The organism is Mycobacterium colombiense, from assembly GCF_003284975.1.
In the GTDB taxonomy this organism is placed as follows: Bacteria; Actinomycetota; Actinomycetes; order Mycobacteriales; family Mycobacteriaceae; genus Mycobacterium; species Mycobacterium europaeum_A.
Genome location: NZ_QMEU01000008.1, coordinates 1 through 57,671, shown reverse-complemented (window position 1 = coordinate 57,671; position 57,671 = coordinate 1). Strand labels below are relative to the sequence as shown.

At 67.7% G+C, this 57,671-nt stretch carries 45 protein-coding genes and 2 pseudogenes (1 of these 47 running past the window's edge); 22 read left to right on the top strand and 25 right to left on the bottom strand.

The window, feature by feature from the left end:
• The 4 genes in view from DQP58_RS05300 to DQP58_RS05285 are tightly spaced (at most 2 nt apart) and all read right to left on the bottom strand, a layout consistent with a single transcriptional unit that may run on beyond the window.
• On the bottom strand, positions 1–1,009 hold the 5' portion of the coding sequence (locus tag DQP58_RS05300) for a thiolase family protein (RefSeq protein WP_112707440.1). It extends 158 nt beyond the left edge of the window; only the first 1,009 of its 1,167 coding nucleotides appear in the window; the start codon lies at positions 1,007–1,009; its stop codon lies beyond the left edge, outside the window.
• The gene (locus DQP58_RS05295) at positions 999–1,328 is read right to left on the bottom strand and encodes a hypothetical protein (RefSeq protein ID WP_112707439.1); all 330 of its coding nucleotides are present in this window, start codon (positions 1,326–1,328) and stop codon (positions 999–1,001) included. The genes DQP58_RS05300 and DQP58_RS05295 overlap by 11 nt, the downstream gene beginning before the upstream one ends.
• Before the next feature lies 1 nt (position 1,329).
• Entirely contained in the window at positions 1,330–3,663 is a 2,334-nt protein-coding gene (locus tag DQP58_RS05290; RefSeq protein WP_112707438.1) for a CaiB/BaiF CoA-transferase family protein, read from the bottom strand.
• A gap of 2 nt (positions 3,664–3,665) precedes the next feature.
• On the bottom strand, positions 3,666–5,021 hold the full coding sequence (locus DQP58_RS05285; protein WP_112707437.1) for an amidohydrolase family protein: 1,356 nt from the start codon (positions 5,019–5,021) through the stop codon (positions 3,666–3,668).
• A 296-nt stretch (positions 5,022–5,317) separates the two neighbouring features.
• On the opposite strand from DQP58_RS05285, the gene DQP58_RS05280 reads away from it, so the two are divergent.
• Positions 5,318–6,295 carry a LacI family DNA-binding transcriptional regulator gene (locus tag DQP58_RS05280; RefSeq protein ID WP_112707436.1) on the top strand — a complete coding sequence of 326 codons (978 nt, stop codon included), beginning with the start codon at positions 5,318–5,320 and terminating at the stop codon, positions 6,293–6,295.
• Between the two features lies 1 nt (position 6,296).
• On the opposite strand, the gene DQP58_RS05275 is transcribed toward DQP58_RS05280, so the two are convergent.
• Genes DQP58_RS05275 through DQP58_RS05265 form a run of 3 tightly spaced genes read right to left on the bottom strand, consistent with a single transcriptional unit; the run spans position 6,297 to position 10,151 of the window.
• Positions 6,297–6,707: a Zn-ribbon domain-containing OB-fold protein gene (locus DQP58_RS05275; RefSeq protein WP_112707435.1), complete on the bottom strand. Its 411-nt coding sequence runs from the start codon at positions 6,705–6,707 to the stop codon at positions 6,297–6,299.
• Positions 6,708–6,711: 4 nt separating this feature from the next.
• Positions 6,712–7,920, bottom strand: coding sequence for a thiolase family protein (locus DQP58_RS05270; RefSeq protein WP_112707434.1), 1,209 nt, complete (start codon positions 7,918–7,920; stop codon positions 6,712–6,714).
• Positions 7,921–7,928: 8 nt separating this feature from the next.
• The gene (locus DQP58_RS05265; protein WP_112707433.1) at positions 7,929–10,151 is read right to left on the bottom strand and encodes an acyl-CoA dehydrogenase; all 2,223 of its coding nucleotides are present in this window, start codon (positions 10,149–10,151) and stop codon (positions 7,929–7,931) included.
• Positions 10,152–10,321: 170 nt separating this feature from the next.
• Between DQP58_RS05265 and DQP58_RS05260 the strand changes: the two genes are divergently transcribed.
• The 3 genes and pseudogenes from DQP58_RS05260 to DQP58_RS05250 all read left to right on the top strand — a co-directional run bounded on the left by DQP58_RS05260 (position 10,322) and on the right by DQP58_RS05250 (position 12,684).
• Complete coding sequence (locus tag DQP58_RS05260; protein WP_112707432.1) at positions 10,322–10,918, top strand: TetR/AcrR family transcriptional regulator; 597 nt, start codon at positions 10,322–10,324, stop codon at positions 10,916–10,918.
• 23 nt (positions 10,919–10,941) lie between these two features.
• Positions 10,942–11,538: pseudogene (locus DQP58_RS05255) on the top strand (sulfotransferase family protein); the annotation flags it as partial.
• 78 nt (positions 11,539–11,616) lie between these two features.
• Positions 11,617–12,684, top strand: coding sequence for a DUF190 domain-containing protein (locus DQP58_RS05250; protein WP_112707431.1), 1,068 nt, complete (start codon positions 11,617–11,619; stop codon positions 12,682–12,684).
• Between the two features lies 1 nt (position 12,685).
• Here DQP58_RS05250 and DQP58_RS05245 read toward each other — a convergent pair whose 3' ends face one another.
• The 3 genes from DQP58_RS05245 to DQP58_RS05235 form a co-directional block, all read right to left on the bottom strand.
• The gene (locus DQP58_RS05245; protein ID WP_112707480.1) at positions 12,686–13,579 is read right to left on the bottom strand and encodes a fructose bisphosphate aldolase; all 894 of its coding nucleotides are present in this window, start codon (positions 13,577–13,579) and stop codon (positions 12,686–12,688) included.
• A gap of 119 nt (positions 13,580–13,698) precedes the next feature.
• Entirely contained in the window at positions 13,699–14,289 is a 591-nt protein-coding gene (locus tag DQP58_RS05240; RefSeq protein WP_112707430.1) for a cytochrome b, read from the bottom strand.
• A complete protein-coding gene (locus tag DQP58_RS05235; protein WP_430915694.1) occupies positions 14,286–15,437 on the bottom strand; it encodes a catalase family peroxidase in 1,152 nt (383 codons plus the stop codon). Before DQP58_RS05235 ends, DQP58_RS05240 begins: the two co-directional genes overlap by 4 nt.
• A gap of 358 nt (positions 15,438–15,795) precedes the next feature.
• Between DQP58_RS05235 and DQP58_RS05230 the strand changes: the two genes are divergently transcribed.
• Both DQP58_RS05230 and DQP58_RS05225 read left to right on the top strand, forming a co-directional pair.
• Positions 15,796–16,173 carry an STAS domain-containing protein gene (locus DQP58_RS05230; protein WP_112707429.1) on the top strand — a complete coding sequence of 126 codons (378 nt, stop codon included), beginning with the start codon at positions 15,796–15,798 and terminating at the stop codon, positions 16,171–16,173.
• Between the two features lie 59 nt (positions 16,174–16,232).
• Positions 16,233–16,661, top strand: a complete 429-nt coding sequence (locus tag DQP58_RS05225) for an ATP-binding protein (RefSeq protein ID WP_112707478.1) — start codon at positions 16,233–16,235, stop codon at positions 16,659–16,661.
• Here the strand turns inward: DQP58_RS05225 and DQP58_RS05220 are convergent, their stop codons facing one another.
• Both DQP58_RS05220 and DQP58_RS05215 read right to left on the bottom strand, forming a co-directional pair.
• Positions 16,662–17,744 carry a phosphotransferase family protein gene (locus DQP58_RS05220; RefSeq protein ID WP_112707428.1) on the bottom strand — a complete coding sequence of 361 codons (1,083 nt, stop codon included), beginning with the start codon at positions 17,742–17,744 and terminating at the stop codon, positions 16,662–16,664. It lies immediately after the preceding gene.
• On the bottom strand, positions 17,741–18,877 hold the full coding sequence (locus DQP58_RS05215; RefSeq protein ID WP_112707427.1) for a DUF7064 domain-containing protein: 1,137 nt from the start codon (positions 18,875–18,877) through the stop codon (positions 17,741–17,743). Before DQP58_RS05215 ends, DQP58_RS05220 begins: the two co-directional genes overlap by 4 nt.
• 124 nt (positions 18,878–19,001) lie before the next feature.
• Between DQP58_RS05215 and DQP58_RS05210 the strand changes: the two genes are divergently transcribed.
• The 5 genes from DQP58_RS05210 (at position 19,002) to DQP58_RS05190 (ending at position 24,550) form a co-directional block, all read left to right on the top strand.
• Entirely contained in the window at positions 19,002–19,622 is a 621-nt protein-coding gene (locus tag DQP58_RS05210; protein WP_112707426.1) for a TetR/AcrR family transcriptional regulator, read from the top strand.
• A gap of 102 nt (positions 19,623–19,724) precedes the next feature.
• On the top strand, positions 19,725–20,861 hold the full coding sequence (locus DQP58_RS05205; RefSeq protein ID WP_205869342.1) for a phosphotransferase: 1,137 nt from the start codon (positions 19,725–19,727) through the stop codon (positions 20,859–20,861).
• Between the two features lie 131 nt (positions 20,862–20,992).
• Positions 20,993–22,753, top strand: coding sequence for an N-acyl-D-amino-acid deacylase family protein (locus tag DQP58_RS05200; RefSeq protein ID WP_112707424.1), 1,761 nt, complete (start codon positions 20,993–20,995; stop codon positions 22,751–22,753).
• A gap of 11 nt (positions 22,754–22,764) precedes the next feature.
• The gene (locus DQP58_RS05195; protein ID WP_112707423.1) at positions 22,765–24,105 is read left to right on the top strand and encodes an aromatic ring-hydroxylating oxygenase subunit alpha; all 1,341 of its coding nucleotides are present in this window, start codon (positions 22,765–22,767) and stop codon (positions 24,103–24,105) included.
• 184 nt (positions 24,106–24,289) lie between these two features.
• On the top strand, positions 24,290–24,550 hold the full coding sequence (locus DQP58_RS05190; RefSeq protein WP_112707422.1) for a hypothetical protein: 261 nt from the start codon (positions 24,290–24,292) through the stop codon (positions 24,548–24,550).
• 4 nt (positions 24,551–24,554) lie between these two features.
• Here the strand turns inward: DQP58_RS05190 and DQP58_RS05185 are convergent, their stop codons facing one another.
• Together DQP58_RS05185 and DQP58_RS05180 are read right to left on the bottom strand one after the other, a co-directional pair.
• A complete protein-coding gene (locus tag DQP58_RS05185; protein WP_066861989.1) occupies positions 24,555–25,211 on the bottom strand; it encodes a response regulator transcription factor in 657 nt (218 codons plus the stop codon).
• On the bottom strand, positions 25,208–26,425 hold the full coding sequence (locus tag DQP58_RS05180) for a sensor histidine kinase (RefSeq protein ID WP_112707421.1): 1,218 nt from the start codon (positions 26,423–26,425) through the stop codon (positions 25,208–25,210). The genes DQP58_RS05185 and DQP58_RS05180 overlap by 4 nt, the downstream gene beginning before the upstream one ends.
• 133 nt (positions 26,426–26,558) lie before the next feature.
• Here DQP58_RS05180 and DQP58_RS05175 point away from each other — a divergent pair, with 133 nt between their 5' ends.
• Positions 26,559–26,939, top strand: coding sequence for a hypothetical protein (locus DQP58_RS05175; protein WP_112707420.1), 381 nt, complete (start codon positions 26,559–26,561; stop codon positions 26,937–26,939).
• 4 nt (positions 26,940–26,943) lie between these two features.
• On the top strand, positions 26,944–29,787 hold the full coding sequence (locus DQP58_RS05170; RefSeq protein WP_430915693.1) for an RND family transporter: 2,844 nt from the start codon (positions 26,944–26,946) through the stop codon (positions 29,785–29,787).
• Here the strand turns inward: DQP58_RS05170 and eccCa are convergent.
• The 5 genes from eccCa to DQP58_RS27065 all read right to left on the bottom strand — a co-directional run bounded on the left by eccCa (position 29,768) and on the right by DQP58_RS27065 (position 38,296).
• Positions 29,768–33,982, bottom strand: a complete 4,215-nt coding sequence (gene eccCa, locus DQP58_RS05165; RefSeq protein ID WP_112707418.1) for a type VII secretion protein EccCa — start codon at positions 33,980–33,982, stop codon at positions 29,768–29,770. The two genes, DQP58_RS05170 and eccCa, sit on opposite strands and share 20 nt — an antisense overlap.
• A 3-nt stretch (positions 33,983–33,985) precedes the next feature.
• Positions 33,986–35,473 carry a type VII secretion protein EccB gene (gene eccB / locus DQP58_RS05160; RefSeq protein WP_112707417.1) on the bottom strand — a complete coding sequence of 496 codons (1,488 nt, stop codon included), beginning with the start codon at positions 35,471–35,473 and terminating at the stop codon, positions 33,986–33,988.
• Positions 35,474–35,475: 2 nt separating this feature from the next.
• Positions 35,476–36,321: a DUF4226 domain-containing protein gene (locus DQP58_RS05155; protein WP_112707416.1), complete on the bottom strand. Its 846-nt coding sequence runs from the start codon at positions 36,319–36,321 to the stop codon at positions 35,476–35,478.
• A gap of 291 nt (positions 36,322–36,612) precedes the next feature.
• Positions 36,613–37,482 carry a hypothetical protein gene (locus DQP58_RS05150; protein ID WP_430915695.1) on the bottom strand — a complete coding sequence of 290 codons (870 nt, stop codon included), beginning with the start codon at positions 37,480–37,482 and terminating at the stop codon, positions 36,613–36,615.
• A gap of 163 nt (positions 37,483–37,645) precedes the next feature.
• On the bottom strand, positions 37,646–38,296 hold the full coding sequence (locus tag DQP58_RS27065; protein WP_240629569.1) for a DUF5631 domain-containing protein: 651 nt from the start codon (positions 38,294–38,296) through the stop codon (positions 37,646–37,648).
• Positions 38,297–39,124: 828 nt separating this feature from the next.
• Between DQP58_RS27065 and DQP58_RS27060 the strand changes: the two genes are divergently transcribed.
• On the top strand, positions 39,125–39,403 hold the full coding sequence (locus tag DQP58_RS27060) for a hypothetical protein (protein ID WP_240629576.1): 279 nt from the start codon (positions 39,125–39,127) through the stop codon (positions 39,401–39,403).
• Between the two features lie 1,150 nt (positions 39,404–40,553).
• Here the strand turns inward: DQP58_RS27060 and DQP58_RS05130 are convergent.
• The 6 genes and pseudogenes from DQP58_RS05130 to DQP58_RS05100 form a co-directional block, all read right to left on the bottom strand.
• Positions 40,554–40,967, bottom strand: coding sequence for a hypothetical protein (locus tag DQP58_RS05130; protein WP_346427262.1), 414 nt, complete (start codon positions 40,965–40,967; stop codon positions 40,554–40,556).
• A gap of 256 nt (positions 40,968–41,223) precedes the next feature.
• A pseudogene (locus DQP58_RS27565) lies at positions 41,224–41,785 on the bottom strand (hypothetical protein).
• A gap of 618 nt (positions 41,786–42,403) precedes the next feature.
• Positions 42,404–42,733, bottom strand: a complete 330-nt coding sequence (locus DQP58_RS05115; protein WP_112707412.1) for a DUF2563 family protein — start codon at positions 42,731–42,733, stop codon at positions 42,404–42,406.
• A gap of 82 nt (positions 42,734–42,815) precedes the next feature.
• The gene (locus tag DQP58_RS05110; RefSeq protein WP_112707411.1) at positions 42,816–44,795 is read right to left on the bottom strand and encodes an alpha/beta hydrolase; all 1,980 of its coding nucleotides are present in this window, start codon (positions 44,793–44,795) and stop codon (positions 42,816–42,818) included.
• Between the two features lie 25 nt (positions 44,796–44,820).
• The gene (locus DQP58_RS05105; protein WP_112707410.1) at positions 44,821–45,327 is read right to left on the bottom strand and encodes a pullulanase; all 507 of its coding nucleotides are present in this window, start codon (positions 45,325–45,327) and stop codon (positions 44,821–44,823) included.
• A 24-nt stretch (positions 45,328–45,351) separates the two neighbouring features.
• Positions 45,352–46,794 carry a CCA tRNA nucleotidyltransferase gene (locus DQP58_RS05100; RefSeq protein ID WP_112707409.1) on the bottom strand — a complete coding sequence of 481 codons (1,443 nt, stop codon included), beginning with the start codon at positions 46,792–46,794 and terminating at the stop codon, positions 45,352–45,354.
• Positions 46,795–46,873: 79 nt separating this feature from the next.
• On the opposite strand from DQP58_RS05100, the gene DQP58_RS05095 reads away from it, so the two are divergent.
• The 8 genes from DQP58_RS05095 to DQP58_RS05055 form a co-directional block, all read left to right on the top strand.
• Positions 46,874–48,445, top strand: coding sequence for a hypothetical protein (locus DQP58_RS05095; protein ID WP_205869340.1), 1,572 nt, complete (start codon positions 46,874–46,876; stop codon positions 48,443–48,445).
• A 369-nt stretch (positions 48,446–48,814) separates the two neighbouring features.
• Complete coding sequence (locus DQP58_RS05085) at positions 48,815–49,114, top strand: hypothetical protein (protein WP_240629568.1); 300 nt, start codon at positions 48,815–48,817, stop codon at positions 49,112–49,114.
• Between the two features lie 86 nt (positions 49,115–49,200).
• Positions 49,201–49,935, top strand: a complete 735-nt coding sequence (locus tag DQP58_RS05080) for an NUDIX hydrolase (protein ID WP_112707408.1) — start codon at positions 49,201–49,203, stop codon at positions 49,933–49,935.
• Complete coding sequence (locus tag DQP58_RS05075; protein ID WP_112707407.1) at positions 49,932–52,355, top strand: hypothetical protein; 2,424 nt, start codon at positions 49,932–49,934, stop codon at positions 52,353–52,355. The genes DQP58_RS05080 and DQP58_RS05075 overlap by 4 nt, the downstream gene beginning before the upstream one ends.
• Complete coding sequence (locus DQP58_RS05070; RefSeq protein ID WP_240629567.1) at positions 52,352–55,978, top strand: murein biosynthesis integral membrane protein MurJ; 3,627 nt, start codon at positions 52,352–52,354, stop codon at positions 55,976–55,978. Before DQP58_RS05075 ends, DQP58_RS05070 begins: the two co-directional genes overlap by 4 nt.
• Positions 55,979–56,058: 80 nt before the next feature.
• The gene (gene sigM / locus DQP58_RS05065) at positions 56,059–56,646 is read left to right on the top strand and encodes an RNA polymerase sigma factor SigM (protein ID WP_112707406.1); all 588 of its coding nucleotides are present in this window, start codon (positions 56,059–56,061) and stop codon (positions 56,644–56,646) included.
• Between the two features lie 72 nt (positions 56,647–56,718).
• Positions 56,719–57,489: a hypothetical protein gene (locus tag DQP58_RS05060; protein WP_112707405.1), complete on the top strand. Its 771-nt coding sequence runs from the start codon at positions 56,719–56,721 to the stop codon at positions 57,487–57,489.
• Between the two features lie 91 nt (positions 57,490–57,580).
• On the top strand, positions 57,581–57,671 hold a 91-nt coding region (locus DQP58_RS05055), incomplete at its 3' end, for an FAD-dependent oxidoreductase (protein WP_133259343.1).

Here is a 57,671-nt window from a genome sequence, read left to right as displayed (position 1 = left end):
TGGCGCCGGCATGGCTGAACGACATGGTGCCGCCGTCGGTGGTGATCGGGTGGCTGCCGTCGATGGCGATGTGGCCCTCGGCCACAAACGGACCGCCCTCACCGTCGCCGCAGAAGCCGAAAGCCTCGAGCTGCCGGATGATTTCGAAGGAGAACGGGTCGTAGAGTTCCAGCACGTCGACGTCGTCGCGGCGCAAGCCGGCGTGTGTGAAGGCGCACTCGGCCGCGCGCCGGCCCACCACACCGTTGACATGGTCTCCGCGCCGGCCGGCGAGGTCGTACGCCGGGGGGTGCTGGTAGGACGGGCCGTGAAAGTCCGCGCCGCTGCCCAAGACGTAGATGGGTTGGCCCTTGACGTCGATGGCGTCGATGTTGGCCACGACGAGCGCGCACCCGCCTTCGGAGGTGGTGGCGCAGTCCAGCAGATGGAACGGGTCGGCGATGGGGCGCGACGCGGTGATGTCCTCCGGGCTGAACGGCCCGCGGTCGTAGTACACGGCTTCGGGATTGCGCGAGCCGTTGTTGCGGATGGTCGCCGCCACCATCGAAAGTTGTTCGCGCGTGGTGCCATAGGCATGCATGTGGCGCCGCGCGATGAGCGCGAACTCGGCGGTGGTGAACATGCCCCAGGGGGCGACGAATTCGTTCTCCGGCCGGGTCCAGGGCGCCGTGGCCTCATGGTCCCGGTATTCGCCGGCCTGGGCGGCGACCAACACCACCACCTCGGCCATGCCGTGCTCGATCGCGGTGACCGCCTCGGTGATCATGCCGACCCCGAAGGCCAGGCCCTGCCAGGCCGGCCCGATGCGCAGGTCGTAGATCAACGAGGTCGAGTCCGGGCTGGCGCTGATGCCGTCGACGTCGTCGAGGGTCAGGCCGGCATCGTCGAGCGCGCCGAGGATCGCCTTGATCGCCAGTCCGCGTGAGGTTTCGCCGTCCAGCCGTCTCCCCTGCCGGGTGTTGTGCACTCCGACGATCGCCGCGGTGCGCGTGGTCGGGCTAGTTCTCATCCGCGACAACTCCCAAATACGTTCCCATGACGTCGTATTCACGGCCACCGCGTGTGATGGTGCCGATCGTCGTGGCCCGTGAGTTGACGGGCACTGCGCCCGGCTCCACGACATCGATGCGCACGTCCACCGGCCGGGCCGTCTGCGGATCGGTGATTTCGACGACCATCGCGACCGCGCGTTCGCCGTCGTCCCATTCGACGCTGGTGATGCGGTGGCGCGCGGTCAGTTCCATCACTACGGAATCCTGGCGCACCAGGAAGCGCACCGGTGCACACAGTTCTCCGGCGCGGGGCGGCACGCACAGGCTGACCGCCATGTCATAGACCCGCCGGCCGGGCGCTGATGGTTCCCGACCGGCGCAATGCGTCCAGATCGTGCTCACTTAACCCCAGCAGGCCGGTCAGTACCTCGCCGGTGTGCTGGCCGTAGAGCGGCGGCAGCCGCCGGATCCAGCGCCGCGGCATGCCGAGGAACGCGAAAGGCATTCCGGTGCAGAGGAAAGATCCGGCGACGGGATGGTCGACCGTCTCCCAGAAGCCGCGGGCCTGCAGCTGCGGATCGGTCAGCAGCGCCGCGGCGGGTGTGACCGGCGCGGCGGCCACACCGGCCGCCCGCAGCGCGGTAACCGCCTCGGGGACCGAATGTCCCGCGGCCCAGGCGGAGATCAATTTGTCGATGTCGTCGACACGCTCGGCCCAGTCAGCATCCTGAAGCCCGGGCTGGCCGAGGAGGCCGGCCAACGACGCTCGGGCGGCGCCGTCGAGGGCGGCCAGCGCGACCCAGTCATCGTCACCACGACACCGGTAGACGCCCTGGGGGCTGGCGCCCGGGCCTCGGTTACCGTTGCGGCACAGCGCGATTCCATTGCGGGAGTATTCGACCAGCATTTCGGCTGCCACGTTGAGCGCGGCCTCGACCATGGTCGCTTCCACCTGCATTCCGGCGCCCCGGCGGTCACGGATCACCAGCCCCGCGACGGCGGCGAAGGCGGCGTGCAACCCGGCGATCGGATCGCACACACCCCGCGGGATCACCGGCGGGCCGTCGGCGTGCCCGGTCACCCATGCCATGCCGGTGGCCTGCTCCATCGTCTGCGCAAAGCCGACGCGATCGCGCCACGGACCGTCGAGCCCGAACGCAGGCATGCGGACCAGGATCGCCCGCGGATTCGCGGCGCGCACCGCATCCCATTCCAGGCCGAAGTTCGCCATCACCCGGGGTGAGAAATTCTCGACGACCAAATCGCTCGCGGCGATGAGCCCGAGCGCCAGCTCTCGCCCGGCCTCGGTGCCGAGTTCGAGGCTGACGCCCCGCTTGTTGTTGTTGCTGCACAGGAAGACCGGGCCCCACTCCCACCAGTGGTCCCAGTCCGGTGGGCGCCCGGCCGAGAACCTCATGCCGTCGGGCCGGCGCACACCCTCGACCTTGATCACGTCCGCCCCCAGGGCGCCGAGCAGCTGGGTGGCGACCGGGCCCGCCCAGAACGCGGTGAAGTCGGTGACCCGGATCTCAGACAGCGGCAGCGCGTCCGGGTCGGCGCTGCGGGGCGGTTGGGGCCGCACCGGCCACTGGACCCGCCCGTTGTCGGCGCCGAGTCGCGGCGGTTCTGCGGGCCCACGGGTCGCCATCGCGTCGCTGCGGTACGGCACGCGGGGCGCCAGCACCCCGGTCGGCGATTCGACGAACACGCCGCGTTCGCAGAAGTGGTCGATCTCGGGGAGCGTGTCAGGTGTCGCTATGGGGGCGACCGGAATCCGGAACGCCACCGCGAGATCGATGATCTCCTGGGTGGTTCGACGCGCGGTCCATCCGGTGACCATGCCCAGGAACTCGTCGCGGCGCTCGACCCGGCCGGCGAATGATGCCAGTTCGGCGTCGTCGACCAGATCGGCGCGCTCGATCATCACCAGGAAGTCCTGGAACTGCTGCGCGGTGATGGTGCAGAAGCCGACCATGCCGTCGGCCGTCGGGACGATCGACGGCAGCTCCAAACTCCGTTCGTACAGCAGCGAATCGGCGCCCAGCACGCTGGCCGCCATCGCGGACAAACCCCCCATGGCGATCGCCATGGCCTCGTACGTCGAGACATCGATGATGTGTCCGCGTCCGCTTCGGGCCGCATGCCGGGTCGTTGCCGCGGCCGCGGCCGCGGCGAACGTTCCCGCCAGCCATTCGCCGAGCCGGCCGCCCGCCTGCACCGGCTCGTCGTCGGGCCAGCCGCGACCGGCGATCGATCCGCATAGCGCCTGCAGGATGAATTCGTTGGCGGCCAGCTGGTTTTCGACGTAGGGGCCGGTGGTGCCGAACGGTGTCACCGCCACTACCACGGCCGCCGCGGCGGTGTGGGCGGTGATGTCGTCGAGCGTCCGCCCGCCGGTGAGGTCGGTGATGACCAGGTCGGCGCCGGCCAGCAGCGAGGTGATCTCGGGCTGGCCGTGATCGACCACCGACTTCTTGCCCGCGGCCAGATAGTCGAACAACGCGCCGGGCGCTCCGCCGGCCGACCACCGACGCAGCGCATCGCCTTGCGGTGACTCGATTTTCACCACCTCGGCGCCGGCATCGGCGAACATCTTGCCGCAGTAGGACGCCGGCAGGCCGTTACACAGCTCCAGCACGCGCCAGCCCGCGAACGGCGCCTCGGCCCCCACGCTCAGTTGCCCAGGGTGGTCGCGCGCCCAGCGATTCCGGACGCCTCGACCGTGACCGGCGCCTGCGCCGAGGCCTGCGCCTGCAGCGCGAACTGGGTCATCCGCGTCCACGCGTCACGGTCACGCTGGCTGGCTTGGCGGCCGACGTGGGTGACCACATCGACGTCGGTGGCCTGGGCGCGCAAGTAGCCGGCCCGGGCATGGTCTTTCGGGACGTACCGGAACGGATCGAATGAGTATGCGGCCATGGCGTTTTCGTGGGTGATCTTATCGATCACCGTGTCATCGAGGTGGGCCATGGTGGCGATGATGTCCTCCGGGGCGAAGGGCCAGTTGCTGTCCGAATGCGGGAAGTCGGACTCCCAGCACAGCATGTCCTCGTTGAACCAGTTCATGTTCTGCACGCCCACCTTGTCGCTGATGAAGCAGGTGTAGAAGTGCCGCTTGAACACATCGGTGGGTCCGCCGTACCCGGGTGGGAATGTCGCCAGCGTCCACCCCGAGTGACGGTTGTAGACGTGTTCGGCCCGCCAGAGGAAGTACGGTATCCAGCCGACGTCGCCCTCGGTCAGCGAGAACTTCAGTTGCGGGAAGTCGGCCCAGAACTGCGCCCAGATGAGCTCGGTGAAGGTGAACATGCTCATCATCGACGAGGCCGTCATCTGCACGCTGGGTGGGGCATCCGTCGACACCTGGGGAGAGCGCGACGCGGACCCCACATGGGTGCACAGCACCGTGTCGTGTTCGCAGACGGCCTCGAACAACGGATACCAATATTTGGTATGAATGCTGGGCATTTGCAAGGCTTCTGGGTTCTCCGAGAAGGTGACCGCGTGGCAGCCCTTGCCGGCGAGGCGCTTGACTTCCTTGGCGGCCTCGGTCACGTCGAACAATGGCAGGATGCCGCACGGGATGAACCGGCCCGGGTAGGCCCCGCACCATTCGTCGACGTGCCAGTCGTTGTAGGCCTTGATCATCACCAGGTTCGTGTCGCGGTCGGGGCCCTGGTTGAGGACCTGGCCGGAAAAGCCGGTGAAGTTGGGGAAGTTCAGCCCCGCCAGCTGACCACCGGCGTTCATGTCCCGCACCCGTTCGTCGACATTGAAGCAGCCCGGTCGCATCTCGTCGTAGCGCGAGGCGTCGATGTTGTACATCTCGCGCGGTTTTCCCGCGACGGCGTTCAGCCCCATGTTGCGTCCGCGGATCTCGCCGTAGTACCACTGCTGGATGCCGTCGGGCTCGAGAACCACTCGCGGGGCTCGGTCCTTGTAGGCGGCGGGAACGTGAGCGTCGAACATGTCGGCGGGCTCGGCGATGTGATCGTCCACGCTGATCAGGATCAGATCGTCCTTGTTCATGCCGCGCTCCTCGATCGGATCATCAGCGACTAGTAGACAATGGTGTGAGTCTCAGTGTCAACCACAGTGCTACCTGCTCGTCGTCGCGACTTCTGCCTGAATCGCGTCTGCGCCAACCGCTGGTCGGCAAGCGGCGGAACGATTCATCGCGGGCGGATCATTGCCGCTCGGTCACCGAATAAAGACTATTAGTCCGCACGATATCGCTGCGCGGGCACTCCCCGCGCGCCATCGCGCGATGCGCCGTGCCGCCGCGTGACACGATGGGGGATGACCGGCCGGGAAGGTGACGGAAGTTGAGCAACAACAAGGCTGCGCGTCCGACCACCGCCGACGTGGCCCGGCTGGCAAGCGTGTCGACCGCCACGGTCAGTTATGTGCTGAACAACGCGCAGGGCCGCCGCATCTCCCCGGAAACCCGCGATGCGGTGTACCGCGCGGCCAAACTGCTGGGGTACCGGCCCAATCTCGCCGCGCGCAACCTCGCGCGCGGCAAAAGCGGTGTGGTGCTCTACGTGGTCCCGCACGTGGCCGTAGGTGAGATGCCGATGCAGGCCGGCAGTCACATGACCACCGCACTGGCCCGCGAGGGTTTTCTTCAGGTGCAGATCTTCGAGACCGACGACGACCAGCATGTGGTCGACGCGATCGAAAATCTCGACCCGGTCGCGATCACCAGCCTGTTCCCGCTGAGTGCGGCCGCCCGTCAAGCGGTGACGAAGGCGGGTATCCCTCATATCGAGATCGGGACATTGCCCGCGCTCAAGAACCCGCACCTGTCGGTGGGCGAGATGCGCGTCGAGCACCTGGTCGAGCGTGGTCATCGTCGAATCGCGTTCGCCTACACCGGGATTGCCCGGTGGCGCCCGCTGGGTGACTACTGGTTCGAGGGTGTGTCACGGGCGGCGCAGTTGCGCGACCTGCCGCCGGTGCGCACCGACGAGGTCACCCTGGACAACGCCGCCGACGTGGTCAGCGCCTGGGTGGGCGAGGGGGTGACCGCCGTATGCGCCCAGAGCGACGAGATCGCCTGCCTCGTCCTCTACGGGATTCACCAAGCACGGCTGCGCTGTCCCGGGGACCTCGCCGTGATGGGCGTCGACGCCAGCCCGATGGGCATGGTGAGCACTCCGCCGCTGACCACCGTGCAATTCGATCCCTGCGCGGTCGCCGACGCCGCCCTTGCCGCCGTATTCGAGCGGCTGGGCCACGCCGCCCCACCGTCACCCGAGCTGACCGACATCGCCCACCTTGTGGTGCGGTCGTCGACCTGACTCAGTCGGCGGGCTCGTAACGCAGCAGCGTGACGTCGTGCTCCGGGTAGTCGCAGTACACCGGCTTCACCCGCATTCCGACCCTGAGGCGAGCCGGGTCGACATTGACCATCTCGGTGGAAAACCTTGGGCCCTCGTCCCATTCGACAATGGCGAGCAACTGGGGTACGGCGTCGGCGAAATGCGGGCTGACCGGCCGGTGCGCGACGGTGTAGGAGTACAGCGTCCCCATCCCGGAAATCTCGCGCCATTGCAGGTCGTCGGCCAGGGTGCGCGGCGCGCGCACCCTCGGGTAGAACACATAGGCCTGTAGCGACGGCGAATACTGAATGACGATGCGATGCTCACTGAGCGCATCCCAAAACGGCGCGCTGGTGGGCGTTTTGACGGGCATGGGCCGTTCGAAATTCATCTCCTCAGTCCCCTTGCAGGATCAGCGTCGTCTGCTCGGACAGGATGCCCCCGTTGCCGGACACGAACGCCCGGTTGCAGTCGGCGATCTGCGCGGCGCCCGCGCGGCCCATGATCTGGCGGGTGGCGTCGCAGACGTGGTGCATTCCGCCGGCCAAACCCGCTTGGCCGAAACCCAATTGCCCGCCCGCGGTGTTGAGCGGGAAATCGCCGCGGAAGGTCAGGTCGTGGTTGGCGACGAATTCCATGCCCTTGCCCTTCTCGCAGAAGCCCGCATCTTCCAAAGAGAGCAGCACGGTGATGGTGTAGCAGTCATAGATCGACACCATGTCCATCTGTTCGCGGCTCAACTCCGTCATGGCGAACGCGGTGTCGGCCGCGGCGGCGATCGGGGTGCGGAGCAGATCCTCGGCGTACGTCGGGGTCTTGAACGGCACGTGTTCGCCGAATCCCTTGATCCACACCGGGCGATTGCGCGACCGCCTGGCGACGTCGGCGCCGGCGACGACCACCGCGGCGCCCCCGACGCAGGGCATGACGATCTCGAGCATGTGCAGTGGGTCGGCGATGACCGGGCTGGCGAGCACGTCGTCGACGGTTAACGGCTTGTCCTTCCAGATCGCGCCGTCGGTGTGATTGGCGTTGACCCGCTGATCGACGACGATCTTGGCCATCGCACGCTCGTCGTAGCCGTAGACCGCGGCGTAGCGCTGGGCCACCTGGCCGTACGGTCCGTTCTGGCCGAGGTTGCCGTAGGGGATCTCGAATTCGGCTTGTGGCGAGCCGTATTGGTTGCTCGACGAGCCGAAGAACATGGCGTCGACCATGGGCCGCGGCTTCTTCTTGGAGGACGGCGTGATGTAGCGGGCGGGCAACGCGCACAGCACCGCGTCGCAGATCCCCAGCTCGACGGCCGCGGCCGCGCGCCACACCATGGCCGCGGCGCTGGCCCCGCCCAGATCGACGTGTTCGGCGAATCTCGCTCCCACGCCGAGGTATTCGGCGATCGTGGAGGGGACGAAGATCTCCGACTCAGCCAGGTGCGACGCGACGATGCCGTTGACAACATCTCCCGGCAGGCCGGCATCCTCGAGCGCGGCGGCGCCCAGCTCCGCCCACTGCTCGAGGACGAACGGCGCGGGCGAGGCCTTGTTGAGCCGCTCGGGCGGCAGCTCGACATATCCGACGATCGCGGCTTCTCCGCGTAATCCCATGCTGTGCCTTACTTTCGGGGTAGTCCGAGGATCATCTGCGCGATGATGTTCAGCTGGATCTCCCTCGTTCCACCGCCGATCAGCTCGGCCGGCAGGTGCAAGTAGGGTTCCACGACCGCGGCGTCGGGGTCGTCGACCATCGCGACCTGCCCGGTCAGCTGCAGCGTGGCCTGGAAGGTGCGGCGCAGCAGCACATTCATCGCGACCTTGGCGATGCTGGACGCCGGGCCGGACGACTGGCCGTCGAGCAGCCGAATTGTTTCCCGCACCCCGAGCGCCTTGATCGCGTTGGTGTAGGCGTCAAGCTCGCCGAGTTCGCGCAACGCGTCGTCCCGATCGGGTCCGGGTTGCGCGGCCAGCCGGCGCAGGGCGACGGCCCGGTCGAACTTGACGTATCCGCTGATGGCCGTGCGCTCTTCGGCCATCGTGGCGATCGCGAGGCTCCAGCCGTCGGTGGGTCCACCCAGCAGCATCTCGTCGGGGACAAAGACGTCGTTGAGGAACACCTCGTTGAAGTGCGCCTGCCCGGTCGCCGTCTTGATCGGCTGGATCTCGACCCCGGGGGAACGCATATCGAGGATGAAGTAGCCGATGCCGCGGTGCTTGCTGGCTTCGGGGTCGGTGCGTGCGAGTAGAGCACCCAGGTCGGCGTATTGGGCCAGCGACGTCCAGATCTTGTGGCCGTTGATCCGCCAGCCGCCGTCGACCTTGGTGGCCCGGGTGGCCAGCGACGCGAGGTCCGAACCAGCCCCCGGCTCGCTGAACAGTTGGCACCAATGCATGTCGCCGCGCTGGGTCGGCGGAATCAGCCTCTCCTGCAACTCTTTTGGTGCGGCGGCCAGCACCGACGGCAGGATCCACTCGGCGATGTTCAGCGACGGCCGAACCAGCCCGGGCCGCTTGGCGAACTCCTCGTCGATGATGAGCTGCTTCAGCGGGCCCGCATCCACGCCCCACGGTGCCGGCCAGTGCGGCACGATCAGACCGGCGTCGGCGAGCAACGTGCGCTGTGGTCCCGAGGCCTGGTCGGCGTAGTCGCCGTGCGGTGCGGGTTTGTCGTTGCTCAACTGCAGGGCCGCATCCAGTGTTCCGGCCACCCAGGAACGGAATTCGGCCTCCGCATCGCCGAGATCGACCGACGTGTCGCGCGTCTGGGTGCACGTCAGCTCCCCCAGCCGTCGCGCCCAGCGATTCGCCGGGCCGATCGATCCCGCCAGGCTGATGGCTCGCCGCCAGTACAGGTGCACGTCGTGTTCCCAGGTGAAACCGATGGCGCCGAGCATCGTCAACGCGTCGAGCACCAGGTCCGGCGCGGGCGAGATCGCGATCACGGCCGCGCCGGCCGCGGCGATCCGATGCTGGTCAAGTGATTCGCCGACGGCGCGGACCGCGTCCCAGGCCGCCGCGGTGGCCAACTCGCTGCTCACCAACAGCATCGCCGCGTTGTGCTGCAACGCCTGAAACGTCCCGATCACCTTGCCGAACTGCTCGCGGATGCGCAGGTGCGCGGTGACGGTCTGCAGGCACCACGCAACGATGCCGGCGGTCGTGCTGGCGACGAGCCCCACGACCACACAGCGGGCACGCTCGGTGTCGAGGCCGGTAAGCACCTCGGTGTCGGTGACGCGGTGGTCGTCGAGCCGCAGGATGCCGGCGTCCGCGACGAGGTCGGTGCCGGTTACGGGTTCGACTGTGGCCGTGGGGGTTTCGGTGTCCACCAGCGCCCAGACTACGTCGCCGTCATCGGTATGGGCCCCGAGCAGGATCGTTCGCGCCGCGCACACTCCCAGCGTGACTCGTGAAGCGCCGCTGATCAGCCAGTTGCCGCCGTCGAGGCGCGCCGAGAAGCCGTCCCCGGGCAGCACGATCGCCGCGGTGGCGCCGGCTGCCAGGTCCCGAAGAAACGACCGGGCGCCCGGCGTCGGATCGGCGAGCAGTGCGGCGGCTCCGGCGCTGACCGTCGGCAGTAGCGGGCCGGGGAGCAGCGCGATGCCCGCCGATTCCAACACGCATGCGGCGTCGATCAGTTCCCCGCCTTGGCCGCCGAGGTCTTCGGGCAGATGCACGGCGTGGAACCCGTTGCCAACCAGGGCATCCCACCATTCGGGGACGCGTCCGGCCGCGAGGTCGCCGAAGCTGTCGCGCGTGGTGGCGATGGGGGCATGCCGGGCGGCGAATTGTCCGACGGCGTCGCTGAGCTCTTGCTGCTCCGGACTCAGTCCCAGACTCACGAGGACGGCCGAGAGATAACTGGCATTGGCCGCACCGACTGCTATCCTTTCGTTACAAGACGGACCGTCTCGTCTTGTGGCAGACTACCGGGGCGGATCGGGATATGTAAAGCGCACCCGATCCCCGCGAGGGGCGTTCGATCTCAGTTCGCAGAAGCGAGGACCACCAGATGCCAACCGATCTCGACGCGGTGAACACGGCGGCGGGCTCGCCTCGCAGACGCAGCGAGAAGTCGCGCACGGCGATCGTCACCGCCACGCGAGAACTGCTGCTCGAGCGCGGCTTCGACGGGCTGACCATCGAGGCGGTCGCCGCGCGCGCCGGCGTTGGCAAGCAAACCATCTATCGATGGTGGCCCACTCGCCCCGCGCTGGTCGCCGACGTGATGCTCGAAGACGCCGACAAGCTGCTCGCGTCGGTCAACCACAGCGGCAACCTGGCCGCCGACCTGGTGGGCTGGGTGGGCAAGTTGTTCGCCAGCCTGACGACCCCGCGCGGTTCGGCCATGCTGCGCACGCTGACGGTGGCCTGCATGGAACATGAGGACACCGCCGTCAAGCTGCGCGCCGGATTCAGTGCGCCGCTACACGACAGCGTGCGGGCCCGGCTCCTGGCCCACGGCATCGACGAGACCACCGCCGAATCGGCGGCGGATGCGATCGTCGGCGGGGTGGTGTACCCGATCCTTTCCGGCGCGCAGCCCTACTCGCGCCGCCGCGCCGAACGGACCACTCGGCTCATCGTGGAGGCGCTCACCGGCAGCTGACCGTCGCGGTTCAGCCGACCGACACCGCGGCCGAGTTCGTCAGCATGATCTTCTCGCACGCCGGCGCCTATCGTTTCCACCGAATCTTCCTGCAGCACTTGCAATCCGGTGTGCCCGATCAGTGGCTGTTGAAGTCGCCCGCCCACCTGTGGCAGCTGGACGCGCTGCTGGCCGAATACCCGGACGCGTTGATCGCGCAGACCCACCGCGACCCACTCAACGTTATATCGTCGATCGCCGCGCACACCCATCATCTGCGCCGGATGTGCAGCGACCAATCCAGCATCACCGAGTGCGCGGCCCAGTCCTACGAGGAGATCATCGTCGGCCTGGAGCGCGAGATGGCCTTGCGGGACAGCGGCGCCGTGCCCGCGGACCGGGTGATCGACGTGCAGTTCGCCGACTTCATGAACGACCCCTGGACCACGATCGAGGACATCTACGAGCGGTTGCGCCCCGATGCCGAGCAGAAGATGCGCGACTTCCTCGCCTCCCGCCCCTCGGACGGCGGGCGCAGCCGATACACCTGGGCGGACACCGGGCTGGACGCCGTCGAAGTGCGTGAGCGAGTGGGCGCCTACCTTGACCGCTACGGCGTGCCGACCGAGCACCTGCGCTGAGGTAGATCACACCGAACACCGCTGCGGCGCTTGACGTCTGCGAACGGTAGGCTCGGCGCAAGGGCGACGGGAGCGGCGATGGACGACGATTGCCTGAAGCTCACCACCTACTTGGCCGAGCGCAGGCGGACCGGGGACAGCTTCGTCTCCGATGTGCTGCTCGGCCTGTACGCGCGGCACCGAATCGCCTGCGGCGTCCTGCTGCGCGGCATCGGCGGGTTCGGCACCGGTCACTATCTGCGCACGGACGAGTCGCTGACGTTGTCCGAGGACCCGCCCGTGGCGATCATCGCGGTCGACACGCGAGCGAAGATCGAGGCGCTGCTCGACCCGGTGCTGAGCGTCAAGCAGCGAGGCCTGGTGACCCTGGAACGTGCTCGGCTGCTGCACGACGACATCGGGGGGCTGCCCGAAAACCTGCGCGACGCCGTCAAGTTGACGATCTACGTCGGGCGCAAGCAGCGCGTCGACGGCTCACCCGCCTACATCGCGCTGTGCGACTTGATGCACCGGCGCGGCCTGGCCGGCGCCACGGTGTTGCTCGGGGTCGACGGCGTCGCACACGGAGAACGCCGGCGCGCGAACTTCTTTGGCCGCAACGCCGATGTGCCGATGATGATCGTGGTCGTCGGCTCCGGCGAGCGCATCGGTCGGGTGCTACCAGAGCTCGGCGAACTGCTGCGCAGGCCGCTGTTTACCGTCGAACGGGTCCGGGTGTGCAAGCGCGACGGCCGGTTTCTGGAGCGACCGCACGCCCTGCCCGGGGTCGACGAGCGCGGCCTGCCGCTGTTCCAGCAGCTGACGATTTACACCTCGGAGTCGGCGCACCACGAGGGTGTGCCGATACACCGCGCGATCGTCCAGCGGCTGCGCCAAGCCAAGACCGTCGACGGCGCGACCGTGCTGCGCGGCGTCTGGGGGTTCCACGGCGACCACCCGCCCCATGGCGACGCATTGTTCTCGTTGACCCGCCGCGTTCCCGTCGTCACCGTGGTCATCGACACCCCGGCCAACATCGCCGAATCCTTCGCCGTCATCGACGAAGTGACCCGGCACGAGGGCCTGGTGACCAGCGAGATGGTGCCCGCACTGGTCTCCGACGACGGCGACTCCGGGCCCCCGCGCATGGCCCGGCACCGCTACTAGTTCAGCCGGCCACCGAAGCGTCGTAGATGGACTGGATCGCCTTGTCCAGGGTGGCGTTGAACTGCTCGTCGGATTGGTCGGCGGTCAGGCCCTCGGTCAGCGCGCGGCTGAAGCTGGCGATCAGCCCGGTGTTCTTGGCCAGCAGGTCGTTGGCCTCCTCGCGGGAGTAACCGCCGGACAGGGCCACCACCCGCATCACCTTCGGGTGCTCGATCAGGGGACGGTAGAAGTTGACCTCGGTGGGCAGGCTCAGCTTGAGCATCACGCGCTGACCCTCCGGCACGGAGTCGAGCTGCTTGGTGATCTCGTCGCGCAGGATGCCCTCGGCTTCGGCCTTGTCCGAGATCGAGATGGTGACCTCGGGCTCGATGATGGGCACCAGACCGTGCGAGAGCACCTGGTGGCCCAACTCGAACTGCTGGGCGACCACCGCCGCGATGCCCTTGGGGTTGGCGCCGCCGATTACCGACCGCTCCTTGGTCCCGAAGACGCCCAGGCCGGCGGCCCGGTCCAGCAGTTCGTCGAGACCCGGGATCGGCTTCATCAGCTGGACGTCGTCGGACGCGTCCGCCAGGCCCTTGTCGATCTTGAGGATCGGCACCACGCCCTTGGTCTCCCACAGGTAGGTGGTCGACGGCTTGCCCGCGATCTCGCGGTCCATGGTCTGCTCGAACAGGATCGCGGCCAGCACCCGGTCACCGGTGAACGCCGGGGACGTGATGATCCGCGAGCGCATCTGGTGAATGAGGTCGAACATCTCCTTCTCGGAGGAGTACGCGTCGTCCTGGATGCCGTAGAGGCGCAGCGCCTTGGGCGTCGACCCGCCGCTCTGGTCGAGAGCCGCGATGAATCCCTTGCCCGACGTCATCCGCTCCGCTTGCTGCTGGTTCGACATTGAACTCTCCCAGTTCCTCATGGCCCTCACGGGCACGGCGCCCACGGCCGGTGACCGCGCGCTCAAGTCCGAATCGTGCCGATCATATTCGGCCACTTTGGGCCCGAGCAGGCAGGTCGTCAGAGTGCGACGTCGGTCTGCGCCTCGGTCTGGCTGCGGGGTGGCGGCTTGCTGCGCCACAGCGCCATGCGGTCGAGGAGCCGGTCGCGCAAGACGAGCGTGTGGAAGAGTACCGCCGTCATGTGGGCGGTAAACGCGAGGAAGAGCAGTAGCGCGAAGGCGCCGTGGCACTCGCGCAGGACCGCGAAGACGTCGACGTTGTGCGGTGCGATGCCGGGCAGCGCGACGGGCCCGATCAGGGTGATCGGGAAGCGCGCCGACGACAGCATGGCCCATCCGGTCAGGGGCTGCACGAGCAGCAGGGCGTAGAGCAGGTATTCCGATCCCGTCGCGACGCGGCGTTCGGTCGTGCTCATGGTGGCCAAAAAGGGCGGCGGCCGGTGCCTGAGCCGGTTCACCAGCCGGACCAGGGCGAAGGTCAGGATCAGCAGGCCCAGCGGCCGGTGGATGGCCAGCAGTCGAGGGTACAAGCCCAGCGCGGCGACCATGGTCACGCCGATGAGCAGCTGCGCGATCACCATCGGGGCCATCAGCCAGTGCAGGACGCGCGAGAGCAGGGTGAACCGCGGCGCGACGGTCGCCTCAGTCATTGCAGGACCGCTTCGACGCCGACCGCGCTGGGCGTTTTGGGCTCCCCGGCGCGGCGACCGAATGAACGGGCGTACACCGCCGAGCGCGCCGCGAGCAGCGGGTCGTCGGAGGCGGTGATGCCGTCTGGCAGCACCAGCGGGTCGAAGTTGATGTCGCGCGCGTTACCGGCGTCCTCCGTCTGGACCGCGGAGATGGTGATGGTGCCGGCGTCGATGGTGCGCCGTCCCGGCGGCCACGGTTTGGTGGCGTCGTTGGTCGGGTCGCCCGGCTCGCCGACGGTGAGCACCAGCCGCCAGGTCAGCGGGGTGCGCGCCAGCGTCCGGATCAGGGCGTCGAACAGGTAATCCTTGGCCGACGGCCCGGCGGGCGGGGCCGCAACGTCGGCGCCTTGCTGGGGAATCGCCGACCAGCGCACCGGCACCGTCGCGCCCGCACCGTTGGTGAACCGGAAGGCGTTCAGCGCGTGGAAGGTGCTATCGGCGAATCCCGTGCTCGGCGGCGCCTGCTTGATGATCCGTATGGCCGCGGCGGTCTCGGGATGGCGTTGCAGGAACGCGGCCATCTGCTGCGGGTCGGGCTTGCCCGTGCCGGGCAGCGGCTTGGACGCCAGCAACCGGTCGTAAAAGCCCTGCGGGGTGCTGTCCGGGAAGACCGGGAGGTTGATCATCGCGGTGCGCCACTGCCGCTCGGCGGGCCCGTCGAACAGCAGCCCCAGCCCGCGGACGGTGTCGAGCTTGTCGGCTTGGTCGGGCAACCCACCGGACAGGGAAAACCGGCCGATCAGGGGAACGCTTCCGGGCGCGAACACCGCGGCCCGGCAGATCCCCGCTGCCGCCCCGGTGCTGACGAACGTGCCGGTGGCGCTGAGGCCCTTGGCATGGTTTCGCCGGAACCCGGCGTGGCGGCCGTAGACGTGCTCGAAGCGATCGGTGAATCGGGGCGGGGTCAGCGTGCCGGGCCGTAGCCAGGCACCGGCATAGGCGAAGCCACCGACGTCGACCGCGGCGGCGCCGGCTACCGCGCCCATGCCGAGCAGCGCGCGCCGCCGGTTCAGCGCCCCGGAATTCGACGCGGTGGGCGGGTCTTCTCCGGGATCGTCGGGCCGCTCGCCGCTGGGTTGCTCGCCGGCGCGATCACCGGGTTCCACGGCGGACCGTCCTTCCCATTTCTGCAGGCCACGCCGCGCGGGCCGAGGGCGAAGCAGGTGGAAGCAATTCACGCACGGGCCGTTGGCCCGCGCAACTTCTAGGCTGGCCGTCACGCACATCCGGACTACGTCGCGGCGCCCGAAATCGTTCAGCGTTTTGAGGGTGGCACGCCGCGTGTCCTACCATTGACTAAACACTTGTAGCTGTATCTGCATCTACCAGTGCAGATCGACGGGGTGCGTCTCCTCCGTAGGCGAGCGAGTTCCCGCGGGGTTGAATAAGCAGCCCCCGGATATGGCAGTGGCTGTTCGGAAAGCTAGCAGTGTCCCGTAAGGGAACGAATGTGAGTGATAGACCATGGGTGAACAAACCGGCGACTTAGTCGATCCGACCGCTTTTGAAGTGGGCAAACACCAGGTGGATCAGGCGGTCGTGCTCACCGTCTCCGGTGAAGTCGACATGCTCAGCTCGCCGCTGCTGGCCGATGCCATCCAGACCGCGCTGGCGACCAAGCCCACGGCTCTGATCGTCGACCTGTCCAAAGTCGGTTTTCTGGCGTCGGCCGGGATGACCGTCCTGGTGACCGCGCAGGCCGAGCTCGAGCCCCCGACGCAATTCGCGGTGGTCGCCAACGGCTCGGCCACCAGCAGGCCGATCAAACTCATGGGTATCGACAGCGTGCTCTCGCTCTACAGCAGCCTGGACGGAGCGCTGAGCGGCATCGCTGGTGAGTGAACGTCGACAGGGTGACAATGCAACGGGGAATGACGGGACGCGCTGACCAGCCGCAGAATGTGTCCAACATCGATGACCGATCCCGCTTCGTACGGACGCGTGTGGCCGCCGACGCGCGCAGCGCGGCCCGCGCCCGCGCCGAATTCGCGGTGTGGGTCGAGCGGTACTTCTCCTTTGACGACGACCGGTTCAGCGATCTGCTGCTGGCGGTGAACGAGGCGATCGCCAACGCCGCGGAATTCGCCTACGTCGACGCCGCCGAGCGCGGCACGCTCGACGTGCGGGCAGCCTACGACGTGAATGCCGACACCCTCGCGGTGACCGTCGACGACCGCGGCCGTTGGCGACAGAAGGTACCGGTGCAGCGCCAGCAGCAGCGGCGCGGCCGCGGCATCCCGCTGATGGAGGTGCTCGCCGACGACGTGGTCATCGAGCCCACGCCGCAGGGCACCCGCGTCACGTTGACGTGGAACGACGTCAACGCCTGATCAGCCCGCCTGTGCCAGCACCTGCTGGACGCGCTCTTCCCGCGGTAGCACCGGACCGTCGTCGAGGGGTTCGCCGATTCCTAGCTCGGTGAGCCCGGCGCTGGTCAGCAACGAGGTGCCGTAAGCGGCCAGCACGAGTTTCTGGTCCGCACTGTGCCCGTCCTCCACGAGCATCGCGCCGATGAGGCAGATGACGGCCATCTTGAACGCGTTGAACGCCCGATACCAGGGCCGGTTGGTGACCGTGATGCCGCTGGCCGACTCGTAGTGCGCGAGCAGCTCATCGATGGAAAGGGCCCCGGGGTGGCTGGTGATCCCGACCGGCTGCATCCACAGCATTTCGAGCCACCCGATGTCGGTCAGCGGATCACCGACGGTCGTCATCTCCCAATCGAAGACCGCGCTGACCTCGCCACCGGAGAAGGCGAAATTGCCCGGTTTGGCGTCCCCGTGCACCAGTGTGACCTTCGGGTACGGCGCGGGCTTGGCGGCGAGCAGGGCCTCGTGCAGCCGCTCCAGGGCGGGCAGGCGGCCGCGCTTGACCCGGTTCATCTCCGCGGCCCAGTGCGCGAGCTCGCGGTCCAGATGGTCGGAGCCGTCGTCGAGGGTGTCCAGCCCGATCCGGCTCAGGTCGACCGTGTGGATGGCGGCCAGCTGTTCGACCAGGCTCTGACACATTCGCACCACGGCGCGGTCGGCGTCGGGCGGCGGCTCCATTTCGTAGACGTCGCCGCCGACCCGTTCCATGACGAAGAACGGCCGACCGAGGACGTCGCCGGTGGGCTCGAGCCACAGCGCCCGGGGAACCCGGACCGGGGTATCGGCCAGGGCCCGCAAAATCCGGAACTGGCGCGCCAGGTCGTAGGGCTCCAGCAGCGCCGGTGGCCGCGGCCGCAGCCGCAACACGACATCCCGGTGGTCGTCGCGACCACCGGCGCGGGTGACGACGCGCAGCGTCATCATCTCGGCCGAGTGCCCGAAGCTCACCCGGTCGACGCCCTCGAGACGAACGTCGTCGGCGTCCAGCAGCTGCGTGCGCAGCCAGCCACCGAGCCGCCGTTGCAACTCCTCGTCCAGCGTCATTGGCGCACCCCCGCGTCATCCGCGGGCAGCCGATCGACCGGGGTTTTGTCCTGGGTGAACGCGGACATGTCCATCGCCGTCCAGTTGGGGTAGCGACGATAACCCTGGCCACCCAGCAGCAATTCGAAGATGCCCCAACCGGTCTCGCCGCCCCGTTCGAACCGCATCAGCTGGTCCAGGGCCATCGACTTGCCCTCCGTTTCGGTCAGCTGCGCGGGATCGCTGCTGTCCCAGGTGAAATGGATGAAGTATGCGCCGCCGCCCAGGTCCTCGTACCGGCAGTGCGCCATCGGCAGCCCGTAATAGGCGTTGACCTCGAGGTGCGGCGCCTCGGCGATCACCCGATGGGCCTCGCCGTCCTCGTCGGTGAAGACGAGCACCGCGCGGATGGGCCGTTTGCGGTCGCCGTCGAATTCGACGTCGTGGAAGATCTTGACGAATCGCTTCGACAAGGTCCCGTCGGCATGCGTGATGCCGCCGTCAACGTAATTGACCGTCCCATCGGAGGATTCGATGATCCACGCTTCGATGGCATGGTCGCCGAAGCCGGCGTCGAGCCACAGCCAGAAGTCGATCTTGTCGGAGATCCGCACCCCGAAGGTGCGGTCACGTCCGCCGTGGAAACCGTCGACGCTGATGCGTTCCCCGTCGATCTGCACCCAACCGCTCCACCGGCCGGGTTCTTTCATGTGGTACATGTCTGCGAGCAGTTCGCCACTATTGCCATGCACTTTCATGGGCAACAACTCCCACATCGGGGCAGTGGGTTCGTAGTAGAGTTCCCATTCGATTCCGGAGTTGTTGGGCTCGATGTCCAATCGCCACTTCTTCAGCGGCTCGACGCAGGTCCAGCGCATCGGCCCGGCGCGCAGCTCGGCGCGGTCATCGCCCGAGACCGGTCGCCCGGACAACAGGTCCCAGTGCCGGCCGTCGGCGAGGCTGACCTTGACGTAACCCAACCCGCTGGCGGTGTTCGGATTGTTGCCGTAGCCGCTGGCCAACAGCATGGTGCCGTCCGGCGACGCGGCGAAGAAGTAACACCGATCCGACCACGTCGGATCGGTGTCGTGCACCTGGTCGAACGTCGTCGGAAGCTGGTGGGTGAAGAACTCGTCCGCCGCGGAGTACCCCATCGATGACCTTTCTGGCTGGCTGACACGTTGTGCTGCAGGAGGATTCGTTACCGGCTCGGGCTGGACCGGATTCTGCTCGCGTCAGATAACAAAGCAGCACAACGCATCCCGTAACATCGCCGCCATGGAACCGAGCCGGCGCTGGGGCGACGACCGCGCGATTCTCGATGACGAGGAGGCCCGTCGACGAATCCTGGATGCCGCGGGCCGCTGCATCGTCCGGCGCGGCAACACCCAGTTCCGGATGGGCGAGGTGGCCGACGAGGCCGGCGTCTCGCGGTCGACGGTGTATCGGTATTTCCCGGGCCGCGAAGATGTCCTGCTGGGGCTGATGCTGTCGCGTGTGGACAGCGCGCTCGCCGAGTTGGTGCGCTCGCTGCCCGCCCCGGACGACCCGATTCGGTCGGTGCCGGAGATGGTGTTGGCGCGGGTGGAATCGGTGGACGGCAACGCGCTGAACGAAGCGTTGTTCGCCGCCGAGAGCACCGCGGTGGCCTCGGCGCTCGAGAAGGGTTCCGAACCGATCGTGGAGTTGCTGCTGCGGCATTACGGGCCGCTGCTGGACCGGTGGAAAGCGGCGGGGCTGCTTTACCCCGACGTCGATTTCCGGTCGATTGTCCAGTGGTTGCACACCGCGACGCTGTTTCTACTGGCGCCCTCGTGGCGGTTTCGGCCCGCCGCGGACAAACGAGAATTCGTCGAGCAGTTCGTGGTGAGGGCCTTGGTGCCACAGATCAGACAATAATCGTATATTGTCTGATGTCCAGACGTTCGATCGATTTTGTCCGACGCCGCTGGTGTTAAGCGCGCAGCACCGCGGCCGGCTCGCAAATCAGGATGGATGGACATGAAAGCTCCTGTGGGACACGCGTTTTCCATCCTCGGCTTGGCTGCTCACCTGGGCCGCGGTGCGGGGCGGGTGGCCACCGACGCGGCGGTCGGGGGCCGATTCGGCCTGCCACGGACGGTCGAGGACATCGACCCCGCCACCCTGTCCCGGGTCATGGGGACCACCGTTCGATCCATCCGCGTGCTGAGCCGCGACGCCGGCACCTCCTCGCGAGGCCGGCTGGTACTGACCGGCAGGGACGTTCCCGACTCGGTGTTCGTCAAGGTCGCGGCGCAGGACGCCGCCACCCGGCTGATGGGCGAACTCGGACGCTTGGGACACACCGAGGTGCGCTTCTACCGGGAGCTCGCGCCGCAGGTCATCGGCGTCCCCTACTGCCACGGCGCGGCATTCGACCCGTGGACCGGCCGATACCTGCTGGTCCTCGAGGACCTGCCGGCCGAGTCGTGCGAGTTCCCCGACACGCTGCATCCACTGTCGGCCGACCAGGCCAGCCTGATCGTCGAGCTGCTTGCCGAACTGCACGCCACCTTCTGGGGGCGCCTGCCGCGCGACGGGCGCGGCCCGATGGGCTGGCTGTACACCCCGTCGGGCGACGTCACCTCGCTGTTGACCGGGTCGCTCATGCACACCTCCATCAAGCGGCTGGCCGAGCGGACCACGATCCCGGTGGAAAACGGCAAGTTCATCGCCGACAACTACCGCGCCGTCGCCGCGCTCATCGACACTCCCCCCCATACCGTCATGCACGGCGATGCCCACCCGGGCAACATGTACTTCCACGGCGGCAAGGCCGGGCTGCTGGACTGGCAGGCGGTGCGCCGTGGGCACCCGTCACGCGAACTGGCCTACACCCTGATCACCAGCCTGACGCCGGAGGACCGCCAGGCCAACCAGCGCGACCTCCTCGACGACTACCGGCGGGCGCTGATCGCCGCCGGCGGACCCGAGCTGGACCGCGACGAACTGTGGCTGCGGTTCCGCCAGGCCGCGTTGTACGCATACGTCGCCCCGCTGATCACCACCGGGATGGGGGGCATGCAGCTCGAAGACATCGCGATGGAAGGCCTGCGGCGCGGCGTCGCCGCACTCGATGATCTGGAAACCGTCTACGCCCTGAAGGGCTCGCTCTAACGGCGGACCAATTCGGCCGAGGCTATTGCCTTCGTCTCGCCAAGAGTTACGCTACCTACCGTAGCGAAATCCTAGCGTGCCTCGCGCTCAGCCCGCCAAGGACAGCCCGCGACCCGGCGAAGGGAAGTCTCATGTTCGACCTGAAGATCATCGGTGGCACGGTCGTCGACGGCACGGGCGCGCAACGCTTTCCCGCGGACATCGGCATCAAGGACGGCAAGATCGTCGACGTCGTTCGCCGCTCCGTCGACGGCCCCACGCTGAGCGGGGAGTCGGCCGAAACCATCGATGCGACAGGGCGCGTGGTGGCACCCGGGTTCGTCGACATCCACACCCACTACGACGGCCAGGTCAGCTGGGACAGCCTGCTGGAGCCCTCCAGCGGCCACGGCGTGACCACGATCGTTACCGGCAACTGCGGCGTCGGGTTCGCGCCCGTGCGGCCCGGCACCGAACAGTGGCTGATCGAGCTGATGGAGGGCGTCGAGGACATCCCCGGGACCGCGCTGACCGAGGGCATCACCTGGGGATGGGAGACCTACCCGGAGTATCTCGACGCGGTCGACAAGCAGAAGTTCGCGGTCGACGTCGGCAGCCAGATCGCGCACGGCGCCGTCCGCGCCTACGCCATGGGCGAGCGGGGCGCGCGCAACGAACCGGCCACCCCCGAGGACATCGAGGCGATGGGCCGGCTGGTCCGCGAGGCGATCGAGGCCGGGGCGCTCGGCTTCTCCACGTCGCGCACGATGGGCCACCGCGCGATGGACGGTGAGCCGGTGCCGGGCACGTTCGCCGCCGAGGAAGAGCTGTTCGGTCTCGGCCGCGCGATGGCGGCCGGCGGTCAGGCGGTGTTCGAGCTGGCCCCGCAGGGCGCCGCGGGCGAGGACATCATCGGCCCGAAAAAGGAATTGGACTGGATGCGGCGACTGAGCGGCGAGATCGACCGGCCGGTGTCCTTCGCGTTGATCCAGGTGGACGCCGACCCGAAGCTGTGGCGGGAGATGCTGGACCTGTCCGCGGACGCGCACGCCGCGGGCGCCCGGCTCTACCCGCAGATCGCGTCGCGCCCCTTCGGCATGATGATCGGCTTCCAAGGCCATCACGGGTTCAGCCACCGGCCCACCTATCGCCGGTTGAAGGCCGAATGCAGCCGCGACGAGCTCGCGCAGCGGCTGGCCGACCCCGCCGTGAAGGCGGCGATCCTGGCCGAGGAGGACCTGCCCCCCGACCCCACATTGTTGTTCGACGGCATGTTCGCCCTGGTGCAGCACTCGCTGGGACGGCTGTATGCACTGGGCAATCCGCCGGACTACGAGCCCACCCCGGACCGCACCGTCGCGGCCATCGCCGAGGCCCGCGGCGAGGACCCGTTGTCCACCCTGTACGACCTCATGCTGGAGTCGAACGCGACCAACATGCTGATGCTGCCGCTGTTCAACTACGCCGACGGCAACCACGACGCGATCCGCGAGATGATGCTGCACCCCGCCGGCGTTCTCGGGCTTTCCGACGGCGGCGCCCACTGCGGAATGATCTGTGACGCTTCCTATCCCACGTTCCTGCTCACGCACTGGGCGCGGGACCGGCACCGCGGCGAGAAGCTGTCGCTGGAGTACGTGATCCGCAAGCAAGCCCGCGACACCGCGCACCTGTTCGGCCTCACCGACCGCGGCACCATCGAACCGGGCAAGAAGGCCGACATCAACGTCATCGACATGGACGCGCTGACACTGCATCCGGCCGCGATGGCGTTCGACCTGCCCGCCGGCGGCAACCGAATCCTGCAGGGAGCCAGCGGTTATGCCGCAACCATCGTCAGCGGAACGGTGACCCGCCGCAACGACGTCGACACCGGGGCGCGACCCGGCCGCCTAATCCGCGGAGCGCGTTAAGAGCTCCCGCGATGGCGACGGCGGCCGGCAATCCGGCCCGGACCCGCGGCGAGGACGCCATCGGCACCCCGCCGGAGTGCCCGACGCTGGTGCCCGCCGAGCGCTACTACTCCTCCGCCTTCGCCGCGCTCGAGTCGCAGCGGATGTGGCCGAGGGTGTGGCAGCTGGCCTGCATGCTCGACCACGTCGCGGCGCCCGGTGATTATTTCGAATACCGCTGCGGCCCCTATGGGGTGCTCATCGTCCGTGACGACGACGGGGTGCTTCGCGCGTTCCAGAACGTCTGCCGGCACCGCGGCAATTCGCTGTGCACCGGATCGGGTTCGGGCCTGCACGAACTCAAATGCGGCTATCACGGCTGGACGTGGGACCTGGCCGGCGCGCTCAAACGGGTGCCCAACCGCAAGGGCTTCGGCGCGCTGCGCATGTCCGACTTCCCGCTGCTACCGGCGCGCGTCGACACCTGGGCGGGGCTCGTCTTCGTCACCCTCGACCCGGGCGCGGTGTCCCTGATCGAGTACCTCGAGGCGGTGCCCGACGACATCGCCTGGTGCCACCTGGAGGATTTCCACTGCTATGCCACCCTCACCGTCGAGGTCGACGCCAACTGGAAAACCATCGCCGACGGATACAGCGAGACCTACCACATCCAGACCCTGCATCCCGAACTGCTGCGCTGCGTCGACGATATCCATGCACCGCAACGGATTTGGGGTCACACCGGGAAATCGGACCAGCCCTACGGTGTGCAGAGCCCACGGTTTGACGGCGCGCTGAGCGACGAAGAGGTCTGGGACGCCTACGTCTATACGCAGGGCGCGCTCATGGGCGCGGCCGAAGGCACCCCCTTCCCCGCCGACGAACGCCGGCCCGGGCAGACGGTTGCCGACCTGATCGCAAACCGAACGCGGGCGTTCGCCGCAACCCGCGGCGTGGATCTCAACTGGGCTGACACCGATCGAATGACCCGATTGCATCAGTACAACGTGTTTCCTAACATGACGCTTCTCGCCAACGCCGACCACCTGACCGTCATGTGCGCGCGCCCCGCCGTCGACCCGTCCCCCGACAAGGGTGAGCTGGTCATGTTCTTGATGACCCGAATGCCGCCGGGCGCGCCGCACACCAAGCCGACGGATGTCCGCATGGCCGCCGAGTCGGCCGAGCCCGGGGTGGTGCTCACGCAAGACATCGCGGTGCTGCCCGGCTTGCAGCGCGGAATGCACCAGCCCGGCTTCACCCACTTGATGTTGTCCAGCGAGGAGCGCCGCGTGATCAACATGCATCGCAACCTGGAGCGCTATCTCGACCTACCGGCCTCTCAGCAAATGAGCGGCGGTGCGGCGAAGTGATCTGTCGCAACATAATCCGTGTTCGCAGCGCGAAAGTGGCGCCGGGCGATTTACAATCCCGCTTGTGATGACCCCGTCTTACCCCTGGGGGGACGATCGAGGGCAACTTGCGCGGCGGCTTCGGCTGCCATATGAATCGCTCCGCCGGCGGCGGGCGCTACGTCTGAGCCAGAGTTTCGAGCGGGTGGGCGTTCGAACGGCACCGGAGCGGTTGCGCCAAATGCTGGAGGGCGCGCCGCTGGCCGCGCACGAGCTGATGAACGTGAACTTCGCGCTGATCGCGATCCGGCTCGACCGCGAATTGCGTGCCGCGCGCTACAAGAGACTCAAGCAACGCGGTACCCGGTCGCTGATGCTCGCCGGCCTGATCATGGTGGTGATCAACTTCCTCATGTGTATGGCCTACGTCATGCTGAACCTGGCCGAACAATCGGCGCCACTGTAGGTCTTCAGCGCGGAGCGACGATGCCGTTGTCGTAGGCGTAGACGATCGCTGCGGCACGGTCGCGCAGATCGAGCTTCCCGAATATCCGGCCGATGTGGCTCTTGACCGTGACGCCCGAGATGCACAGTTGATTCGCGATCTCCGTGTTGGACAGGCCCTGTCCGATCAACGTCAGCACGTCGAGTTCGCGGGTGGTCAGCTCACCGATCGCCGTGCCGCGCGGCCCGGGAGCGGCCTTGCGGTAGGTGGTCAACACCCGCGAGGTCACCGCGGGGTCTAGATAGCTGTCGCCCCTGGCGACGGCCCGCACCGCGCGGATCAACTCCTCGGCCGACGAGTCCTTGAGCACGAAGCCGGCCGCACCGGCGCGCAGCGCCCCCGATAACAGCTCGTCCTCGTTGAAGGTGGTCAGCGCCAGCACCGGCGGCCTGCCACCCAGCCTGCGCGTCGCCTCGATGCCGTCGACGCGGCGCATCCGCAGGTCCATCACGACGACGTCGGGCCGATGCTCGGCCACCGCGGCGGGCACCTCGTCTCCGTCGGCGCACTCGGCCACGATGACGAAACCGTCCTTGCGGCGCAGGATCCGGCGCAGGCCCGACCGCACCAGGTCCTGGTCATCGACGAGCAGCACAGCGACCTCGGGGACGGTGTCGATCACGCCCTGCACCACCCTGGCCGCCAGGCCGTATCGCCTTCCTGCAGCGGTATTTCGGCGCACACCGACCATCCGTCACGGGTGGGGCCGACGTCGATGGCCCCGCCGAGCAGCTCGACGCGCTGGCGCATGCCGCGCAAACCGCGCCCTTCGGGTGATCGGGTGGCCGTCACCGCGGCGGGTAGCAGGTTGGTGACGGCGAGCCTCGCCGACGCGGGTGAGATATCTAGCACAACACCGGCTTTCGACTCGGGCGCATGCTTGGCGATGTTGGCCAGCGATTCCTGGGTGATGCGATACAGCGCAAGGCCGACCGCGGCCGAGACGTGATCGGTGGGCCCTTCGACACACAGCGCGACGGCCAGACCGGCCCGCTGGAAACCCTCGACGAGTAGCGCGATGTCACCGATCCCGGGTTCGGGCACGGTTTGCGCGGCCTTGGTCGGCCAGTTGTCGAGCAGCCCGACGGTACGACGGATGTCGGCCATCGCCTGGCGGCCGAGTCGCTCGGCTTGTTCCAAAGCCTCGACCGCGTCGTCGACGTCGCGATCCTGTTGCAGCGCGCGGCGCGCGCCGGTCACGTGCAGCAGGGTGATGCTCAGCGAATGGGCGATCACGTCGTGCACTTCGCGGGCGATGCGCCGCCGCTCGTCGGCGGCGGCGTGCTCGGCCAGCATGCCCTGCGCCGCAATCTGTTCGGCCAGCAGCAACCGCTGGGTGCGCATCAGGTAGCCGAGCAGCCACCCCACCGCGATGAAGCCGAGGTACAACACCACCGTGTCGAGGCGGTGCAGCGCGGAGTCGGCGAGCAGCAGCGCCGCCGCCGACGCAGCAGCCAACAGGCCGGCTAGCACCGACGCCAGCGTCGCGACGACCAGGACCATCAGGACCAGCAACGCCGGGCCGAAATCGGCGTGAATCGGCGCCGACGTACCGAACAAAGTCAGCGCGGAAGAAGCCAACCAGGTGGCCCACAACGGCCCCGGGGTCATCTTCATGTTGAAGATCAAGAACGCGAACGACGGCGACAACGCCAGGGCGAACGCGGTGAGCGCCACAGGCAGGTCGGAGACGGGCCGCTGCAGCGTCCCGATCACGCCGCCGAGCACCAAGGCGACATCGACCGAGATCAACGCCGCCCAGGTGATACCGACGGGAATCAGCTCGCTTCGTCGGCGAAGCAGTTCCCGCAGGTGATCCGCTGCGGCGCGCAACATCGTCCAATCCTAGAAGAGCCCCGTGCTTCGTGACATCCTGCTGCGGGCGGCACCCACCTCCGCCCGTGGTAGGAGACAAAGACTGCACTTCGGCACGACGCGCGGTGGGCGGCCGAATTCCTAACGTCGAGTCATGACATGGACACTGCTGCACGACCGCATGGCCTTCATGGCCCAGGTGATCAAAGCCGCCGAGACGGACCCCGAGGCGGCACTTGCGTTGATCGACAAGTCATCCGAGGTGTCCGAGCTGTTCGGCGACGAGGAAGGCCTGCTGCTCTCACTCGGCCAGCGTTGGATCACCATGCTGGTGGCCAAGCTGGATCAGGCGGCCCACGAGGGCGCGTCGGCCGAGCAGGTGCTCGCCGATCTCGAAGCCGCCGAGCCGGGATTGCATGCGCTGGTCAAGATCGGCACCCGCCGATCGCTGCGGGTGCGCTCCCTGACGCGCGGCGAGCATGTGGCCGTGGGCCTGTTTGGCGGGCCCACCAGCGATCGGCAGACCGTTGCATGACCGAATGGGAAGCCTTGCGCGACTGACGTCACGCTACGCGGTCGTCATCATCGGCCTCTGGATCCTGGCGGCCGCGGCGGCCAATCTCGCGGTTCCGCAACTGGAGCGCGTCGTCGACACCCATGCCCGGTCCTTCATGCCGCCCGGCGCGCCCAGCGCCGAGGCGGCCGCCCGGGCCGCCCAGTTGTTCAACCAGACGCCCAGCAACAACTTCGTTTACGTTGTGCTGGAACGCAATCAGCGTCTGACGCAACAGGATCGCCAGTTCTACGACGCGTTGACGGCCGCGCTGGGTTCGGACCAGCGCCACGTGTATGCGGTGACCGACCTGTGGTCGCAGCCCGCCACGGCCGCCGGCGCACAGAGTTCGGACGGCAAGGCGGTCAGCGTCATGGTGCGGCTCGCCGGGATGCTCGGCACCGCGCAGGCGCGCGATTCGGTGGACGCCGTGCGCGGCACCATCGACAAACTCGCGCCGCCGTCGGGACTGGAGGTCCATGTCACCGGCCCCGGCGCCACCATCGTCGACGAGTTCTCCGCGATCGACCGCCAGATGCTCGGCATCACCGCCGCCACCATCGGTCTCATCCTGCTGCTGTTGCTGGTGGTCTACCGCTCGCCGGTCGCTGCGGCTATCCCGCTGATCTCGGTGGGACTCGCCCTGGCTTTGGCGCGCGCCGCCGTCGCCGCCCTCGGCCAGTCCAATGTGGTTGAGGTGTCGCTATTTTCGGTAGCACTCATGGCCGCGATGACCCTCGGTGCCGGTACCGACTACGCGATCTTCCTGGTCGGCCGCTATCACGAAGGCCGCCGCAACGGCGTCGCCCCTGCCCAAGCCTTGACGCAGGCCTACCGTTCCATCGCGCCCGTCGTGATCGGATCGGCGTTGACGGTGTCGGTGGCGCTGGCGTGCCTGGTGTTCGCGAAGGTCGGTTCGTTCCGCAGCGCCGGGCTGCCCTGCTCCATCGGCATTCTGGCGACCATGGTCGCGGCGTTGACGTTGACGCCCGCGCTGATGAGCCTGGCGATACGTCGCGGGTATCTCGAACCGCGGCCGTCCACCACCGCGCGGCGGTGGCGCCGGGTCGGGACGTCAGTAGCGCGCTGGCCGGGCCCGATCCTGGTCGCCGCGCTGGGGTTGTGCCTGCTCGTCGCGCTGCCGTTGGCCGGCATGCGGGTCGGCTTCAACGAGCCCGCCGCGACGCCGTCGTCCACCGACTCCAATCGCGGCTATGCCAGCGCGGGAAGGCATTTCGCGGCGAACTCGCTGTTGCCCGACGTCGTCGCCATCCAGGCCGACCACGACCTGCGCAACCCCGCCGGCCTGATCGCCATCGAGCGAATCACGCGTCACATCATGGCCGTGCCGGGGGTGCGTGCGGTACAGTCCGCCAGCCGCCCGGACGGCAAGGTTCCCGAACAGGCGACGCTGAGCTATCAGGCCGGTGTGCTCGGCCGCCAGTTCGGGGACACGATGGATACGCTGACGCAGCGCCTCCGGCGGGTCTCCGAACTGGACGGTGCGCTGGCACAGACCCAGCGGGCCGTCGACGGGCTGGGCAACGGATTGCGAGGCGGCAGTGCCGGATTGGCGGACATGTCCGGCGCCGCCGAAGACATGCGGGCCGGCATGGACGGGCTGCAACGCAACGTCACGACGGTGTCGGGCTACCTCGACCCGTTGCGGGACTTCGTCGGGCATACCCCCGACTGCGCGGCCAACCCGATCTGCTCGACGGTGGACCGGGTGCTACAGCCCGTCGACAGCCTGGTGCAGACGGCCACGCGGCTGGGTTCCGGCGCCGCGAAGCTGACCAGCGGCTCGACCACCGCCGCCACCGCGATGGCCACGCTGCCCCAGAGCGTGACCTCGATGAAAGACGCGTTGGGACAGGCCCGTTCGGCCACGCACGACTTACTGACGCTGTCCGACACGCTCGGGCCGCAGATGCATCAGCTGACCGACTACCTGAACGAGATCGCCACGCAATTCCAGGGCAGCGCCGCGGGGGACTTCTACATGCCGCAGCGCGCGTTGACCGACGCTCGGTACACCACCGCGCTGCGCCACCTCATCTCCGAAAACGGTCGCGCCGCGTACCTGTTGGTCTATGGCGACGGTTCCGAATGGGGGGCCGATGGCGCCAAGCGGGCCGATCAGGTGCGCGCCGCCATCAAGGAGGCCACCAAGGAGGGGACACTGACCCCGACCGAGGTCGACCTGGCCGGCGTGGGCCCGGTGACGGCCGATCTGCAGCGCTTCGTCGCCAGCGACGCGACGCTGCTGGCGGGCGCCGCACTGGTGCTCATCTTCTTGATCGTCACGGCCATGCTGCGCAGCCCGGTGGCGGGCGTGGTCGTCGTCGGGACCGTCGTCACCTCCTATGCCTCGGCCGTCGGCGCCAGCGTACTGATCTGGCAGCACCTGCTGCATCAGGACCTGCACTGGGCCGTGGCGCCTTTCGCGTTCATCGCGCTGATCGCCGTCGGCGCCGATTACAACCTGTTGCTCGCGCTGCGCATCAAACAGGAAGCGGCGGCGGGCCTCAAGACCGGCATCATCCGGGCCTTCGGCGGCACCGGCGGGGTGGTCACCGTCGCCGGCATCGTGTTCGGGTTGACCATGCTGGCGTTGTTGACGAGCAGCGTGCTCAGCGTTGCCCAGATCGGCACGACCGTCGCGGTCGGACTGTTGCTGGACACTCTGCTGGTGCGAGCATTCATCGTGCCGTCCATCGTCGCCCTGTTGGGCCGGTGGTTCTGGTGGCCGAGCCCGCTTCCCCGCCACGCCGTCGCGCCGAGCGTGAAAACGCCCGAGCGACAACGGGTTACTGCTGCGGCGGTATGACCGAGGACGGCAGGCCGACCAGCACGCCTTCAACGTCGCCGTCGACGCTCACCAGCAGGCCACGCCCCGGCGGCAGGTTCTGGGCGCGGACGTTCCGGTTGATCCGGTTCTGCGGGTCGTTGTCCATGTACAGCTGAGCGACTTTCGCCGAGTTCTGGAAACGCATCCACGGATCCATTTGCAGCGTCGCCCAGTTCGCGCTGTTTCGGGTGGTGAAGACATGCAACCCGATCTGCCGGGCGCGTTCCATCAGCTTCCACAGCGCCGCTCCCACCGGTGGTTTGGGCGGGTAGCTCTGATCCGGGCGCAGGTCTCCGATGTCGTCGATGAGCACGAAGTGCCGCGGGCCCTCCCACGGCTTGAGCTCGCGTAACTCCTCCTGGCTCAGGCCTTTCGGGGGCAGCCGCGGCAGCAGGACCTGCTGCGCCAAGGCGGTGATCACCTCGTCGATCTCGTCCTGATCATAGGCGTACGCGCGCACGTAGCCAGGGCCGTGCAGATCGCGCAGGCCGTGCGGCGCGGTCTTCGGGTCGATCAGCGTCAGCTGCGCTTCCTCGGGGCTGAAGCGGCTCATGATCGCCTCGCCAATGGCGACCAGCGACAACGTCTTTCCGCACCCTTGCCGCCCCAGGATCATCAGTCCGGGACTCTCGCGCAGCTTGATCGGAACCGGCCCCAGTTCGTGGCGCTCGCCAATGGCGAAGGCGATCGAGAGGTCGTCGCCGCTGGGGCGCGCCGCCTCGTAATCCAGGATCGCCTTCAGCGCCACCCGCTGCGGCAGTCGCTGCAGGGTGGCATGCTTGGTGACCCCGGCGACCTCGGCGATGCGGGCCCCGACGTCGACGATGCTGACGACCGCGCCGGTGGCCGGGTCGGTCAGCGCCGGCACACCGACCCGTAGTTCGTGCAGGCTGTCGGTCAGGCCGAAGCCTGGCCGGTTCAGTGTCCGCCGGGCCGCGTCCCGCGACTCCAGCGACGAATGCCCCATCTGGCTTTCGCTGGGGTCGGCCAGCCGTAATTGGATTCGCGCCGTGGCGTTTTGCAGCAGGCTTTGGCGCTGCCCGTGAATCCAGCCGCCGGCGCTGCACATCACGTGCACCCCGTATTCGGGGCCGCGGCTGCTCAGCGAGATGATGCGATCGCCCAGCACGGTGTCTTTGGAGTACAGGTCGTCGTAGTCGTCGACCACCACGAACACATCGCCGAACGGGTCGTTGGCGTCGGTGCCACCCAGGCCGTCGCTGCCCGGCGCGAAACGGCGTTCGCGGAAACCGTCGAGGTCGATCTTGAGGCGCCGGAACGAATCCTCTCGGGCATCGATCAAGGCGTCCATGCTGCTCAAAATCCGCTCGATGCCCTCGGCGTCCTTCGGCGACACGATGTCGGTGACGTGGGGCAGCGAGGCCGCCTGGGCGAGCGTCGCCCCGCCGATGCAGAAGAACGTCACGCGCGAGGGGGTGTACATCGTCGCCGCCGAGCACATCAGCGTCATCAGGGTGGTGGTCTTGCCGCGCTGCTTGGCGCCCACCACGATCACGTTGCTGCGCAACGCATCCACCGCATGCACCACCTGCTTGGACTCTTCGGGGATGTCCATGACGCCCACCGGGAACATCAGGCCGGCGTTGTGCCCGTAGTCGACGTGCCACGGCTTGCCCCGGTATCCGGCGACCAGGGCATCAATGGTCTCGGGCTCCTCCAGCGGCTCCAGCCACGGCCGGCGCGGCGAGCGGTGCGGCACCTCATGCAACGACTCGCGCAGCACGTCGACGATCTTCTTGCGCTTGAAACCGTCGTCGTAGTAGAGGAATTCGTCGGGCTCGGCGTCGACGGCGGCGGCCGCCTCCAACGCCGTGGCATCGGAGGCGTCCAGCGGCTGGTACTGCCAGTTGTACAGCCGCGGCTTGGTCAGCGTCATGTCGACGGTGGTGGCGACCTCCTTGGTCTTGGGCACCACGAACGGCGCGGAGAGGTAGAAGCAGCGGAACGGCTCGAGGTCGCGCGGCCCCACCTTCAGCAGACCGAAGCCGTTCTCCTTCGACGGCAGGTGGTAGGCGGCGTCGCTGCCGATCACCTCGCGGCTGTCGTCACCGGACTCGGCGCGCAGCGCGATGCGAAAGGCGATGTTGGACTTGACCTTCTGCAACGACGACAGGTCCAGGCGCTGCCCACCCAGCATGAAGAAGACGTTGGCGCCGCGGCCCTCCTGGCCGATGTGAATGATGAGGTTGATCCACTTCTCGTGGTTGGCGAACAGTTCCAGGTATTCGTCAACGATGACCAGCAGCACCGGCACCGGCGGCAGGTCGCGGCCGGCGAGCCGGATCTCTTCGTAGTCGTTGGCATCGCGCGCACCCACCGAGGTGAACAACTCATAGCGCTGTTTGATCTCGCCGTCGATGACGCGGCGCATCCGCTCGGCCAAGTGCCGTTCGTCCTTGCCGAGGTTCGACAGCGCGGCCACCACGTGCGGGATGCCGAGGATGTCCTGGGCCGCCGACTCGAACTTCATGTCGACGAAGATGACGTTGAACGTTTCCGGCGAGTGGGTCAGCGCGATGCCGTAGACCAACGACAGGAAGAACTCCGACTTACCCGAGCCACTGGTCCCGATGACCACGGAGTGGAAGCCGAAGCCGCCGAAGTCCTTGGCGCGGATGATGATGTTCTGCAGCTCGCCGTTGGGTTTGGCCCCGACGGGAACCTCGCACCAGCGCTCGTCGCCGCGGCCGCGACGCTCCGCCCACAACCGGTCGACGTCCAAGTCCCGCGGGTCGCTGATGCCCAGGGCCCGCAGCAATTCGGTTGCACCGCTGACCGAGTCGTTGATCTCGCTGCGGCTGGTCGGCGACCAGCGCGCCATCGCCCGCGCGTAGCGGTAGGCGCGGTGCACCGAGAGCTGATCCGCGTGGGCGAAGAATTTGCCGCGCACCCGTAGTAGCGGGGCCTGACGGTTGTCCTCGCCGTCGGCGTCAGAGCCGTTGCGGTGCAACGCGATTTTGCCGTTGACCGAGCCGTTGGGTGAGCTGTGGCGTTCACTGAGGTCGAACACCTGGTCGTCGCCGAAGCCCACGCCGGTGCCGACCCGGGACGCGATGCGCAGCAGGGTGATTCCCGCCTTACCGACCTGTCCGACCACGCTCTCCCACGCGTCTGGGCTGCCGGTGTTGTCGTCGACGATCACCAGGTGCGGTCCGAGATCCACCGTGTCGGCGCCGCTTTCCAGCGTCGAGCCCATCGCCGTCGGGCTGGCCGCGGCCAGCGGTGCCCACGCGCCGCGCTTGCCCTTCATGTGCAGTTCGGCGGCCAGGGATTCTTCGAGTTCCTCGGGCGTGGCGAAGACCAGGCGCCGGAACCCGCACGCGTCGAACAGTTCGTCGTGCAGGTTGTGCGGCAGCCACACGATCCACGACCACACCTCGGGATTGCGGGTCACCACCATCAGCTTGACGTCGCGCGGATTGTGGAACACGGCCAGGGAGCACAGCACCGCGCGCATCAGCGAGCGCAGCCGGTCCAGGTCCTCCCCGACGAAGCTGAAGCCGGGCGCCGATCGCAGGTTGACCACCTTGGCGATGTCGCGAATCTTGCGCTGCTCCAAGATGAAATCGCGCAGCGCCTGCCCGGTCACGGGTTCGAGCTCCTCATCGGAGGCGATGTCGGGCCAGGTCACCGAGAGCACCGAGTCCGGCGCGTGCTGCACGCCGGTGCCGAGCCGCACCTCGAGGAAGTCGGCGTCGCCGCGGCCGCGCTCCCACATCCGCGGGCCGCCGATGATGGCGCCCAACCCACGAGGATCGGAATGCACGAAGTTCTGCCATTCGCGCTGTGCGCACACCGCGGTCTGAATCTCGTCGCGGTTGCCGTCGAGGTCGCGCAGATAGCGGCGACGGCCCTTTTCCATTTCGCCCCAGGTGATTTTGCGGGCGCGGCCGAAGCGACCGGAGAACGCCAGCATGCTGAACGCGCCAATGCCCATCAGCGGGAAGAAGCCCGTGGTCAGGCTGCGCACGCCGGAGACGTAGAGCATGACGATGGTGCCGATGAGCGCCACGATCAGCGCCGGCACCCCGATCATCACCCAGATGTTGCGCGGCTCGCGCTCCGGTAGCGCGATCGGCGCGCTGGGCGCCACCCGTACCGGTTTCGGCGGCTCGACCTTGACGCGGTTGATGGGGAACGCTTTCTTGGACATTCTCTAGCCTCCCGGCTTCGCCGATGTCGTCACCACAGCCACCTTGCCGAGCGCCGGCACGGTGTCCCGCGCCACCAGCGCTGCCTCCCTTGACAATGCGGGGCCGGCCGCGAAGGTCCGCAGCAGCGGCCAGGGCGCCTGCACCGCCGACCCCGGGTCAAGGCCCAACGCGCGTAACGTCGTGTCGTCGTTGGTGATACCGAACCGCACCCCGTTGTCGGACACCCAGAACAGCGACTCGCGAGAATCGGAGGTGACCACGCCGCTGGTCGATGTCACGAAGTTCGCCGCGCCCGGCAGCACCAGCACCTGGTTGGCAACCACCGATGCCGGGTCGCGGTCATCGCGTACCAGGTGCACGATGCGGTTGTCGAGGTACGAGGGCGTGGGAAGTCCGCGTCCGTTGTAGACCACGACACGTGCCTGCGGGTCGGTCGAGCCCTTCTCCCAGCCGACGCAGGTGGTCGGATCTGCCGCCGTGTCAATGAAATTCAGGCGCTTGGTCGGGTAGTAGTCCACCGCCAACGAGTTCACCTCGGGGATGTTGACCAACACGTCGGGAGCGACCACGCGAGGTGCCGTCGAGCCGTAGGAGTTGGCGCTGCGCAACAGGTCGGCGACGAAGCTGGTGATCTTTTGGACGCCGTCGGGCAACAGGACGTAGAACTGCTTGCCGCCGCTGGCGGTTTGGGCCTGCAACACCGCGCCGACCTGGGAGCCCGACACCCACGTCGACGGGGTGCCCGCCAGGGGCACCGCAGGGACGCCGAGCGGTTCCGTCGCGGGCAGGGCGTCGTAGAGGGCCCGCGAAATCTCCACCGGCAGCGTCACTCCCGGGTCGAGACCGAGGCTCAGCGTGATCGCCCTGTTGGATGGATCGATCTGGGAGCGTTTGCCTCCCCAAATCACGAAGGTGTTGCCCTCGAACGTGACCAGCACCCCGGCGTCCTCGCTCAGCGGTGTGGCGCGGTCGAAACCGTCGAGTGTGCCCGCGATCGAGGTCACCACCGGGCGTTCGGGACTGCGCGGGCGGCCGGCCGTGTCGCAGACCGCCCACGCCGACGTCGCGCCTCGATGGACCGGCATCGCGGCCGGCGCTCCGGGGATGCCGACCAGCGGACCGGTCGGATACTTCGCTATCTCAGCGGGTTTCACCCACGTCGGCTGGTTTGCGGTGCCCGTCGCCAGGCGCGCGGAGGTCAAATTGAGCACGGGGTATAGCCTGCCGTCGATCCTGGCGTACAGCGCCCCGGAGTCGCGGTCGCCGATGATCGCCGAATCCCCCACGATGCCAGTGGGTTTCAGGACATTGAGCAGCAGCATCCAGCCCGAGGCGATGGCCACCAGCAGGATCGACAGCACCAGCGCGGCGGTCTGCTTGCGGTCGTCGTGCTTCATCCGCACGGAGAAGCGGGTGGTGGCCGCGCGCAGGCGACGGTTGTAGAACAGGTGCCCGGAGTTCTGGTCGCGGTTAGACAAACTCAGCGGCATGCTCAGTACCCCTTGGGCGCTCGGTGAGGATCGGCCTGCTGAATCCGATCGGCCAGATTCGACGCGTCGGCGGCGACGCCGTAGCGGCGCATCGCATAGTTGATGAACGCGCACGCCTGCGCCACCAGGTTGTGGATGTCGCGCGAGGTGCCCGGCTGGTGATAGGCCGCGAACGTCGGCGCGATGAACTGCCAGGCACCCTTGCTCGGCGTGCCTCGTGCCGCGTTGGAATCCCAGCCGTTGACCGCTTTCGCGTCGTAGTTGGACTCGCGACGGGCCACCAGGTCCATGCCGCGTTCCCAGCGAGCCCTGGCCGCCGGATCGTGAATACCCTTGATGTCCAATGCTTTACGGATAGCCGCCAATACCGCCGCGCGTCCGCTGCCCTGGTTGCTGTGCATCGACCGCCCTTGCAAGTAGTGCAGGCGTCGCAGCCGGCGCGCGAGCAGCCTCGCCCGGCGGCGCGATCCGGCGACGTGCCAGTGTTGGGTCCGCAACCGGGCCGCCATCCGGGCGACGGCCTCGCGGCGCCCCATCGGTGTATCGGCCGCCGGCGTCGTATCGGTCAGGGCGGCGTCCAGGTTGGCCCTCGTCGCCGCGCGGCCGTGCGCGTGATCGGACTGCGCCGCGGCGATGATCTGCCCCAGCGCCCGATCGGCGTGGGCCAGCCGGGCCAACTGCGTCGTCGCGGCGCCCGACCGTGCGGCCGCCGCGGCGGGCAGGCCACTGTGCTGCTTCATCGCCTCGCCGTAGGCCTGCGTCTGCGCCGGTGCGTCGCCGATCCCCTCGTCCCGCGTGGCTCCCCCGTAGAGATTGTGGGCGCGAGACAACGCCGTGACCGCTTGCATTTTCAGGGGATCGGTCACCGACGTCCCCGCCCTAACCCACCTGTGCGCCCTGTGGGCGCGGCATCCGTGCCGGACACTTCGCGTTAGTACTCCCACACCCTTCTGGCCGCGTTTTCCGCGGTCGCTGCAGACGTACCAATAGCATGCACGTATCGACAGTTCTGCTGTCAATAACGGGCAATCCCATATGACCCGCGCATTGGGCTTGGCCGGCCGCGATTACGTAGCGACCCTACTGCCGCGCGAATTACCCGACCACTCACCTTTCGGTGGGCTGGGTGTTTTGGTCGGCTATTCCTTCGGCTCGTCGTCGGACGGCATGATGACGATCCGGCGGTTGGGCCGGTTGGGCCGGTTGGTGACGACGGTCGGCTTGGCCTCGCCGGACTTGTTGCCCGGGGCGCTCGGCGGCACGGTCAAGCGGCCCTTGATCGGCTGCCCGTTGGGCACGCCCGGGGCGGTGATCCGCTTTTCGACCGGGTTGTCCTTCTTGCCGCCTTCGCCGCCGGCGCCCATCGCGCCCAGGGGCATCATCGGCATGCCGGTCATGCCGGATTGGCCGGGCATTGCGGGCATGCCACCGGTCGGCGGCATCATCGGCACTTTGGCGGCCGCGGGCGTCGTCGGCGGGGACGACGTCGGCACCGGCGGCGGGCCCAACGAGCTTGCCGGGGTGGTGCCGCCACCGCCGAGGCCGGCGCCACCGCCGCCGGAACCGCCGCCAAGTCCTGCGCCGCCGCCACCGCTGCCGACGCTGTCGACCAGGTGCGCGTCGTTAACGAGCCCGGCACCGTGGGCGCCCTGCACTGCGCTCATCAGCGGCTGCAGGGCGCTCTGACCCGCCTGCATCGCCTGCTGCGGCAGCTGCGTCAGCGGTCCCATCACGCCACCGATCGCGCCGCCGACCGCACCGGTCACGCTCTGCAGCATCTGCTGGATCATCTGCATGTCCTGCTGGCTGTTGGCTTCATTGGCCGGGAATTTGGCCGCGGCGTCGGCTGCGTGGGCGCGCCGGTCAGCATCGGCTGCCTCGACATCCGCCGCATCTTTCGGGACGCCAGCGCCTCCTGCAGCGGTCAGTGCACCACCACCCCCACCGCCCGCGGGCGAATGATCGGGGGGGTGCGGGGGATTCGCCGTCGGAAGCGGCGCCTGTGGCATGTTATTCAAACCGACGTAAGTCGGGATATTCGCTTGGATGCCGCCGCCCACGATCTCACCTCCATCCCAGTCGCAGAGCCTTAACGCTTGATGCAACGAGCGCTAGTACAACGATCTTGGCACAAACCGCCGGTATTGCTATTCACCTACCAAGTGCGGGCAACTAGGAGCCGCCTCGGTGACTGATCGCATCAAACCAGGCCAGGTGATAATTCGCGAGGTACTCGTGCCCATCGATCAGGGCCTGGATAGCCGCCAAAAGCATCCAATCCCCCACTGTGGCTTGGTCGTGATTGGGATATGCGTTCAACACCGCATGCTGGATTTCAGCGGTACATTCGCGCAACATCTCGGTTTCGCTCTCGAGGACGCCCGTTTTTCGCACCGCCGGTGCCGCCACCGCCTGCGCGATCCGCGGCAGGCCGTCGCGGCGCCGCACGGCATCGACCAGAGTTGGCCCGAGCTCCTCGAGTTCGGGGGCGGCCGAGCGTGCGGGCCGATCACCGCTGAGCGCAGGCTCGTCGGGACCCGGTTCGGCGACGTACGTATTGGCGTGATGGGCGGCTGCGACCGTAATAGCGCCCAGCAGATCCACCACGTTGGCGTCATGCCGTCGCGCCGACGGCTCAAGCAGGGTGACATGCGCCGGCAACCGCACGTGCGGAGGGATCCACCCGGCGGCGAGGTCGGTGACAAGGAGGGTCGTGGTGCCGTCGTCGCGGAGCCCAGCTGCCCACGACAGTCGCGGCTCCTGACGGGCCACAGCATCGACGAGCCGCTGCAGCCTCTGTTGTTCGGCGGTCCTCGCGGACACGGCGCCGGCGGTCGCGCCCGTAGCTGCAGAGGCGGCCGACGCGCCAGCCATGGTCGACGAACCCGCACCCGCCTGACCCGCGGCCGCCGCCCCGGACGCCGTTCGCTCCACCGGGGAGACCAGGGGCCCACCAGCGGATGGGGAGGACGTGGGCGAAGAAGCTACCGGTGCACCCGACACGGGACCGGCGGGGGTAGACGGTACGGATGGGGGCGCCACTACCGGCGGGCGCAGGTCGGAGCCGTAGGCGGGCAGCGATCCCGAGGGGATAGAAGATCCGCCACCGAGGGCCGGTGCGGGCGACGACCACGATGCGCCGGTCATCACAGGCGCAACCGAACCGCCTCCCCCGGTAGCCACCGGCGCGGGCGCCGCCGCGGGAGGTGCGTCGACCGGAGTACCCGTCGGTATGAAAGCTCCCGCGCTCGGTGCCGTCGGCGTCACTGCCGGTGTGGCCTGGGGGGTTTGAGGTCCGCCAGCCTCCATCGCTTGTAGCGGCCCCGCCGTAAACGCTTGCCCGCCAGGCCCCGTCGCTTGACCGGTCGCCAAACCGGACGTGAAGGCCTGGGCCAATCCGGGCTGGCCGCCTTGGCCTAAACCGAGCGGAGACACTGGCATTCCGCCGCCATGTACACCAGGCATCCCTGGCGATACTGTTCCGCCACCGCCAGACACCGATGGAGCCGTCGGCGCTACTGGTGGTGCGCTCGGTGCCGGTCCGCCACTGGAACCACCACCGGCCCCGACAACTGAATGCGCCGGAGCAGGCCCTCCGCCGCCGGTACCACCGCCGCCCGAGCCACCGCCACCGCCGCCGCCGACGACCCCATGCGCGGGAGCTGGACCGCCGCCGCCCGACACACCCCCGCCACTGCCTTTAGCGCCGCCGCCAACGACGGAATTCAAGTCATGCTCGCTAATCGGACTCGGCGGCTTGGCATCGCCAACATCGAACCCGTTTGCCTGCGCCCAACTACGGGCGTTTCCACCATTGCCCTCCGCATCGAGAATCTTCTGCGTGGCAGCCATCATCTTATCGAGCGCGTCGCGGCTGGCATTTGCGGCATCGGCGTTGCAGCGCGCCTGGACAGCCTGTACTTCCGCTAATTTTTCCGGAAGCGGCTTCTTCGATGCGAGGATGTCATCGATCTCTTTATTGCCTGTGTTCGCTATCTCCGACAAGCGGCTTCGTAGATAGTCGATGGCATCGGCGCCAGAATTAAAAGCCGATGCCTTTGTTTGGTACTTTTCGGCAAGATCCAGATGAAGCTTTTCCCCTTGCTGGAACCTGGTAATAAGATCGTCCGCTGTATGGCCCTTATTATTCGCAGCAAAGGCTGTCCACTGAGTGCGCAAGTTCTGTGCAAATAACTGCTGCTCCGCGCACTCTTGGTTCCAGTGTTGCGCGCCGGCCCGTAGGCCCGTTGACGGCGCTGGCCACCACGGCCCGATCAGTGCGGCAGTCCAGGTGCCAGGGGGAAGGTCAACCGCCACCGTATACCTTCTTCATTGCAGCATCCTTAGCGTTCACGTCGGCGACCGCCTCTTGAAATTCGGACTCGGTGGCTACCCCGTCGCTGCTTTTCGCCGTGTCTGTCAGGTGTGCCGTAGCTAGGGCCTGCGCCGCACTACGATGCTGCTCGTCCAACGCTGGGTCATTAGAGACGTTGACAAGCAGTAAGGCGGAATTCGTAAGCGCAATCCGCGCGAACGCTTTATCGCTGCCATTTGTATCGACTTGCGCAGCTCGGGCTGCCAACTTGTAGGTGTCGCAAAGCCGCTGTTGCGCAGCGTCGGTCTCCGCCGGCGTATCGGTGCGGGCCGCAGTTGTGGTCGCTGACGAATGCGAAGCACTCGGCCGCATCAGTGGCACGACTAACGCAGCAACAGCCACTGCGGCGGTCGCAATTAGCGCGATCGCCAGCCATGGGCGTGGACGCGACAATGGCTGTGGGAAATGCGGTGGCGGCCAACTTCCAGCGCCAGGTTGGGCAGCTTGCCCCTCACGATGGCCCGAAGGCAGGTCTCCCACCACATGTCCTCCCGCAGTCAGCAGCGCTGTATGTAGTACTGCGAATTCCTGTGCCTAAGCCTTCAATGGTGGAGCAGCGCAGGGGATTGCAGCAATTCACTCGCTGCATGGCCGCGTCATGGCGTCCTAACCTTTCGACTCTGATCGCTAAGCGCGAAACCTCACGCCAATGGAATTAATCCATCCAGGTCGTCTGCGCCAGCTTAGGGCCTTGAGGGGCGGTAACTAACTGCCACACGCACTTCTGACGGGGGCATCTTTAGCCACGATGTCGTCGAGGGCCGCCCGGTACTCAGCATCGCTGGCAACACTGCTGAGCGCGTTAGACGTGCGGTAGGCCGCGGCTAGCGAACGCACGGCGTCGCGGAGCTTTGCATCGATAGCCGGATCAGCGGTGGCATCGTCCAACATGCCTGCGGCATTAGTGAGTGCAATACGAGCGATCGCTTTGTCGGTGCCATTCGTGTCAGTCTCAACGGATCTTGCTGCCAGCTTGTACGTATCGCAGAGTCGCCGCTGGGCGGCCGACGTCTCGGAAGCACTGTAGGTCTTTGTCGTGGTTGTCGTGGTTGTCGTGGTTGGCTTGGTAGCGGTCGGTCTTGTCAGTGCTACACACAGCGCAACGACCGCCACGAGCATGGCTGCTCCGGCCAAGAGCACTGCGGGCCATATCCGCGAGCGTGCGTGTGGCTGCGTCGGAAATACAGGAGCCCACTGCGTGGGGCCGGCCGGGCTGATCCTCGGCCCCTCACCAGGAGCTGGTGGCAAATCCGCTGCCATGCGTCCTCCTCAAATCTGTTAGCGGCGGCCGCCGAAGACCTCTCGGCCCGCGTGCCCCAAGAATGGCACAGCTAACCTATCCATTAGCAATCACCGCGCCACTGTAAGCGGAACCTCATCCGCCGCCGCACACCTTCCTCATTGGAGCGTCTTTGGTGATGACGTCATTGATCGCTGCTCGCCACACCGGATCGTCGGCCCCAGCAGTACTAGACAGCGCGACAGCATTGCTATAGCCCACGGCAAGCGCGAGGGCTGCGGCGCGCTTGTTCAAGCATCACCGCCCAATTCACAGTGGCGATGTTTGCCCGCTCCGGACTCGTTCCATTCGTGTCAATCTGGATCGCACGTGCGGCGAGTTTGTATGCCTCGCATACCTGTTGGTGCGCAGCCGCGGTCTGGTCAGCGGTGAACAAAGGTGTCATCGACGTAGTCGAGGAGGACACTGATTTATTCGTTGACGGCTGGGTCAACGCGACAACCAGAGCAGCGGCGCCAAGCAGCACGCCAATCGCGGCCAACGCCATCGCCGGCCACATCCGTGGACGCGTTGGCGGCTGAATGGGAAACGCTGGCGCCCATTGTGTTGAGCCTGGCGGCGGGCCGGTGGCCGGCCCCTCCCCCAAAGCCGGAGGCAAATCCCCCGCCATGCTGCCTCCTCCTAGTTCCAAGCGCATCCGGGACCTTGTCAAAAACTTGGTCCAATAGTTGACCAGCTAACCCAGTAGCGAGCAATTATCGCGGCGGTGTGGATGGGAAGTCACCCGAGACCGCAAACTTTTTTCATCGCAGCGTCTTTTGCGTTGACTTCGTCGGACACTGCGCGCCAGGCAGAATCATCGCGTGTCTGCACCAAGCTAGCCGTTGCCTGGGCGCGACTGTAAGCACCAGCCAAGGCGAGCGCAGTTGCCCGATCGCCGGATGCGAGCTCAGGAGAAGTATCTACTGCCTCTAGTAGGGTTACAGCCGCGTTCACGGTGGCGATGCCTGCGAAGGCCGGGTTGTCGCCGTTGGTATCGCTTGTATGCATCGCACAACTTCTGGTGCGCCGCAGACACTTCGGCGGCGCTATAGGTAGGGGCGGCCGACGTAGTTGTTGCGCTCGAACCCGATGACCGCGACGTCGCCGCCACCAGCGCAACCACCGCCACGACCGTCGAGACCAAAGCCAGAACAATCGCGGCCACAGCTATCGCCGGCCACATCCGTGAACGTGACGTCTGCGGCGCGGAGTAACCCGGTGCCAACTGCCCTACCGGCGGACCAGCATGCGGCTCCTCCGTCGCGCCCGTTCCTCAGACGTTCAGCGTTGAGGGACCAGAACTCGGCCGGAGCGTCTTCATGTCCGCGGCGTTGGCCTTGTCCATGTTGGTGAACCCGTTGGCCGCGTGGTGCGCCTTCGTGCCGACACCCGTGAGCGTCTCACTATGGCCCTGCAAACTTTTCACGTGCTGGCCGTGTGCGGCCGAGACTGCACTATGAAAAGCGTCGGCCGCGGCGAAGTCACCGAACATTCCTGCTTCGACGGTCCCGCCCGCCAATTGATCCGCGCCGTCTTGGGCGTGCCCACCGGCGCGGTGTGATTGGTTGCCTCCCGAGTGCAACAGATCCGTATCGACGAACATCGGCACTCCTTCCGGGACATAACACCTGTGACCAGGCTAAATGCCGATCCGCGAGTGGTCAATTCACCGCGATCAACCCCGGCTAGAACGCATGCCCATTGGTGATCGAGCGCGCCGGCCGATCCCATTCCGGGTCGACGGTGAGCGGTAGCTGGATGCCGATATGCGGTAACGACACCGTCCCCAACCGGGTGTGCACCTGGAGAGGAACGGCGATCCGCGCCGGGCCCCGCTCGGGAGCCAGCATGCCTTCCCCGGCCAAACGATCACCGTGCCCGGTGACGATCGCGGTCATGTTGTGCAGCGCTTCGCTGCCCACGTCGTAGTAATGCGAGTGGTCGGTGAACCACGGCATAACGCTGTGTGAGCCGGCGACTTCGGCACGAAACCGCACCGCCCCGAAACCCGCATGCGCCGGGTCACCGCCGAGCCCGGCCAACGGTCCCACCGGCCCGCCGAGGGTCTCGTTGAGTCCGTTCGGAAGACCGCTGCCCGTCTCACCGATCCAGCTGATCGCATCGGTCGACGCTGCCCCGACATACAGCCTGCCTCCGCCGAGATGAAAGTCCGCAGCACCGCGCGCCAAATCTGTCCCCGGGCAACCGGTTAGCACGGCGTCGTTGGCGCGCATGCCGCTGTTTGCGAACGCGTCGGCCACGGTCGTGGAGCCGTAGGAGTGTCCGAGGACGGTGACGTGTGCTGGAGTCGATCCGTCATGTGTCGCCGCGAGGCCGTTGACATCGGCGGCCAGCAGCGCACCCGCTTGCCTCGCCCTCCACGGTGTGCCGACCTGTTCCAATTCGGCGGGGTCGGTGATGGCCTGTTGCCAATGGGGCTGGCCGAATTCGGGTGCGTCATAACCCATCCAGGCCAGCACCGCGGTGGACCGCTGCGGGTCGGCTCGGGCAGCCTGTTCGTAGAGGTTGATGGCGTCATCGGTGCCGTCCGACATCCACCCTCCCCGCACGCTGCTGTTGGTGCCGGGGACAACGACGGCCGTGTTGCGGGATTTGTCCGGGTTGCCGATCGCGATCGCGGCCCTGCCCTTGCCGCTGAACGCCAGCGGGTCATACGCCCACAGCATGATCGGCAGCCCGCGGGGGGCGTCGGAGCTCTTGTCGCGCTCGAGGAACTCATTGGTCTTGACCGCGTTTTGGTAGCGGGTGATGTCGCTGACGCACAGCCCGTAGGCACCGGGGTTGGTGAACACCTCGGAGTCCCCGTTGTGCAACGCGCTGTCGCGCAGTGTCTTTGGATCCAGCCCGCGCTGGCGGGCGACGTCTTCGACCCTGCGCAGATCTTCTTTCATCGCGGCCTGGTTCACCGAATCGCGCACGTCCGCCGGAATCCCATTGAGGTTGCCCAATTCGTGTGGGTCTTGATCAACCACCAGCTGCCGTTGATTCGCGCTCAGCGCATCCCACCACCGCTTGACGCATTCCGGGCTGCTGTCCGGCGGCGGAATGGCTAGCTCGTCGACGCCTTGAATTTCCGCCGGTTCGGCCCCGTCCGCCCGCAAGGCCCCTAGCGCGGCCGTCAGCATGTTCGAATAGGCGTCGCGAATTTGGCGCAGCTGCAATACGATCGCCGCAACCTCGCTGACGGCGTCGGTGCGTAGATCGTCGGCACCACAGGTATCGCCGTCCGCCAACGCATCACACATCTCGTCGTCGATGTCTTCGAGGTCGTATTCCAGCGCACCCAGGTATCGCGTGCAGGCCCGCTGGGCTTCGGCCAGCGCCGCGGCGATGTTCTCCAAATCGACCGCGATGCGCGGCAATTGCCCGGCCTGCAGATCCAGCGTGCGGGTCACCCGCTGCACCTCGGCGGCATCGTTGATCGAATGATCCGCGTTCCGGTGATCCCATGCCGCCTCGAACCGACACCGGGCAGCCTCGAAGGCGGCCGCCGCCTCCGCTGTGCTCACTCCGGCGTCGCGAAAAGCCCGCGCCAGGTATGAGATCTGCGCGGGGCGACCGGCTTGCATGCTGGCGTTGGTCGACCAGGGGTCACCGCCGGCTTCGGCGACGAGGAACGGAATGCTCAAGTGGCGCAGTAACATCGCCGTCGCTAAGGCAGCACCACCCTTAGAGCGAGTTCGCGCCGTCGGCCAGACCGTCGCCGTCCGAATCGGTCAGCCGCACATTCCATTTGCCGTCGCCGTCGGTGTCGACGTAACCGGTCACGCCGCTGTCGTCCGAGCGCAGCACCCGGTCGGCCAGCCCGTCACCATCGGTGTCGATGAGGCGAGCGTCGGCGCGACCATGACCGTCGAAATCGACCAGCGGACCGCCGGTGTGTTCGACGCCGTCGAGGCCGAACCAGCGCAGCTGGCCCCCACGGTCCATGGCCACCGCCCATGTCCCGGAGCCGTCGTCGGTGAAGTAGGCCTCCGGGGTGCCGTCGTTGTCGAGATCCAACACCGCGTGATCGACGATGCCGTCGCCGTCGAGATCAGCGAGTGCGTCGTCGCGTAATCCGTCGTGGTCGAAATCGAGACCGATCGATTCGAAGTGACCGTCATGATCCAGGTCGAGGTCGGGTTGCCCGTGCCAGAAGGCGGCGCCGTTGTCGCCAGCGAGACAGTAGTCCATGCGTTTTCTGACGCGTGGCTGCCGCTACTCGTTCCCCCGAGACTTCCACCACGCCAACAACTCTGCGGTCGCTTCCTCGTTGTCCAACGGTCCGCGCTCGAGTCGGAGCTCCTTCAGAAACCGCCAGGCCTCGCCGACCTGAGGGCCGGCCGGGATGCCGAGCAGTTCCATGATCTGGTTGCCGTCCAAATCGGGACGCACCCGCGCCAGATCCTCCTGGGCGGCCAGTTCGGCGATCCGCGTCTCGAGCCGGTCATAGCTGGCCTGCAACCGCGCGGCCCGACGCTTGTTGCGCGTCGTGCAGTCGGCTCGCACCAGTTTGTGCAACCGCGGCAGCAGCGGACCGGCGTCGGTGACGTAGCGGCGCACCGCGGAATCCGTCCACTTGCCGTCGCCGTAGCCGTGGAAGCGCAGATGCAGATACACCAGCTGCGAGATGTCCTCGACCATCTGCTTGGAATACTTCAACGCCCGCAAGCGTTTTCGCACCATCTTGGCGCCGACGACCTCGTGATGATGAAAGCTCACGCCGCCGTTGGGCTCGTGGCGCCGCGTGGCCGGCTTGCCGATGTCGTGCAGCAGCGCCGCCCACCGCAGCACCAGGTCCGGGCCGTCGTCTTCCAGGGCGATCGCCTGACGCAGCACCGTCAGCGAGTGTTGGTAGACGTCCTTGTGTTGGTGGTGTTCGTCGATGGCCATCTGCATGCCGCCCACCTCGGGCAGCACCACCTCACCCATGCCGGTTTGCACCAGCAGATCGACGCCGGCCGTCGGGTCCTCGCCGAGCACCAGCTTGTCCAGCTCGGCGGAGACCCGTTCGGCGCTGATCCGAGACAACTGCGGGGCCATCTGTTCGATCGCCTCGCGGACCCGCGGCGCAACGCCGAAGCCGAGTTGCGAGACGAACCGCGCAGCGCGCAGCATCCGCAACGGGTCGTCGCCGAACGACACCTCCGGCGCGGCGGGGGTATCAAGCACCCGATCGCGCAGCGCCGCCAAACCGCCCAGCGGATCTAGGAATTCACCGGGCCCGTCCGGCGTGATGCGGACGGCCATCGCGTTGGCCGTGAAGTCGCGGCGCACCAGATCGTCCTCGAGGCGATCGCCGAAGCGCACCTCGGGATTCCGGGACACCTGGTCGTAGGTGTCGGCGCGAAAGGTGGTGATCTCCAAACGATGGTTGCCCTTGCCGACGCCGACGGTGCCGAATTCGATCCCGGTGTCCCACAGGTTGTCGGCCCACCGGCGCAGGATCTGCTGCACCTGCTCGGGACGGGCGTCGGTGGTGAAATCCAGGTCGGGGCTCAGCCTGCCCAGCAAGGCATCCCGCACCGAGCCACCGACGAGATAAAGCTCGTGGCCCGCGGCGTCGAATGCGGAGCCAAGCTCGGCCAGCATGGGCGCATGCCGGTTGAGGGCGACCGCGGCAGCGGTCAGCAGGTCGGCATCCTGGGCGGCGTCTGGCACGTTCGATCAGCCTAGTCGGCCGGGGACGAAAAGCCCGTGTGAGGAGCCTCGCACGAGATCAAGGTGAATTGACCCGGCGGTGACCGTCACTAGCGTTACGTGTGACAAGAAGGGTGAACGGCGGGACGGTTCGGTGCATCTCCGATACATAAGCAAGGCCGCACTGATCATGTTCGCGGGCGGGGACCCGTGGAAGATCAATGCCACATTGCAGAGCGGACGGCCGGCTCAGATCTCGAACCTTGCAACAGCGTTTCACAACGCCGGGCGATCCACGGGAGAAGCGGAAGCCGCATTCCAGCTGGCACGGAGTCGCTTCGCAAAGGCATGGACGCACGAAAATGGCGAGAATCCGATCAACGACTCGGCCGAGGTTCGACGGGCCACGGCCTTACTCGGGTTACAAGCAGCGCAGTTGCCCAAAATCGGAACCGATCTAGAGAACGTCGCGGCCGCACTGGCCGAAGCCCAACGATCAGGAAAGGGCGAGATTTCGTCGCTCGAAGGCGCGCTTCAAGGCCTCGACGACCAAATCGGGGAGGCCGTAGAGCTGGAGAAAAATCCACAGCTAACGGCTTCGGAGAGGCATCTCCTGGACCACTACATCGACGGACTCGAGAAGCATGCGATCGACGACACCAAGGCATCGGCTAACAATCTGACGCGAATCCGTGATCAATATTCTCGGCAGCTGCATGGTTCAATGGCCAATCTGCGTAAACAGGATGGGTACGACCCGTCAATCCAGGCATTCGACGGCGATATTCCAGAATCACCCTCGCAAGACCAACGGCGCCACAACCAAATCGAGGCGTTTAAGCAGGTCTTTGGCCGGGATCCGACCTCAGCGGCCGACTGGGAGACTGCGGCAGCTCTTGATGCACAGACGTACGACCCCAAGTTCAACGGCGCTAAGTCGGAGGTACGGGTGGTGAAGATTCGCCCAGTGCCCGGGCAGGGAGTGGTCCGCGTCTCCCAGTGGATTGAGCAGCGTGACGTGACCAGCTTTCCGCCGTGGAAGCGAGATCTTGGAAACAACCGCGGCCCAAATCCAAACTTCGATCCTGAAGACACCAAGGTCACTACGTACATCGACTACGAGAACGGAATCGTCGTTTTGCGACAGAATCCCTCAGTTGAAGAGACCTCTGCCGGTGGACCGGGCCAAGTGAAGGTCGGCATACCAAAAGGCAGCGTGACGCAACTTCCCGATGGATCGGTTCGGATCAAATACGACGCGGGCAACCCTTTCGCCCCCCAAATCACTGGGGATCCCTCCGGACCATTTGCGGGCCATACGGTAACGGTCAACGGCGACCTCGTTTTCACGCCCGGAGCAGGAGGTGTGCAAGTTAACGGAACGCGCACTGACTACCCCTCCCTGGAGGTGTACCAGGACCTGCCAACCGGCGGCACCCGCACAGTATTGATTGACCCCGCTCAATCCGGCCGATCGTGGGGACCGGCTATCAACTTGCCTGGTCATCACGACGTGGGCCCCCTCGGGGGCAAGGCATTCGCTCCGTTCGATACAGGTGGGTGGAGCACGAAATACGATGTGCCGGCTCCTTTGCCTCCAACCGACTTTGGCTTGGTTACCGACATTCCTTCCGTCCCTCCCTTGCCCACCGGCATTGGGGTCCCAGCATGACCACAATTAACGGAAAGCAACTCAGATGCCGTCATTGCTCCGAGTTCGGGACTTAGACGCAAGCGCGTGGCGTACGGCGACGTTGTCCGCGCCCGTTGTCGTGCAGATCGTCCTCGGGTCGTTACTCGCTACGATGTGGGCGTTAGGCAAGGGGCCCTTCGCCACCGCACACGGACACACCGAACGCAGTTGGATGCTCGTCGCCGCCGTTATCACCGCACTGGTGGCTCTTGCGCTCGCAGCGATACTGATGCGGTCGCCGTCACCGCGCAACCGTGGTCTTGGACTTAGCGTTGCGGGATCTGCGGCGGCCGTGCTAATCGGTGCGATTGTTTACGCGTACTTGGTATTGCGCTGAAAGGTCTTGTGATGGCCGACGAATCGATGATTCCGGCGTCGAAATCGCGCTATGGCCCGGTCACTTTCGGGGTAGCGGTGCTACACGTTTTCGTCGTCGAGTTCAGCACTTGGCTCTTCATGCCGTACTCGATCGTTTTTGTACTTCCCGTCGTCCTGATCTACATGGCGGTCGCAGCTCTGGTCGCTCAGGCCTCAGGAACGATGGGCCAGATCGGCCGCGGAATGCTCGTCGGCAGCCTGTCCGGACCACTTTCACTGCTTGTCTTCGGTGCGCTATGGGCGATCGCGCACGCGATAGGACCGCTCTGACGAGACGGCTTTCGCCGTGAGCTCGCGCGCTCACCGCGCGGCGAGTATCTCCGGGAGAACATGCCGTGCCAGCTACTATCGCTTGGGTGTCGGACGGCGAACAAGGCAAACCACGTCGGCGCCGGGGACGGCGCCGGGGCCGTGGTGCCGCGAATTCGTCCGAGAATCAAACCACCGGTCAAGCGACCGGCGACTCGACGGCCACCAAGTCGCGCCGCTCCCGAGCATCCCGCCGCGAACCGGACCAGCTGCGCACTGTCCACGAAACCTCCGCCGGGGGGTTGGTCATCGACGGTCTCGACGGCCCCCGGGAGTCACAGGTCGCCGCGCTGATCGGGCGCATCGACCGGCGCGGACGAATGCTTTGGTCGCTGCCCAAGGGGCACATCGAACTCGGTGAGACCGCCGAGCAGACCGCAATCAGAGAGGTCGCCGAAGAGACCGGCATCCGGGGCAGCGTGCTGGCCGCGCTGGGCCGCATCGACTACTGGTTCGTCACCGACGGCCGCCGCGTGCACAAGACTGTGCACCACTACTTAATGCGCTTCTCCGGCGGCGAGCTGTCCGACGAGGATCTCGAAGTCGCCGAGGTCGCCTGGGTGCCCATGGGTGAACTGCCGTCCCGGCTGGCCTACGCCGACGAACGCCGCCTGGCCAAGGTGGCCGACGAGCTGATCGACAAGCTGCAAAGCGACGGCCCGGCCTCGCTTCCACCGCTGCCGCCCAGCGCGCCGCGGCGCCGCCCGCAGACACATTCGCGGACCCGGCATGCGGACCATCCGGCCGCCGGCCGGAAGAACGGCCACGGACCGGGGCCGTGACCGCTCTACATCTGCGTTGGGCCGGCCTGGCGCGCGTCGCTGCCGTGCTCGCCATCGTGGCCGGACTCGCGGCGCTCACCGGCCCGGTGATGCCGCGCGCGGCGGCGGGCGAGCCCGGGGTGACGCCGTTCGTCCGCGTCCGCATCGATCAAGTCACCCCGGACGTGGTCACCACGACCAGTCCACCCGTCGTGACCGTCAGCGGCATGGTGACCAACATCGGCGACCGACCGGTCCGCGACGTCATGGTCCGGCTCGAGCACGCCGGCGCCGTCACCGCCTCCGCGGGCCTGCGCACCACCCTGGACGGCGACACCGACGGCTACCAGGCCGCCGCCGACTTCCTCACCGTGGCGCCCGAACTGCAGCGCGGGCAAGAAGTCGGCTTCACCCTGTCGGCCCCGCTGCGGGCGCTGAGCAAGCCGTCGCTGGGCGTCGAAAAGCCCGGCATCTACCCGGTCCTGGTCAACGTCAACGGCACACCCGACTACGGCGCACCCGCGCGGCTGGACAACGCGCGCTTCCTGCTTCCCGTGGTCGGGGTGCCGCCCGATCGCGCCGACGACATCGGCTCGGCCGTCGCGCCCGACACCTCCAAGCCCGTCGCGATGACCATGCTGTGGCCGCTGGCCGACCGGCCCAGGCTGGCCCCCGGCGTGCCCGGGGGAACCATCCCGGTGCGGTTGGTCGACGACGACCTGGCCACCTCGTTGGCCAGCGGCGGCCGGCTCGACATCCTGCTGGCCTCCGCCGAAGTCGCCACCAGTCACGACGTCGACCCCGACGGCGCTGTTGGCCGCGCGTTGTGCCTGGCGATCGACCCGGACCTGCTGGTCACCGTCAACGCGATGACCGCCGGCTACGTCGTTTCCAACTCCCCCGACGGACCCAGTCAGCTGCCCGGCACCCCGACCCATCCCGGTGCCGGGCAGGCCACCGCGACCGAATGGCTGAACCGCCTGCGCGCGCTGGCGCACCGGACCTGCGTGGCGCCGCTCCCCTACGCGCAGGCCGATCTGGACGCCGTGCAGCGCGTCAACGATCCCGGCCTCAACGCCATCGCCACCACGAGCGCCAACGGCGTCATCGACAAAATCCTGGACGTCGTCTCCACCCGCGGCGCCACGCTGGTGCCCGATGGCCCCCTGACCGACCGCGCGGTCAAGCTTCTCAGCAGCAACGACAACACCGTCGCGATCGCCGCCGCCGACCTGTCGGCCACCGAGGCGCAGGACTCCGCCGCGACGGGCGTCGACAACGCCCCGGAGCGGTTGACCCCGCAGGTCGCGGTCGCGCCGTTCGACCCCGCCGTCGGCGCCGCCTTGGCCGGCGCCGGCACCTCCCCCGAGGCGCCGACATACCTGGACTCGTCACTCACCGTCCGGCTCGGCCACGATTCGGTGACCGCACGCCGCCAGGACGCCTTGGGCTCGATCTTCTGGCACGCGCTGCGGCGTGACGACCCGCGCACCCAGATCCTGGTGCCGCCGACGACGTGGAACCTGCAGGCCGACGACGCCCAGGTCATTTTGACCGCCCTGACCACCACCATTCGGTCCGGCCTGGCGGTACCGCGGCCGCTGCCGGCGGTGATCGCCGAGGCGAACCAGGCGGCCCAGGCGCGCGACCAATCCACGCAACAGGCCGGCACCGACAACTCTCCCCGCGGCCAGTTCAGCGACGACGTCACCGCCGGCATCGCCAGCCAAGTCGGCCGGTTGTGGGGACTGACGTCATCGTTGATGACCGACGACCGCACCGGGCTGACCGGCGTCCAGTACACCGCGCCGCTGCGCGAGGACATGTTGCGCGCGCTGAGCCAGTCCGAACCGCCCGACACCCGCAACGGGTTGGCGCAGCAACGCCTGGCGGTGGTCGGAAAAACGATCAACGACCTGTTCGGCGCGGTGACGATCGTCAACCCCGGCGGCTCCTACACGCTGGCCACCGAGCACAGCCCCCTGCCGCTGGCGCTGCACAACGGCCTGGCCGTGCCAATCCGGGTGCGCCTGCACGTCGACGCGCCGCCGGGCATGAACGTAACCGACATCGGTCAGATCGAACTGCCCCCCGGTTACCTCCCGCTGCGCATTCCTGTCGAAGTGAACTTCACCCAACGCGTCGCCGTCGACGCGACCCTGCGGACCCCGGACGGTCTGCGGCTGGGCGAGCCGGTGCGGTTGTCGGTGCATTCCAACGCCTACGGCAAGGTCCTGTTCGCCATCACGCTGTCCGCGGCGGCCGTGCTGGTTCTGCTGGCCGGCCGGCGGCTGTGGCACCGCTTCCGTGGCCAGCCCGACCGCGCCGACCTGGACCGCCCCGACCCACCCGACAGCCGGCACGCCACCGCAGGCGAGGCGCGCGACGACCCCGACCACGGAGTGGATCAGGAGCACGTCGAAGAAGAGCACCGAGTATGACGCCCGCCTACCGGCAGGCCCAGCACCACCACCGCCTGCCCGAGCCGGCCCGGCCTTCCCGGGCGCCGGGCTCACCGCCGACCGGCCCGCTGCCGCCCGTCGCCGCCGAGATTGACCGGCGCCGCCCCGAGCTGTCTGACTCGGCGCTGGTCTCGCGGTCGTGGGCGATGGCGTTCGCCACGCTGATCAGCCGGCTCACCGGCTTCGCCCGCGTGGTACTGCTGGCCGCGATCCTCGGGGCCGCGTTGTCCAGCGCATTCTCGGTGGCCAATCAGCTGCCCAACCTGATGGCCGCGCTCGTGCTGGAGGCGACTTTCACCGCGATCTTCGTGCCGGTGCTGGCGCGCGCCGAGCAGAGTGACCCCGACGGCGGCGCGGCCTTCGTGCGGCGCCTGGTCACGCTGACGACGGCGCTGTTGATCGTCGCCACCGCACTGTCGGTGGTGGCCGCCCCGCTGCTGGTGCGGCTGATGCTGGGCCGCGCGCCGCAGGTCAACGAGCCGCTGACCATCGCGTTCGCGTACCTGCTGCTGCCCCAGGTCCTCGCTTACGGCCTGACCTCGGTGTTCATGGCGATCCTGAACACTCGCAACGTCTTCGGGCCCACGGCGTGGGCACCGGTCGTGAACAACGTCGTCGCGCTGCTCACCCTGGCGATCTATGTGCTGGTTCCCGGTGAGCTGTCCGTCGATCCCGTCCGCATGGGCAACGCCAAGCTGCTGGTGCTCGCCGTGGGCACCACCCTGGGCGTGTTCGCCCAAACCGGGCTGCTGCTGGTGGCCCTGCGCCGCCAGCGCGTCGACCTGCGCCCGCTGTGGGGAATCGACCAGCGCCTCAAGCGCTTCGGCACCATGGCCGCCGCAATGGTGCTCTACGTGCTGATCAGCCAGCTCGGCCTGGTCGTGGGCAACCAGATCGCCAGTACCGCGGCGGCGTCGGGCCCTGCGATCTACAACTACACCTGGCTGGTGCTGATGCTGCCGTTCGGCATGATCGGCGTGACGGTCCTGACCGTGGTGATGCCGCGGCTGAGCCGCAACGCCGCCGCCGACGACACCGAGGCCGTGCTCGGCGACCTGTCCCTGGCCACCCGGCTGACGCTGATCACGCTGATCCCGATCGTGGCGTTCATGACCGTCGGCGGTCCCGCGATGGGCAGCGCCCTGTTCGCCTACGGCCACTTCGGGGACGTCGACGCCGGCTACCTGGGTGCCGCGATCACCCTGTCGGCCTTCACGCTGATCCCCTACGGGCTGGTGCTCCTGCAGTTGCGGGTGTTCTACGCCCGCGAACAGCCGTGGACGCCGATCGTCATCATCCTCGTCATCACGGCCGTCAAGATCCTGGGCTCGGTGCTGGCGCCGCACCTCACCGACGACCCCAAGCTGGTGGCCGGTTTTCTGGGACTAGCCAACGGCCTCGGCTTTCTGGCCGGCGCGGTCATCGGCTACGTGCTGCTGCGCCGCGCCCTGCTACCCGCCGGGGGCCACCTGATCGGTGTCGGTGAAGTCCGCACGATCCTGGTGACGCTCACCGCGTCCATGCTGGCCGGATTGATCGCCCACGTGGTCGACCGGCTGCTCGGGTTGGATCAGCTCACCGCCCTCGGCGGTGCCGGTTCCCTGCTTCGCCTGTTCGTGCTGGGTCTCATCATGCTGCCGATCATCGCCGCGGTCATGCTGCGCGCGCAGGTCCCCGAGGCGCGGGCAGCGCTGGACGCCCTGCGGTACCGCATCACCGGCCGCGGACCACGCCCGCGCAATCCCAGTGCGAAGGATCGATCGTCTCACCGGCTCCCGGTCACGTACCCTGAGCAGAGGAATTCGTCCCCGCCTGGGGTAAATGCGGTCCAGGAGCCGATCCGGCGCAGGCCTCCGGAGCGGGCAAACCGAGCCCGGCAAGCGAAAGGACCGGAGGTGACCGACCGCCCGATGGAAAGCGCAGCCCCCAGCGCTGGATCTGGTGCGGGTTCAGGCACGCCGCGGCCACTCGCCGACGACTTCCAGCCCGACATCCCCGCCGCGGAGCCGTCGCGGTCCGCCCCGCGCCCGTCCGAACAAGCCAACGGCGACATCCGCAGCGACGCCCGGCGCGCGTTCGAACCGCCACGCGAGCGTTCGGCGGACCCCGCGGGAGACGACGTGCACCTGGTCCCCGGCGCCCGGATCGCCGGCGGGCGGTATCGGCTGCTGGTGTTCCACGGCGGCGCCCCGCCGTTGCAGTTCTGGCAGGCGCTGGACACCGCCCTGGATCGGCAGGTGGCGCTGACGTTCGTCGACCCGGACGGCGCCCTGCCCGACGAGGTGCTCCAGGAGATTTTGTCGCGCACCCTGCGGCTCAGCCGCATCGACAAACCCGGCATCGCCCGGGTCCTCGACGTGGTGCACACCGGCTCGGGCGGCCTGGTGGTCTCCGAGTGGATTCGGGGCGGTTCGCTGCAGGAGGTGGCCGACACCGCGCCCTCGCCGGTGGGCGCCGTCCGCGCCATGCAGTCGCTGGCCGCCGCCGCCGACGCGGCGCACCGCGCCGGTGTCGCACTGTCGATCGATCACCCCAGCCGGGTGCGGGTCAGCATCGAAGGCGACGTCGTGCTGGCCTACCCCGCGACCATGCCCGACGCCAACCCGCAGGACGACATCCGCGGCATCGGCGCAGCGCTCTACGCCCTGCTGGTCAATCGGTGGCCGCTGCTGGAAAGCGGGGTGCGCAGCGGACTCGCGGCGGCCGAACGCGACTCGGCCGGCAACCCCGTCGAGCCCATGTCCGTCGACCGCGACATCCCCTTCCAGATCTCGGCCGTTGCCGTCCGAGCGGTCCAAGAGGACGGCGGAATACGTAGCGCCTCAACGCTTTTGAACCTGCTCCAGCAGGCCACCGCGGTCGCCGACCGCACGGAGGTGCTCGGACCGATCGACGATTCGCCCTCCCCGTCGGCGGCCCTGATCTCACCCGGCCAGGAGCAGGCGACCCTCGCGCGGCGCCGGCGCAACGTGCTCATCGGGGTCGGCGCCGGCCTCGCCGTCATCGTGGTGGCCCTACTGGTGCTGGCGTCGATCGTGAGCAAGATCTTCGGCAATGTCGGTGGCGGCCTCAATAAGGATGAGCTGGGCCTCAACGGCCCGTCGTCGTCGTCAGCGTCGGCGTCGCCGAGCGCCCCGCCCGCCGCCGCGGGCAGCGTCGTCAAACCGACCAAAGCGACGGTCTTCTCCCCCGACGGTGACGCCGACAACGCCGGGACGGCCGGGCAGGCCATCGACGGCGATCCCTCGACGGCCTGGGCGACCGAGGTCTACACCGACGCCGTTCCGTTCCCCAGCTTCAAGCAGGGCGAAGGGCTGATCCTGCAGCTGCCCAGCGCCACCGTGGTCGGCCAGGTGACCATCGACACGCCCAGCAACGGGACCAAGGTCGAGATCCGCGCGGCGCCCTCGTCGTCGCCGTCCAGCCTCAACGACACGACCGTGTTGGCCCCGGCCTTCACGCTCAAGCCCGGCCACAACGTGATCCCGGTCCGGGCCGGCTCGCCGACATCGAATGTGCTGGTATGGATCTCGACGCTGGGATCGACCAGCGGCAAGAGCCAGGCCGGTTTTTCGGAGATCACGGTCCAGGCCGCGTCCTAGTCCGCGGTGCTTGTCGGGCCACTCACATCGGCCCTTCCGAGTGAAGTGCCGGGCCATACGCAATTGGTTACTGTCCGGCCGTGGGCTTCGGAAGAAACGCCAAGCGTGAGCGCAGTGACGCCGAGCTGCTGGCAGCCCATGTGGCCGGCGACCGCTACGCCTTCGGCGAGTTGTTCGGGCGTCATCAGCGGCACCTGCACCGGCTCGCCCGGCTGACGACTCGCACCCCGGAAGACGCGGAGGACGCGCTGCAGGACGCCATGCTCTCGGCACACCGCGGCGCCGGCGCGTTCCGGCACGACGCCGCCGTCGGCAGCTGGCTGCACCGCATCGTCGTCAACGCGTGTCTGGATCGGCTGCGCCGCACCAAAGCGCATCCGACCGTCCCGCTCGAAGACATCTATCCGGTGGCCGATCGCACGGCTCAGGTCGAGACCACGATGGCCGTGCAGCGCGCGCTGATGCGGCTTCCCGTCGAGCAGCGGGCCGCGGTGGTGGCCGTCGACATGCAGGGTTATTCGGTCGCCGACACCGCCCGGCTGCTCGGCGTCGCCGAAGGCACGGTCAAGAGCCGCTGTGCGCGCGGACGGGTGCGGCTCGCCGAACTGCTGGGCTACCTCAACGCCGGCGCACACGCTCTGCCGGACACCGCCACCGGCCAGGGCTGAACTAGCCGACCGGCGACCGCCGCGGCGGGCCACGCGTGGCCATCGCTGCGAGCATGACGGACACTGGGTCCGATGGATGTGGCGGACGACGGCGGGGCGGATCATCGCAATGCGGGATCGGACCCACCGCTGACCGTCGAACTCCTCGCCGACCTGCAAGCCGGAATTCTTGACGACGCGTCCGCCGCCCGCGTCCGCCGGCAAATCCGCGCCGATCCGCACGCCGCCGGCGTGCTGGATGCCCTGAACCAGGTCCGCCGCGACGTCGCCGCCGTCGGGGCCGATCCCGATTCGGCGCCGGACCCTCCCCCTGAGGTGGTCGGCCGGGTTTCCGCGGCGCTGCGCTCGGCGGGGCCCGGGTCCGGGGAATCGGCCGCGTCCCCCGCTCACACCGCCCGCCCACGCATCCGCCCGGGCCGCACCATCGCCGCGGTCACCGGCGTGTGCGCGGTGCTCGCCGCGATCGGTTTCGGCACCATCGCGCTCCTACACGCACCCGACCCCGCACCGGACACCCCTGGCGACGTTCAGCACATCACGCTGTCGACCCCGCCGATGGAGATCCCGCTTTCGCAAAGCGACATCCTCGGCCTGCTCGACCGCAGCCCCGATTACGGCGCCCTCGGCGACCCGGCGCGGCGCGCCTCTTGCCTCACCGGCCTCGGCTATCCGGCATCCACGCAGGTCCTGGGTGCGCGACCAATCCAGATCAACGCCCGCCCGGGCATCGTTCTGGTGATCCCCGGCGACAGCCCCCACGTCCTGGCGGTGTTTGCGGTCTCCCCGAACTGCAGCGCGGCCGATACCGGGCTACTGGCCAACACCCAGGTCCCCCGGCCCTAGTGTGGTGCCATGGGTGGTGCGACACACCCGGGAACAGCCGTGCTTACGCTGGCGTTTACACAGATCCAGAGACGATGCTTGAAAGGTTTTCATGACCGCCGACACTGTGCATGACGTGATCATCATTGGTTCGGGTCCTGCTGGGTATACCGCGGCGTTGTATGCGGCGCGGGCGCAGTTGG

Bases quoted from the DNA above. Each gene is read 5' to 3' on its own strand.
- DQP58_RS05295 (WP_112707439.1), bottom strand. From the start codon at position 1,328: ATGGCGGTCAGCCTGTGCGTGCCGCCCCGCGCCGGAGAACTGTGTGCA.
- DQP58_RS05285 (WP_112707437.1), bottom strand. From the start codon at position 5,021: ATGAACAAGGACGATCTGATCCTGATCAGCGTGGACGATCACATCGCC.
- DQP58_RS05275 (WP_112707435.1), bottom strand. From the start codon at position 6,707: ATGAATTTCGAACGGCCCATGCCCGTCAAAACGCCCACCAGCGCGCCG.
- DQP58_RS05270 (WP_112707434.1), bottom strand. From the start codon at position 7,920: ATGGGATTACGCGGAGAAGCCGCGATCGTCGGATATGTCGAGCTGCCG.
- DQP58_RS05260 (WP_112707432.1), top strand. From the start codon at position 10,322: ATGCCAACCGATCTCGACGCGGTGAACACGGCGGCGGGCTCGCCTCGC.
- DQP58_RS05250 (WP_112707431.1), top strand. From the start codon at position 11,617: ATGGACGACGATTGCCTGAAGCTCACCACCTACTTGGCCGAGCGCAGG.
- DQP58_RS05245 (WP_112707480.1), bottom strand. From the start codon at position 13,579: ATGTCGAACCAGCAGCAAGCGGAGCGGATGACGTCGGGCAAGGGATTC.
- DQP58_RS05240 (WP_112707430.1), bottom strand. From the start codon at position 14,289: ATGACTGAGGCGACCGTCGCGCCGCGGTTCACCCTGCTCTCGCGCGTC.
- DQP58_RS05230 (WP_112707429.1), top strand. From the start codon at position 15,796: ATGGGTGAACAAACCGGCGACTTAGTCGATCCGACCGCTTTTGAAGTG.
- DQP58_RS05220 (WP_112707428.1), bottom strand. From the start codon at position 17,744: ATGACGCTGGACGAGGAGTTGCAACGGCGGCTCGGTGGCTGGCTGCGC.
- DQP58_RS05215 (WP_112707427.1), bottom strand. From the start codon at position 18,877: ATGGGGTACTCCGCGGCGGACGAGTTCTTCACCCACCAGCTTCCGACG.
- DQP58_RS05210 (WP_112707426.1), top strand. From the start codon at position 19,002: ATGGAACCGAGCCGGCGCTGGGGCGACGACCGCGCGATTCTCGATGAC.
- DQP58_RS05205 (WP_205869342.1), top strand. From the start codon at position 19,725: ATGAAAGCTCCTGTGGGACACGCGTTTTCCATCCTCGGCTTGGCTGCT.
- DQP58_RS05200 (WP_112707424.1), top strand. From the start codon at position 20,993: ATGTTCGACCTGAAGATCATCGGTGGCACGGTCGTCGACGGCACGGGC.
- DQP58_RS05195 (WP_112707423.1), top strand. From the start codon at position 22,765: ATGGCGACGGCGGCCGGCAATCCGGCCCGGACCCGCGGCGAGGACGCC.
- DQP58_RS05180 (WP_112707421.1), bottom strand. From the start codon at position 26,425: ATGTTGCGCGCCGCAGCGGATCACCTGCGGGAACTGCTTCGCCGACGA.
- DQP58_RS05175 (WP_112707420.1), top strand. From the start codon at position 26,559: ATGACATGGACACTGCTGCACGACCGCATGGCCTTCATGGCCCAGGTG.
- DQP58_RS05170 (WP_430915693.1), top strand. From the start codon at position 26,944: ATGGGAAGCCTTGCGCGACTGACGTCACGCTACGCGGTCGTCATCATC.
- eccCa (WP_112707418.1), bottom strand. From the start codon at position 33,982: ATGTCCAAGAAAGCGTTCCCCATCAACCGCGTCAAGGTCGAGCCGCCG.
- eccB (WP_112707417.1), bottom strand. From the start codon at position 35,473: ATGCCGCTGAGTTTGTCTAACCGCGACCAGAACTCCGGGCACCTGTTC.
- DQP58_RS05155 (WP_112707416.1), bottom strand. From the start codon at position 36,321: ATGCAAGCGGTCACGGCGTTGTCTCGCGCCCACAATCTCTACGGGGGA.
- DQP58_RS05150 (WP_430915695.1), bottom strand. From the start codon at position 37,482: ATGCCACAGGCGCCGCTTCCGACGGCGAATCCCCCGCACCCCCCCGAT.
- DQP58_RS27060 (WP_240629576.1), top strand. From the start codon at position 39,125: ATGCGCGGGAGCTGGACCGCCGCCGCCCGACACACCCCCGCCACTGCC.
- DQP58_RS05130 (WP_346427262.1), bottom strand. From the start codon at position 40,967: ATGCTCGTGGCGGTCGTTGCGCTGTGTGTAGCACTGACAAGACCGACC.
- DQP58_RS05115 (WP_112707412.1), bottom strand. From the start codon at position 42,733: ATGTTCGTCGATACGGATCTGTTGCACTCGGGAGGCAACCAATCACAC.
- DQP58_RS05110 (WP_112707411.1), bottom strand. From the start codon at position 44,795: ATGTTACTGCGCCACTTGAGCATTCCGTTCCTCGTCGCCGAAGCCGGC.
- DQP58_RS05105 (WP_112707410.1), bottom strand. From the start codon at position 45,327: ATGGACTACTGTCTCGCTGGCGACAACGGCGCCGCCTTCTGGCACGGG.
- DQP58_RS05085 (WP_240629568.1), top strand. From the start codon at position 48,815: ATGGCCGACGAATCGATGATTCCGGCGTCGAAATCGCGCTATGGCCCG.
- DQP58_RS05070 (WP_240629567.1), top strand. From the start codon at position 52,352: ATGACGCCCGCCTACCGGCAGGCCCAGCACCACCACCGCCTGCCCGAG.
- DQP58_RS05060 (WP_112707405.1), top strand. From the start codon at position 56,719: ATGGATGTGGCGGACGACGGCGGGGCGGATCATCGCAATGCGGGATCG.